38 protein-coding genes and 1 rRNA gene are annotated in these 49,542 nt (G+C 34.9%); 18 read left to right on the forward strand and 21 right to left on the reverse strand.

Annotated elements, in window-relative coordinates; all coding sequences use genetic code 11:
• Positions 1-9: 9 nt before the first annotated feature.
• The 3 genes from rrf to ABEG63_RS00015 all read left to right on the forward strand — a co-directional run bounded on the left by rrf (position 10) and on the right by ABEG63_RS00015 (position 6,096).
• Positions 10-117 (forward strand): 5S ribosomal RNA (gene rrf / locus ABEG63_RS00005).
• Positions 118-1,284: 1,167 nt separating this feature from the next.
• Positions 1,285-4,179 (forward strand): SusC/RagA family TonB-linked outer membrane protein, encoded by a 2,895-nt coding sequence (locus ABEG63_RS00010; protein ID WP_346582014.1) that lies wholly within the window; start codon positions 1,285-1,287, stop codon positions 4,177-4,179.
• An 18-nt stretch (positions 4,180-4,197) separates the two neighbouring features.
• Positions 4,198-6,096 carry a SusD/RagB family nutrient-binding outer membrane lipoprotein gene (locus ABEG63_RS00015; RefSeq protein WP_346582016.1) on the forward strand — a complete coding sequence of 633 codons (1,899 nt, stop codon included), beginning with the start codon at positions 4,198-4,200 and terminating at the stop codon, positions 6,094-6,096.
• A gap of 72 nt (positions 6,097-6,168) precedes the next feature.
• On the opposite strand, the gene ABEG63_RS00020 is transcribed toward ABEG63_RS00015, so the two are convergent.
• The 10 genes from ABEG63_RS00020 to ABEG63_RS00065 form a co-directional block, all read right to left on the reverse strand.
• Positions 6,169-6,675 (reverse strand): hypothetical protein, encoded by a 507-nt coding sequence (locus tag ABEG63_RS00020; protein WP_267406835.1) that lies wholly within the window; start codon positions 6,673-6,675, stop codon positions 6,169-6,171.
• A 10-nt stretch (positions 6,676-6,685) separates the two neighbouring features.
• Positions 6,686-7,180, reverse strand: coding sequence for a hypothetical protein (locus tag ABEG63_RS00025; protein ID WP_346582018.1), 495 nt, complete (start codon positions 7,178-7,180; stop codon positions 6,686-6,688).
• A 38-nt stretch (positions 7,181-7,218) separates the two neighbouring features.
• Positions 7,219-9,963 carry a hypothetical protein gene (locus tag ABEG63_RS00030; protein ID WP_346582020.1) on the reverse strand — a complete coding sequence of 915 codons (2,745 nt, stop codon included), beginning with the start codon at positions 9,961-9,963 and terminating at the stop codon, positions 7,219-7,221.
• On the reverse strand, positions 9,956-10,756 hold the full coding sequence (locus tag ABEG63_RS00035) for a DUF3324 domain-containing protein (RefSeq protein ID WP_346582022.1): 801 nt from the start codon (positions 10,754-10,756) through the stop codon (positions 9,956-9,958). Before ABEG63_RS00035 ends, ABEG63_RS00030 begins: the two co-directional genes overlap by 8 nt.
• 101 nt (positions 10,757-10,857) lie before the next feature.
• Entirely contained in the window at positions 10,858-11,436 is a 579-nt protein-coding gene (locus tag ABEG63_RS00040) for a hypothetical protein (protein WP_267406840.1), read from the reverse strand.
• A gap of 245 nt (positions 11,437-11,681) precedes the next feature.
• Positions 11,682-14,027 carry a phospholipase C, phosphocholine-specific gene (locus ABEG63_RS00045; RefSeq protein WP_346582024.1) on the reverse strand — a complete coding sequence of 782 codons (2,346 nt, stop codon included), beginning with the start codon at positions 14,025-14,027 and terminating at the stop codon, positions 11,682-11,684.
• A gap of 293 nt (positions 14,028-14,320) precedes the next feature.
• On the reverse strand, positions 14,321-15,796 hold the full coding sequence (locus ABEG63_RS00050) for a SusD/RagB family nutrient-binding outer membrane lipoprotein (protein ID WP_346582026.1): 1,476 nt from the start codon (positions 15,794-15,796) through the stop codon (positions 14,321-14,323).
• A 20-nt stretch (positions 15,797-15,816) separates the two neighbouring features.
• Entirely contained in the window at positions 15,817-18,972 is a 3,156-nt protein-coding gene (locus ABEG63_RS00055; protein WP_346582028.1) for a SusC/RagA family TonB-linked outer membrane protein, read from the reverse strand.
• A gap of 187 nt (positions 18,973-19,159) precedes the next feature.
• A complete protein-coding gene (locus ABEG63_RS00060; protein ID WP_346582030.1) occupies positions 19,160-20,764 on the reverse strand; it encodes a hypothetical protein in 1,605 nt (534 codons plus the stop codon).
• 184 nt (positions 20,765-20,948) lie between these two features.
• Positions 20,949-21,737, reverse strand: a complete 789-nt coding sequence (locus ABEG63_RS00065; RefSeq protein WP_346582032.1) for an SDR family oxidoreductase — start codon at positions 21,735-21,737, stop codon at positions 20,949-20,951.
• A gap of 390 nt (positions 21,738-22,127) precedes the next feature.
• Between ABEG63_RS00065 and ABEG63_RS00070 the strand changes: the two genes are divergently transcribed.
• From ABEG63_RS00070 to ABEG63_RS00085, 4 genes are all read left to right on the forward strand, one after another.
• Positions 22,128-25,019: a TonB-dependent receptor gene (locus ABEG63_RS00070; RefSeq protein WP_346582034.1), complete on the forward strand. Its 2,892-nt coding sequence runs from the start codon at positions 22,128-22,130 to the stop codon at positions 25,017-25,019.
• A gap of 26 nt (positions 25,020-25,045) precedes the next feature.
• On the forward strand, positions 25,046-26,554 hold the full coding sequence (locus tag ABEG63_RS00075) for a RagB/SusD family nutrient uptake outer membrane protein (RefSeq protein ID WP_346582036.1): 1,509 nt from the start codon (positions 25,046-25,048) through the stop codon (positions 26,552-26,554).
• 80 nt (positions 26,555-26,634) lie between these two features.
• Positions 26,635-27,768, forward strand: coding sequence for an alkaline phosphatase (locus ABEG63_RS00080; protein WP_346582037.1), 1,134 nt, complete (start codon positions 26,635-26,637; stop codon positions 27,766-27,768).
• Complete coding sequence (locus ABEG63_RS00085) at positions 27,765-28,460, forward strand: alkaline phosphatase (protein ID WP_346582039.1); 696 nt, start codon at positions 27,765-27,767, stop codon at positions 28,458-28,460. The genes ABEG63_RS00080 and ABEG63_RS00085 overlap by 4 nt, the downstream gene beginning before the upstream one ends.
• 192 nt (positions 28,461-28,652) lie before the next feature.
• Here the strand turns inward: ABEG63_RS00085 and ABEG63_RS00090 are convergent, their stop codons facing one another.
• The 4 genes from ABEG63_RS00090 to ABEG63_RS00105 form a co-directional block, all read right to left on the reverse strand.
• Positions 28,653-29,144, reverse strand: coding sequence for a hypothetical protein (locus ABEG63_RS00090; RefSeq protein WP_346582041.1), 492 nt, complete (start codon positions 29,142-29,144; stop codon positions 28,653-28,655).
• Positions 29,145-29,226: 82 nt separating this feature from the next.
• The gene (locus tag ABEG63_RS00095) at positions 29,227-30,450 is read right to left on the reverse strand and encodes a 3-phosphoshikimate 1-carboxyvinyltransferase (protein WP_346582043.1); all 1,224 of its coding nucleotides are present in this window, start codon (positions 30,448-30,450) and stop codon (positions 29,227-29,229) included.
• A 90-nt stretch (positions 30,451-30,540) separates the two neighbouring features.
• Positions 30,541-30,867 carry a nucleotide pyrophosphohydrolase gene (locus tag ABEG63_RS00100; RefSeq protein WP_225690424.1) on the reverse strand — a complete coding sequence of 109 codons (327 nt, stop codon included), beginning with the start codon at positions 30,865-30,867 and terminating at the stop codon, positions 30,541-30,543.
• Positions 30,868-32,280, reverse strand: a complete 1,413-nt coding sequence (locus tag ABEG63_RS00105) for a hypothetical protein (RefSeq protein WP_346582045.1) — start codon at positions 32,278-32,280, stop codon at positions 30,868-30,870.
• A 181-nt stretch (positions 32,281-32,461) separates the two neighbouring features.
• On the opposite strand from ABEG63_RS00105, the gene ABEG63_RS00110 reads away from it, so the two are divergent.
• The 3 genes from ABEG63_RS00110 (at position 32,462) to ABEG63_RS00120 (ending at position 35,398) form a co-directional block, all read left to right on the forward strand.
• On the forward strand, positions 32,462-32,713 hold the full coding sequence (locus ABEG63_RS00110; protein ID WP_034678914.1) for a type B 50S ribosomal protein L31: 252 nt from the start codon (positions 32,462-32,464) through the stop codon (positions 32,711-32,713).
• 197 nt (positions 32,714-32,910) lie between these two features.
• On the forward strand, positions 32,911-34,071 hold the full coding sequence (locus ABEG63_RS00115) for a GlmU family protein (RefSeq protein WP_346582048.1): 1,161 nt from the start codon (positions 32,911-32,913) through the stop codon (positions 34,069-34,071).
• A gap of 124 nt (positions 34,072-34,195) precedes the next feature.
• Positions 34,196-35,398: an IS256 family transposase gene (locus ABEG63_RS00120; RefSeq protein ID WP_346582050.1), complete on the forward strand. Its 1,203-nt coding sequence runs from the start codon at positions 34,196-34,198 to the stop codon at positions 35,396-35,398.
• A 78-nt stretch (positions 35,399-35,476) separates the two neighbouring features.
• Here ABEG63_RS00120 and ABEG63_RS00125 read toward each other — a convergent pair whose 3' ends face one another.
• The 3 genes from ABEG63_RS00125 to ABEG63_RS00135 are packed head-to-tail and all read right to left on the reverse strand — an operon-like array spanning position 35,477 to position 38,600.
• Positions 35,477-36,631 (reverse strand): hypothetical protein, encoded by a 1,155-nt coding sequence (locus ABEG63_RS00125; protein ID WP_346582052.1) that lies wholly within the window; start codon positions 36,629-36,631, stop codon positions 35,477-35,479.
• 41 nt (positions 36,632-36,672) lie between these two features.
• Positions 36,673-37,245: a hypothetical protein gene (locus ABEG63_RS00130; RefSeq protein WP_346582054.1), complete on the reverse strand. Its 573-nt coding sequence runs from the start codon at positions 37,243-37,245 to the stop codon at positions 36,673-36,675.
• Positions 37,246-37,256: 11 nt separating this feature from the next.
• Positions 37,257-38,600: a hypothetical protein gene (locus ABEG63_RS00135; protein ID WP_346582056.1), complete on the reverse strand. Its 1,344-nt coding sequence runs from the start codon at positions 38,598-38,600 to the stop codon at positions 37,257-37,259.
• Positions 38,601-38,757: 157 nt separating this feature from the next.
• Between ABEG63_RS00135 and ABEG63_RS00140 the strand changes: the two genes are divergently transcribed.
• The 6 genes from ABEG63_RS00140 (at position 38,758) to guaB (ending at position 43,822) form a co-directional block, all read left to right on the forward strand.
• Complete coding sequence (locus ABEG63_RS00140) at positions 38,758-39,102, forward strand: helix-turn-helix transcriptional regulator (protein ID WP_346582058.1); 345 nt, start codon at positions 38,758-38,760, stop codon at positions 39,100-39,102.
• A gap of 132 nt (positions 39,103-39,234) precedes the next feature.
• Positions 39,235-39,696, forward strand: coding sequence for a sigma-70 family RNA polymerase sigma factor (locus tag ABEG63_RS00145; RefSeq protein ID WP_346582818.1), 462 nt, complete (start codon positions 39,235-39,237; stop codon positions 39,694-39,696).
• Complete coding sequence (locus ABEG63_RS00150) at positions 39,671-40,348, forward strand: hypothetical protein (RefSeq protein ID WP_346582060.1); 678 nt, start codon at positions 39,671-39,673, stop codon at positions 40,346-40,348. The genes ABEG63_RS00145 and ABEG63_RS00150 overlap by 26 nt, the downstream gene beginning before the upstream one ends.
• 65 nt (positions 40,349-40,413) lie before the next feature.
• Positions 40,414-41,694, forward strand: a complete 1,281-nt coding sequence (locus tag ABEG63_RS00155; protein ID WP_346582061.1) for a DUF4252 domain-containing protein — start codon at positions 40,414-40,416, stop codon at positions 41,692-41,694.
• A gap of 12 nt (positions 41,695-41,706) precedes the next feature.
• On the forward strand, positions 41,707-42,207 hold the full coding sequence (locus ABEG63_RS00160; protein ID WP_346582062.1) for a DUF4252 domain-containing protein: 501 nt from the start codon (positions 41,707-41,709) through the stop codon (positions 42,205-42,207).
• Positions 42,208-42,361: 154 nt separating this feature from the next.
• Positions 42,362-43,822, forward strand: a complete 1,461-nt coding sequence (gene guaB, locus ABEG63_RS00165) for an IMP dehydrogenase (RefSeq protein ID WP_346582063.1) — start codon at positions 42,362-42,364, stop codon at positions 43,820-43,822.
• A gap of 141 nt (positions 43,823-43,963) precedes the next feature.
• On the opposite strand, the gene ABEG63_RS00170 is transcribed toward guaB, so the two are convergent.
• The 3 genes from ABEG63_RS00170 to ABEG63_RS00180 all read right to left on the reverse strand — a co-directional run bounded on the left by ABEG63_RS00170 (position 43,964) and on the right by ABEG63_RS00180 (position 46,178).
• Positions 43,964-44,482 carry a DsbA family protein gene (locus ABEG63_RS00170; protein WP_346582065.1) on the reverse strand — a complete coding sequence of 173 codons (519 nt, stop codon included), beginning with the start codon at positions 44,480-44,482 and terminating at the stop codon, positions 43,964-43,966.
• A 2-nt stretch (positions 44,483-44,484) separates the two neighbouring features.
• Positions 44,485-44,952 (reverse strand): redoxin domain-containing protein, encoded by a 468-nt coding sequence (locus ABEG63_RS00175; RefSeq protein ID WP_346582066.1) that lies wholly within the window; start codon positions 44,950-44,952, stop codon positions 44,485-44,487.
• A gap of 155 nt (positions 44,953-45,107) precedes the next feature.
• Positions 45,108-46,178 (reverse strand): DUF4407 domain-containing protein, encoded by a 1,071-nt coding sequence (locus ABEG63_RS00180; RefSeq protein WP_346582067.1) that lies wholly within the window; start codon positions 46,176-46,178, stop codon positions 45,108-45,110.
• 222 nt (positions 46,179-46,400) lie between these two features.
• On the opposite strand from ABEG63_RS00180, the gene ABEG63_RS00185 reads away from it, so the two are divergent.
• Together ABEG63_RS00185 and ABEG63_RS00190 are read left to right on the forward strand one after the other, a co-directional pair.
• Complete coding sequence (locus ABEG63_RS00185) at positions 46,401-48,296, forward strand: zinc-dependent metalloprotease (RefSeq protein WP_346582068.1); 1,896 nt, start codon at positions 46,401-46,403, stop codon at positions 48,294-48,296.
• Positions 48,297-48,340: 44 nt separating this feature from the next.
• Positions 48,341-48,796, forward strand: coding sequence for a hypothetical protein (locus tag ABEG63_RS00190; RefSeq protein WP_346582070.1), 456 nt, complete (start codon positions 48,341-48,343; stop codon positions 48,794-48,796).
• Between the two features lie 4 nt (positions 48,797-48,800).
• On the opposite strand, the gene ruvC is transcribed toward ABEG63_RS00190, so the two are convergent.
• Positions 48,801-49,355: a crossover junction endodeoxyribonuclease RuvC gene (gene ruvC, locus ABEG63_RS00195; RefSeq protein WP_312400003.1), complete on the reverse strand. Its 555-nt coding sequence runs from the start codon at positions 49,353-49,355 to the stop codon at positions 48,801-48,803.
• Between the last annotated feature and the right edge of the window lie 187 nt (positions 49,356-49,542).

The raw sequence follows: 49,542 nt of genomic DNA on the forward strand, positions 1-49,542 counted from the left end.
TACAACCTTTAGGGTGGTTTTAGCGGTGGGGCTCACCTGTTCCCATTCCGAACACAGAAGTTAAGCCCACCAGCGCCGATGGTACTGCTAACGCGGGAGAGTAGGTCGCCGCCAGTTTTTATTAAAAAGTCTCATACTTTAATTAGTATGAGACTTTTTTTTGCGCTAAACTCAAGCATCACGAAACAAACTTACCCAAAGAGTTATCTTTGCCTATTGCCTATTGCCTATTGCCTATTGCCTATTGCCTATTGCCTATTGCAAAGCTCCGTAGGAGCGCCCTGGTAATAGCATTACAATGTGATGCAGAGATCATGAGCCCCGTAGGGGCGGTCTGTTAATAACAGAAAATAGTTTTTGTATCATTACGAGAATAGCAGGTAGTCTGTGTTGAGCTTGTCGAAGTAAAGCCAACTCATTTAATTAATGCAACTATTTTGTTTTTAATTAATGTACCCATCTTACTTTTCTATAATATCTTCGATATTTTTCTTAAATATCACTTAACATCTTAAATCCTCTTAATGGTTAATATAAAATCCTCATTTTTATATTTTAGTCAGCCAGTCTAGATTTAAAATTAAACTATTCTTTTCTGGTAATTTTACTTTCAATGCAGCGTTTGTCATCCTGGAAGGATCTAAACCCCGTTGCAGCAAAATCAATGCCTTCACGTTTTTATCTATCTATCTATCTATCTATCAAAATAGGATTATCATCCTATCCTTATGTAAATCGCCACTTCGTGGCTCACGGGTGTTTTGAAAATCAAAAGAAATTGATTAAAAACGTTCTCAGAAATAATAATTTAAAAATAAATCAAGATTATTGGAGAACCATTTTTATCCACATAAATATCCGTAACATCCACAATAGCCCATCACATCATCTTGAAAAATAAAAAATCCGGTTATCATTTTTCTATTCCCTTTTAATATTCTGACTTAAATTTCTAGGGAGATGACAAAACTTCTATTTACTTTCTCAAAAATCAATTTTAGCATCATAGTATTCTTGTTTCTCAATGATTTTGCATGCTATTTTTTACTCAATATTTTACATACTTATAAGGTCGAACGTTTAAGCAAGGTATGTTGCAAAGAATTTATTTTAATTAAATCAATTTCATTTTAGAAAAAAATATATTTTTATCTAACGATTTAGCATATTTATAAAGCTAATTAATTATTAGTATGAATATTCGCGTGAATTTAAATTTTGTTTATAAATATTTTATTAAATAATATTAAAATTTTGTTAAGTTTGTTTAAATAAACACTTTATATGAAAAAAGTAATTTTTAAAATCGGATTATTACAATCTGCTTTGATTTCTCTCAGCAGTTTGTATGCTCAGAAGAATGATTCTCTTAAAACAACTAAAATTGATGAAGTAGTTGTCACAGCTTATGGTGTGAAAAAAGAGAAAAAAGCGCTAGGTTATGCTTTTCAAGATGTAAAAGGGCAGGCTTTAGTAGAAGCTAAAGAAAATAATGTTACTAATGCCTTAGTAGGTAAAGTTGCGGGTCTTCAGGTTATAAAAGGAGGTTTCGGTCCAGGTGCTTCTTCTAAAATTAATTTAAGAGGTTTTAATTCTATTAAAGGAGATAATCAACCATTAATTGTTGTCGATGGTATTCCTATCAATAATTCTGCGGGTGTAAAAGGTAAGGCTCAAGAAAGTAGTGTAAAGAATAATGACTTTTGGAATCCTGACACTGATATGGGGAATGGATTAAGTGATATTAATCCCGATGATATTGAAAGTGTTTCTGTTCTGAAAGGAGGGGCTGCTTCCGCGTTATACGGTGCTAGGGCGGGAAATGGTGTAATTTTAATTACAACGAAGAGTGGCAAAAAGAAAGGAGGAGTGGGTATTACCTATTCAACAAGTTTAGGTTTTGAAAATATTTTTATGAAACCTGAAATGCAGAATTCTTTTGGAAGAGGAAGCAATGGTTTGGTAAATCCAGCAGGAGATAATTCTACTTTAAGCTGGGGACCTTCAATAGATGGATCAAAAGTCAACGATAATTTGGCTAATTTTTTTAGAACCGGAACAAATACACAACATACATTAAGTTTTCAGGAAACTTTAGGAGAAGGTACCAGCTTATATACTTCAGCTAATTATCTTAGCGACAATAGTATGATTCCTAATTCAAAGTATGAAAGATGGAATTTTATGGCGAGAATCAATTCTGTTTTTGGTGCACAAAAGAGATGGACATCTGATATAAAAGTACAGTATATCAGTACAAATGTTAATAATAGACCTTCGGGAGGACAAGGAGCGGGTAATTATTATCCAAATGTCTTGTTATTGCCAAGAGACGTTAATATTACTGATTATAAGGAAGGGATGACCCAAAATAATGTTAAACAAATATGGTTAAATAATGATGGAATTAATCCTTATTGGGCAGCATATAATAGGTTGAATGAAGATAAGAAAGATAGATTTATAGCAAGTGGTTATTTGAAGTATCAATTTAATGATTGGCTAAGTGTAGATACAAGACTAGGAACTGATATTTATTCTCTAGCGGCTAATTCGAGAACGTGGACGGGTTCAAGTTTAGATAATTCATATAATACCAGTCAGGAAAAATTTTACGAAAATAACTATATAGCCAGCATTAATGCTAAAAAAGATAATATTATTGGAAAATGGAATGCTTCACTTTCCGTGTATGGGCAAATGATGGAATCTAGAACAAATGCGATATATCTTTCTGCTCCTAAACTAGTAGCCCCTAATTTATTTAATATTAATAATTCAGATGGTAACCCTTTAAATTCGGAAGTTATTTTAAATAAAAAAATAAATTCTGCTTTTGCTTCCGGGGAGATTAATTATGATAATTTCTGGTTTATCAACGGAACATTCAGAAATGATTGGTCTTCTACATTAAGTATAGAAAAACGTTCCTATAACTATTCTTCTATCAGTACTTCTTTGGTTTTAACCGATATGATAGAAAAACTAGCAAATAAAAAATCTAAAATTTTAAGTTTTGCAAAATTAAGGGCATCATATGCTATTACTGGTAATTCTCTAGATCCTTATGAGCTTTATAATACCTATATTATAAAAAGGGATCCTAATGGAAATATTATTGCTGAAAGACAGAAAACGCTTTATAATCCTAACTTAGGGAATGAAAGCCTAAAAATATTCGAAGTTGGAGCTGATATAAAACTATTCAATAGAGTTTCAATAGATTTCAGTTATTATAATTCACGTGCAGAAGATCAGTTGCTAGACCTTCCTATGAACCCACTTTCTGGTTATGATAATAGAAAAATTAGTGCTGGACTTATAAGAAATAGAGGTATTGAAGTGGTACTAAATTCCGATATCATACGAAATGAAAAATTTATTTGGAATGCTAATATTAATTTCTCTAAAAATAACAATACAATAGATAAACTAGATGGAGAGGTACTGAAATATCCTTTAGCTGGTTTTGATGATATAGCAGTATTTGCAGAAGTTGGTAGAAAATACGGAGCTATTTATGGATCGAGGTTTTTAAGAGTTCAGGATACCAATAGTCCTTTTTACGGAAAACTTATTTTAGGAGCTAATGGCTTACCTCAGATAGACAGAGGACCTTACTTTTTGGGAGATCAAACTCCAAGAGCTTTATTCGGATTTATCAATAGTTTTTCTTATAAAAATATAGGATTGTCTTTTCAAATTGATGGAAGAATTGGAGGTAAATTCTTCTCAGGAACTCAGGCTGCGCTTCAACGTACAGGTTTAGCTGCTGATACTGCTCCGGGGGGAAAGCGTGATAATTTTGTAGTAGATGGAGTAGTGGGTAGCAACGGAAACTACACTCAAAATAATGTAGAGGTAAGCCAACAGGATTATTGGACGGCGATACATAGCGGGAACCTAGGTATTACTGAGCAAAATGTATATGATGCGACCAATATTAGGTTAAGAAATGTTCAGCTTTCTTACGCTTTTCCGAAAGAATTGTTCCAAAATTTTGCACTTAAATCTGCTAAAGTTGCATTTACGGCAAATAATGTATGGATGATTTACAGTAAATCGAAAGGCATAGATCCCGAATCTATTTTTGCAATTAGTTCTAATGCAACAGGATTTGAAAACTTTGCTTTTCCAACAATGAGATCTTATCTATTTACTCTTACTTTAGGCTTTTAATAAAAAAACATGATTAAAATGAAAAAATATATAATTCCTAGTTTAATTGCATGTATTGCTTTGTCAGGATGTAATGACTTTGAGGAAATTAATGTAAATCCATTATCTCCAAATGTTAACCAAGTAGAACCTCAGTACTTTTTAAATAATTCTATTCTGGGAGCTCAGCAAGATCCTAATATTGCAGAAAGAGTTTTTGTCTTATACTGGAAAACTGCCGCAAGACAACACCTTTCAACGGGAATTGCTGGGGCTACAGATAATGATTCTTGGTCGGTAGAGTATTGGAAATATATTTCCGAATGGTTGAATAATGCAAATACAGCCATTGAAGTCGCTAATGAAAAAAAAGCAAGTGGAAATTCTCAGCCATATTATGATAATTTAATTCAGGCTTCACGTATTTGGAGAGCTTATTTAATGAGTGAATTCTCCGATAATTTCGGGCCACAACCTATTTTGGCTTTTAAAGGATCAAACCCTAGTTTCAATTCTGAAAAAGATATATATTATTATATTTTGGATGAACTAAAAGATGCTACTGCCAAAATGGATCTTAACCAACCTATTCCGGGAGATAACATAGCTAAATATGATATGGCATTTAAAATGGATTGGTCTAAATGGGTAAAATATGGCAATTCAATGCGTATGAGAATTGCCATGAGGATTTCTGAAGTAGATCCCGCGAAAGCTAAAACAGAATTTGAAGCAGCAGCTAATTCCAATATGTTTATAAGTACCAGTGCAGATAATTTTTCTATTGCTGAAAAACCGGGCTGGGACGCATTAACGGGAGTTATGTCCAGAGAATGGAATCCGCAACTTTTATCCGCAACGTTAAATAATTTATATATTGGATTAGGAGGTATAAATTCTACCAACCAGTTACCCGCATCTCAAGCATCTTCCGTAAAGGCAGATAATTATATCGGAGTAAAGTATAGTGAACAATTTACAACTCTTACAAATGATCCTTCTGCAGGATATTGGCTAGATGGCCTTCCTAGTAAAATAGATCCGAGAGCTTATAAAACATTTTATATTCCTGGAGATTTTTCAAGTCCTATTTATTCCTATTATCCGTCGTACACCAATGATGCAACAACAAATTCTGGAACTCTTACATTTGCTAATAACAGTACTACTACAATTAATACAGTAAATACTTGGAACGCCTTTACAATAGGAAACTGGGGAGTAAAAGGGCAGAGAAATGGATTAAGAGGATTAATTGGAAGAGCTCCTGCCTTGGGTAAACAATATCGAGAAAGTACAAATTCCAGAATATTTTTTGCAAGCTGGGAGTCTTATTTCTTAATTGCCGAGGCTGCTTTAAAAGGTTGGTCAACACCAATGAGTGACGTAGCGGCTTATAATAAAGGAATACAAGATAGTTTTAATTATAATGGTGTTTCTCAATTTTATGGTCAATATATAAACTCGACGGATTATAACAGAGATGGTACTTCTGTGTCATATTCACACACAACAGAACCTGGAGCAACACATACGATGCAATATAAAGATCCGGCAACAAATAATTTGGTTTCCGTAGCAGTTAACTATCCGGTAAATACTATTTATAAGAACGGTGCATTTAAAAATGATAAGCTAACAAAAATTATTACTCAAAAATATTTGGCGAATGTTCCTTGGCTTCCTTTAGAATCATGGAATGATCAAAGAAGATTGGGACTTCCGTTTTTTGAAAATCCTGCTATTGAAACTCCGTTGGTGAATTTACCTAATATTAATTCGGGAAATTATATGACGAATTCCATTAAGAATTTTCCTCAACGATTAAGATATCCTAGTTCTTTCCGAAACTCAGATCCAAATGGCTATTCTAAAGCCGTTCAGCTACTCGGAGGAGAAGATGCCGTTTTAACACCATTGTGGTGGGCAAAGCATTAAGAGCATAATAGTGGAACTATAAACTTTTTAATTCCTTTTCATTTTTATGGGAAGGAATTTTTTTTGTTTGAGTTAAGGTCCAACAGTAAAAACGACACGGCTGCTATACGTTGCTGCTGGAATGGTAACCGAAACGCCGCTTAATTGTAGTTGAATATTTATCCCCGTATAAGAACCTAGGGCTAAAATAGCTTGTATCCGAAATAGCTCAATCGCAGTTTGGGTAATTGTCTGATAAGCTGTTCCACCAGTAATCGAGCACAAAGCACAAGTTGTCGTTCCGTTATTTGTTCTTTTTCCGGATAAAATTAATGAGCTATTCCAGGTTGGGTTAGCTTCATAATGTACAGAAACTCTCCCTGTTCCTAATAATAGGGGAACGCTTACAGCAAGTATTACTTGATTGGTTGCACTTTCATAAATTCCGGCATAATTACTTCCAGCTTCTGTAATAGATGGAATTGTGGGTGCCCAATTATTACCTGTTACAGTTATGGTCTGCGCTTTATAATGGCTACCGAAGAATATCAGTAGAAAAATGTATAATATTATGGGGCGATATGTTGATCTAAATTTCATTTTATAAATTTTATTCCGTGATAGTGTAGGTTATTACAACAGGAGTATTGGCTCGTGTATTCAAATTAGCATAATTATTTACAACAAGGCTAATTGTCAACCTGTGCCCGTTATTGGCGCCATTTCCTGTAAAAGCTCCCCCAATTCCGGTGATAATGTTGACTGCTGTTGTCGTTAACGTAACCTGAGCAGTGGGAGTTCCCAAGGTTCCACCTCCTGATCCCGCTGCGGCGGCAGCTTGTAATCTGATATCAACTCCAGGGATAACTTGGTTTACAGATGCAGTTACTCTTCTGGTAAGACCTCCTGAAGCAATGGCAGAAGTATAATTAATCCATTTGGTTGTATTGGCGGTTGGTGCTACCAATGGTTGTCCCGCTTCGGTTGGTGCCGTAAAGTTCATGGCGATTGTTCCGGCAGGTTCAATATCTAATAAAGTGACAATGGGTAACGTTACCGTAACCGTTCTGTTTCCTGTGGTTTGTGAAGAGGCAAAATGAAACATCAAGCAGGAAATTATTACTATTAAATGGTTAATTACTTTCATTTTTTCTTCTTTATTTCATTATAACCTACTTTTATGCTTTCCTGTTGGTATTTTATTTCACTTTGCTGTTTGGTGATATGAATAGTTATGTTTTGTTTTTCAGAAGGTTTTAAGTTTAATTCAAAATTTTCAGCGGAGATTTTATAGCGTTTATCAAGACCGTTTCGATAGAGTTTTACTTTCCAGTTTCCGGGTCTTAAATAGGTAAAATCAAAAGAGTCTCCAATCAAAACAATTTTTCGATAGGTTTGATCTCCATTCGTTGCTTCAATAATGATGCTTTCTTTTTTCTTTCTATCGCGATTAGGCGGAAATTTTGCGAAGCTGTATTGATTTTCATTTTCACTCAACTGAACGGTTCCTTCAATACTCGAAGCTGTTGTTAAACCGAAATTGAAAATATTTTCTTTTTCGTTAAGGTGTACAGATGCTGGCAAAGAAACATTGGTAATATCATTAATTTGGGTTGTAGAACGGTCTATTTCAAGATAATAATCTCCCGGAATGATATTTTTAAATACATAATTTCCATTTTTATCCGTCACCGAAAGATAGCTTCCCAACATCAGCTTAATACCTTCTGTTTTTTTGACGCCTAAGTTGCCAATATTTCCCGAAAGCGTTGTATACTCAGCAATTTTCTGAACAGGAACCCGCATTCTTAACGTATATCGAAGGGAAAATATAAAATCTTTATTTCCCAATTCTCCGCGCTGAAGTGAATATCTTCCCGAAAGATCCAATTCATTTCCCGGAAAAATCTGTTGATGAAAAAGCAATTCAAAAAGATTTCGATCTTTAAAATATTCTTCGGGCATATAATTATTCTGATAAAAAAGACTGAAATTTGTTTTATCCGAAAGCCTGCTGATAATTCTTGCCCCATAATAAATTTGCCTTTGATTTTCTAATTGATAGCGAGAAGTAATGGCATAGCTGGTAAAAATAGTAAAGTAAGTTCTAAACTTTTCAAAAGCTAAATTAGCGGTATAAAAGCTCGTATTTCCAGTAAATCCTGTGAGGTAATTTTCAGTTTTACCAAATTGCCCTTCTAGATTTACATTAAAAATTCCGATTTTTTGATCTAAACTTACTTTAAAAAAGCGCTCATAATAATCAAATTGTTTGGGTTCTAAACGATCCTGATATTTTTGAAATCCGTTGTAAAGCATTACAGATCCCGTTGAATGATATTTATATTGTAAACCATATTGGAGAAAATTTCTGTAAGGGGCAGCAAGAAATAAAGTATCACGTTGAAAATTTCTTGCATCCCGCATGTAATTTGCAAAAACATTCAGTTTATTAGAAATTCTATATTGTAAATTTCCGTTGAACGTGCTTGTATTGGTAAAGTATCCTGCAAATTGCGGACTGGCTCTCATATACATCACATTTCCATTCAATCGGTCAAAAGTGGCCTGAGCTTGCGCCATGTAAGCACTGCCTTCTAATTCTTTTGTTTTGCTGTATGCTAATTCTCCCGAAACGGTTATATTTTTTGTGAGTTTAAATTTTCCTGTAGCATAAGGAAGATGAGCTTCTGAATCCAGTCGAATTGTTCCGTAATTAAGCTCTCCCGATCTCGGAATTTTATGAAGATAACCTGCCATTATTTCCGATTCTTTTCGAATTTTAAAAGTGGAATACACATTAAATTCATCTTTAATATCTCTGAAAAACCTCGGATGATTATAAAAACCTCCCAAACTGAATTTCTTGAAATCATATCTAATTTCGGCTCCACGACCATATCTTGCAAATTCAGTTAAATAAGATGCTGAATAATTTTTATCTCCTAGATGAACAAAAAAATTGTCTCGTTTATAATTGATAAAATACTCTTCATATTGTGTAAAGGAGTTGAATTCTACAGGATTTTCTGTGACGGCATGAAATTCAATATTATTTTTATTGTCTTTATCCAGACTTCCTTTTCCATAAATTTCTCCCTGAAAGCCATCCTGATACATTCCCATATTATGCATTCCGATAAAAGATAAAGAAGCGGCAACGGAAAGTCTGTGATAAATATCGTCTTCCACAGGTTTTACAGAAATAATTTTAGTACTTACGTAAACAGATTGATTTTCTGTAGGGTTTTCTCGTGAATACACCGAAAGGTTTAAATTTTGATATTCATTTTGTCCGAGTTCTGCGCTTGTTGTTTTATGAATGTTAATAATTTTTGTTTCGCCCGGCTGCATCATAAGATCGGGTACATGATCTACAATGGCATTTTTACTTTCAAGAATAAGGTTTTCCACAATATTTCCACCATTTTTTATTATAAATGATGCCTGAATGGTTTCACCGGCTCTTATAAATTCTGGCGAATCAAGCGCTGTCACGGAAAGTTTTCTGCTTCCGGAAATAATAATATTTTCCTTTTTGGTAAAGCGGTTACCATTCGCTTGATCGGTTCCATAGATAATCACAGAATATATTCCTTGCGGTGCTTCTGCCGAAATTCTTAGTGGAACAATATAAGATTTGCTTTCACCAGCAGAAATATTGAATTCACTTTTGGATAAAATCGGAATAATGTTAGGATTGGAAGTGGTTACTTCAATCGTGAATTTTTTGTTTTCTGAACTTGAATTTTCTAAAATAAAGGAAATAGAGGTAGACGTTCCCGGTAGCAGACTATCTTTTTTAGTAACAATTTCTCTCGATTGTTGTTGGGAAAAAGTAAGTACAGGGAATAATAAGGAAATATATAAAGTCCAAATTTTAATCATTCTTTATTTCTAGTTCCACATTCAGGGCGAAGGCATTTTCGTTTTCGTCAGTGGCAATAATCACCGCATTGTATTTATCAGGCGGTACTTTGCTGATATCGATAGGAAACGATTTGGAGGTGTGAGGCAACAAGCCCATTTCAAGACTTGTAAATGTCCCGATCTTGGCTCCGTTTTTTCGATTATAAATTTCTAAGGTAGCAGAAGGTTTGCAATACAGATTACCATTGTTGGCAATCGCAATTTTGGCAACTTTTATTCCTTCTTCTTTATCAATTTTTACACTTTCAAATTTAAGATTAGGTTTTGCTTTTTCAGTATCAAAATCTGTGATTACCTGAATGGCATATCTTACAATCGAGGTAATATTTACTCCTTGTTTATTGTCATTGGGCTTAATATCTTCCACAGGTTCTACCATGATTACACTCCAGTAACTTCCGGGTTCAGAAATTTTATTAGGAATAGTGATTTCATAATAAATCTCTGTTTTTTCTTTTCCTTTAAGTGTTACTAAATTCGTATTGAATTTTATCCAATCAATATTAGTTCGATCATTGGTATGCGGCGTAGAATAATTAATGGTTCCATCTGATTTATAACTAAAATCCTGAAGGAAAATTTTTACGTTTTGCGGTTGACTGCTTGTATTTTCTAAAGCAATTTTTCCTTTATAAACCTTTCCGTTTTCTACTTTATAAGTGTGGGAAAGCCCATTGAGAACCACAATTCCTGCCTTCAAAAAACTAAATTGAAGGATGAAAGTGAGCAATAGGAATATACGCTTTATCATAATGTATGTAAAGTTTGGAGTTAAATCGATAGCAATACAAGATCAAGAAGAAACGTCATGCGATTTCTTCTTGCCTGTAATTAAAGATGAAATTGGGACAGTTAGTTGTCCGAAATAGTGTACGTAACCGTCGCTACAGTAGTTGCAGTTGCCTGTAAATCTGCATATACCGCTACACCGCCAGGTCCACTTCCGGGAGCTAAAGCATAGGTCAGGTTATGTCCGTTATTGGCTCCATTTCCTGTGTAAGCACTTCCGATTCCTGAGATAATGGTTTGGTCTGCAGCGCTCAACGTTAGCTGAGCAGACGGAGTTCCCAAAGTTCCTCCTCCGGAACCTGTAGCCGCTGCCGCAGTTACGTGAATATCAATCCCCGGAATAATAGCGTTAAGCTTTACAGATACATTACGCGTAGGGTCTGCAACAGATTTTATAGAAGAATAATTAAGCCAAAGCGTGGTATTGGCCGCATTTGCTACGATAGGCTGTCCGGCTTCTGTAGGAGCTGTGAATCCTAAAGTGATGTTTTTGGTAGCAGCAGGCTCAATATCTACCAATGCTACTTCCGGAATAGAAATCGTTATCGTGTGATTGTCTGTGTTGGTGTCTTGTGCATGTAAAGTAGCAGAAAAAGCTACAGCAGCTAAAGACATAGCTAATGTGAATTTTAATTTTTTCATGTTATTATTGTTATTTGGTGAGGTGAAGTTAATAAAAATCAATATAATATGAAATATTTTAACAGTATTTTTTTATGCTTATACATTCAGTCTCAATATCTTAATGTTACTGAGAATAAATGATTTTCACATAATTATTAAAAAGATATATATTAAATTTATGATTATAATCAATTCACCAAAAAAGCCTTACACAGTTTTGTATAAGGCTTAAATTTATTTTTCGGGAAAAATTTTTAAAATAGCTATGCCCAATGCGGATCGGAAACAGTTGGTTTCCCAGATTCTGTTCTTCCTGCAAAATACCAGATATGAGTTCCTGAAATTAGTTTTAGATCATACCAACCTTTCATTTTATCTAAATTGATTGTGATTTTTTCTTCCGATTTGTTTAAAGAAATTTTCTTTTGTGTTTTAAGGTAAAAATCTTCAATCGTTAATTCAGTAGTATTTTTGCCGAATTTTTTAAATGTAAGTTCAACTTCATTTTTAGAAGGAATTTCTTTAAACGATATTTTTAGTTCAGGCGTATTTTCGCCTTTAAAGTTTCTGTAAAAGCCGTTTGGTCCTAAAACTTCATAATCATATTTCCCTGAATTTGTAGCGTGTGACAACTCTTTTTTAGCATATAAAGCATAAGAAAAGTGATAGTTGTCCGAATTAAATTGTGTTCGGTCGTAAATCAATAACGGAACGCCTACCTCAGCCAAATTGCTCATTTTAATGTTGCCGTTTTCAAGATTCACTTCATAATGATAAGGAAGTGAATTGGATGGTTTTAAACCTCTTTCCTGGATTTCTAGTAAATGATCATTCAATTCATTTTCTGCATACCATTTTAATTGAGGAACAGGTTTATTTTTCGCAGAATTGATCGTTTTAGCATACTCTTTTTGATTTAAATAATTCATCTGCGGAATTTTTACGCTTGATGAATTAAATGCCGAAGTCAAGTCTCCACAAATTGCTCTCCTCCAATCGCTGATATTATCAATCTTTACGTCTTTCTTATATTTTTTCTGAATAAATTTTTCTAAAAACTGCAACACCGAAGTATGATCCGAAACTTCTGAATTCACAAAACCTCCTTTCGTCCAGGGCGAAGCAATAATCATCGGAACCCGATAACCTAAACCAACTGTTCCTTCAACTTTTTCGTAATCTTTCAAATTTTCTTTCGACATATATTCCTGGCTTTTATCAACATATTCCACACCTTCTTTTCCGTTCAGATCAACAGGTTGATTTGGGTTCATTGGTGGTGCGAAAGGCAAAACATGATCGAAATAGCCATCATTTTCATCATAATTAATAATGAAAATAGTCTTTTTCCAGGTTTCAGTATCTTTGGTTAAAATATTCAACACTTCAGAAATATACCATGCGCCATACCACGGCGAACTTGGATGATCGGAGAAGTGTTCAGGAGCCACCAGCCATGAAACCAACGGCAACTTTTTATCCTCAACATCTTTTCTGAACTGATGCAAAACATCACCTTTCGGAACAACCAGTCTTTCACCGTTTTCATCTTTTCCTATTTCAATTTGATGATAATCAGGATCGTTGATGTTGGTGGTAAATGCTTTTTCGTGTAGATTTTTTTCTTTCTGAGAAAGTTTGGCAAAATTCTCAGGTTTATATTCTTCCAAATCACGGTTGAGCTCAGCGATTATTCCTTCCAATCGCTCTTTCTCCTTAGGGTTTTTCTCGATTTCCTTCTTTAACGGAGAAATGATATTCGGAATATTCTCATGATACCCTTTCGAGAATTTTACATTAAATTTTGAAAACCATTCAATCGGATTATCCGTAAAATTACCCAACCAGGATTCCTCCTCGCCATTCATACCTTTTGGAAGGCTGATTTCATTCTGATAAATTTTCCACGAAACATTTTGCTCTTCCAAAATCTCAGGAAAAGCTTTCCATTTCGCCTGTTTTGCTTTATCGTAATCTATATTTTCATTATAAACATTGGCTTTCACTTTACCGTTTTGCTGCTCACGAAGTGTACCCGACCAAAGAAAAAGTCGGTTGGGAGTGGTTCCCGTTAACGATGAACAGAAATATTGATCGAAAATCGTAAAAGCATCCGCCAGCTGATAATAAAACGGCAGATCTTCACGGTTGTAATAACCTAACGTCAGCGGAATATTCTTATACTCTTTATTTCCTGATGCTTTTGACTGGAGCCATTTATCAAATTTTCCTTTGTTTAAAGCATGTTGCTGATTGTCCCATGAATGCGGTAGCGAACTCATCCACGTCGCTTTTGTATTTCTTAAATCTAAACGAGCCGGAGCAGCATATTTTCCATCATCATTTTTTTGAAAAAAAACGGAATGCCCATCTTCTTTTTTAAAAGCTCTTTGATCTAAAAATCCTCTCACGCCTTTCAATGCGCCGAAAGCGTGATCGAAAGAACGGTTTTCCTGCATCAATATCACCACATGCTCGGCATCATAAAAGGTAGACTGAGCATCTGGCTCTATTGCTAATGCCTTTAAAATAGATGGGTGCAGCATGGTAGAAGTTCCCAATCCTGCTAAAAGCAAACTCGATTTTTCTAAAAATTCTCTTCTTTTCATATCCAATCATAATAATAAAGAAACCGCAAGTTAAGAGGTTTTTTCTTGCGATTTCTTTTATTTAATATTAAAATTATTTATTCTCTGCTTAAAAATTATAATCTCAATTTTCTTAATCTTAATAAACGAAGTTTGTTTTCCATGTAAACATTAAGGATTTAAGAAATTTATATAGTGCTAAGAATTAAGAATCAATAAATTGATTTTCTTAAGATTTTAAGTATAAATTATTTAAAATCTTAATTTCTTAATGTTTGAAAATATTTATTAAATTTTAAATAAAGCTCCACGTTTTACTGTAACCACCAAGGTTTTGAATTGATATTATCATTTCCTCCGTATTGAGAGGTTAATGCCGACTGAAGATTGCTGCTGTTGTAATTGTACTCCGTCTGTGGATATCTGAATCTGAATGGCGCTGTAACTCCTGTCTGTAAAGGATAATTGGGGTATCCTGTTCTTAAATAATCTTGGTAAGAAGTCCATTGTCCCTGATGAAACATCGTCATGTATTTCTGGGTCATAATCTTCTCCAACTGATTCGGCAAAGAAGCCGAAGTATTATAAACAACCAGCGGAGTTGCCAAATATTGATTGACATCAAAGCCTGCAAAATACTGATTAGGATTTTTTACATAGGTTTGATAGAAAGTAAAGTTGGCTTTAATCGCATTATCATAATGCGCTTTTGCAGAGCTTGTAATCCAACCTCTTGCGGAAGCTTCCGCCATAATAAATTCTAATTCAGAATAGCTTAAAATATTCGAAGGTTCATTGGTTGCATCTTTGTAAAAACGGTCATTTACTTTAGAAATATTTTTAGCAGTGATTAAAGTAGCATTATCAGAATACGACGAGGTGGGATTTCCTCCATTGTAAGCTGTGAAATCTGTAAGGGGCTTTCCTGCTTCTTTGGCTCCGGTAGTTTGTGCAGCAAAAGTGAATAAACGAGGGTCTTGTCTGTCTTTAAACATATTGATAAAATAATCTGCCATATACAAACTCGATCCGTAACCGCTGTTGTTGAACATCGTATATCTGCTGTCCGCGGCATCGGCAAATTTCAGCTCGCCATTATCGGTAATTGAGGACATCAAAGGCTGATTTCCTGCGATGGTCGCAAACTCTGTGGCAATAGTGTAAGTTCCGACTGTTGTTTTTTTAGAAAGTGAAAGTAAGATCTTCAAACGGTAAGAGTTAATCAGCTTTTTCCATTTCGTCGCATCGCCGTTGTATACAATGTCCCCTTCAATTTTATCATTGGTATTGATTAGATCATTGGCTTCTTTCAATTCAGATAAAATTCCTGCCATCACCGTTTCCTGACTGTCATATTTAGGCTGAGTGATTCCGGATTCTCCTTTTACCGCTTCTGTGTAAGGAATGCTTCCCAATTTTAAACTTAAATTATAGAAATAATAGGCTCTGTAAAATTTCCCGATCGCCTGATAATTTTTATTATTGATTTTCGCAGCTTCTTCCATCATTTTCACCGTGTTCAAAAGACCTGTAGAGTAGATTCCGAAAGAAGTGGTGTTCCATTTCATATATTGATAGACATTTTCCCCATCTGTTCCGATCAGCATTCGGGAGGCGTACATATTATCACCATTGACCTGAAAGGCATCTTTTGAAACATAGGTTAAAAGAAATTTAGGATCAATGCTTGCCTGATCGTTTGGATTTTCATTGATAGTGTCCAGGCTGCTTTCACAAGAAGTTAAGGCCAATAATCCGACAACAAATAATGATTTTATACTATTTTTCATGTTGATTAAATGCTTTTTAATTAAAATTTAAGATTAAACCCGATTCCGAACCATCTGCTCGAAGGATCCTGAATATCGTTTCCTGAGCCATCTTCTACATTTCCGATTTTGAAATCCGGATCTGAATAAAGGTTTTTAGATTTTTTCCACATCGCCAGATTGTATCCTGAAATATTGGCGGTGAATCCTTTGATCATTCCTTTTGGATTCAACAAAGAAGAAAAATCATATTCCAGCACAACAGACCTCAGCTTGATAAAAGTTCTGTCGAAAACATTGGCAAACATTTCATTTTCATCTTCCGTTACTCTTGCCTGATAAGGATAATTCTGTGCCCACGTCTGGAAGCTGATTGCTTTGGTGTGCTGAGTATAACCGCCTGTTGTAGCATTGTAATTTACCCCATCCGGTACAAAATAATACGTTCCCGGATTGGCATATTCCAGATCTCTGTATTGGGTAGAGTTCGGATGTTTTCCGCCCCACCACATTTTTTCAACAACCTGAGACCTCATCACACCACCTATGCTTCCGTCGATTCCGATGTTTAATGATAATTTTTTATACTTGAAGATGTTGTTGAAACCAAAGGTCCAGTCTGGCGCAAAATGTCCTAAGTTGGTCGGTGTGGTTGCTCTAGTTGGCATTCCCGTATCGGCATTAAGAATTACTTTTCCGTCCGGAGATTTTTGCCAAGTTGTATCGTAATAGCTGTCCATTCTTTCGCCCAATTTAATATTGTTATAATTCGGCATTCCTGCGTAGATGGATGTCAGTTTCTGTTCGTAAGTACTCCAGTTGATTAATGATTTCCAAGTAAAATGGGCTGTTTTCACAGGAACCAAGCCTAATGAAACTTCAAAACCTTTGGTTGTATATTCGTTTCCGTTTACATATTGAGACGTGAACCCTGAAGATTCAGCACTTGGGAATTCTAGAATATTGTCGTAATCTAAAGTTCTGAAATAAGTTGCATCCAACGTTACTCTGTTGTTGAATAAACCTGCACTTAGCCCCAATTCATAAGATTTTGTCTGTTCAGGTTTTAATGTATTTTCAACATTTAAAATTTTCGGATACAGGAAAGTTGGGTTTCCGTTGTAAGCAATTCCGCTGTTGTTCTGATAATAATTTCTGATGGAATAAGGCTGGAAATCATACGCCACTTTCGCCCATGAAGCAGAAAGTTTTAATAAATTGATAGATTCCGGCATTTTAACCAGATTCGAAATGACTGCACTTACCGAAGCAGAAGGATAGAAATAAGATCTGTTGGCTTTCGGAAGAGTAGAAGACCAGTCGTTACGCCCAGAAACGTTGATGAAGAAAGCATTAAATAAATCGATATCGATCGTTGAATAGGCACTGTAAATTAATTTTTCTTTTAAATACGTATAATTTTTTATTGCCCCAATGGAATTATCAAAATTATAAACCTCCGGAATTATTAAACCGTCTGTGGAAGCTTTATCGAGATTGTTTTTGTAATAAAAACCAGAACCTCCAGCGTTGATCGTAAATCCGAAATCCTCTGAGATTTTCTTTTTGTAGGTCGCTAAAACATCATAGTTGAGGTTCCATGTTTTAGTATCATTCAGAATATATCCGCCACTTCTCGGTGCATCGTAATTGAAATAAGAATACGGACTGAAAATCTCCTGTTTATTATGATTTTCAACAATCGACATTTTTCCTTTTATTGAAAAATCCTGTGTTGCTTTATATTCTAAACCAGTCTGCGCATTGATGATATTGGTTCTGTTTTTATTTTTATAATATTCAGATCCAAACCAAGGGTTGTTGTACCATGCGTAGTTCCAGTTAGCCTGTGTTCTGCCTTCCTGACCGGGAACCCAAAGGTGATTTCTCAGGTCTTTTCCGTTTACATCACCACCCATCCAGATCAGAATGGTATACATGTGACCACTCGGGTTGTAATCGTAGTTTGGAATATTGGGCGTAAAGGTTTGATTAAAATTAAATTTAGTATTGAAAATTAATTTGTCGGTAATATGATTTTCTGATGAAAAATTAACGCCATATCGCTGAAGATAAGCTCCGGGAATTCTGTCGTCATAATTCATGAAATTTCCCGAAAGCCTGTAAACATCTTTATTGTTTCTGTAGCTGATGGAGAAATTGTTATTGTTGATAACCGCAGGCTTCATGAAGGTTTTTAAATTATCATGATATTCCCAGTCGATTGGTACTCTTTCGTATCTCGATTTATCATTATACATACTTCCGGCAACCGTTCCGTACCACGGAATCACCTCTCCGGTTTGTCTGTCTCTGATTGGGCTGTTCCATTGGGCAATTTTAGTTCCGGGAACAAATTTCGGTCCCCAGATCATATCACCATCGTTTACACCACCATCGGCACCGTCCCAGAATTCATATTTTCCGTGTGAACCGTTTCCGTATTCCGTTTGCGTTTTCGGAAGATTGGTAAAACCTCCTGTGATCATCGTGTTCTGAGAAAATTCTACAGAGAAACCTTTCTTTTTAGCACTTTTTGTCGTAATTAAAACAGCACCATATCTTCCTCTCGATCCGTAAAGGGCAGAAGCGGTTGCTCCTTTCAATACGTTGATATTATCGATGTTGTTGGGATCTAAATTCTGGAAAACTTCTTTTTCTACAATCACCCCGTCGATCACGAAAACTAAGTTTGAGTTTCCTCTCAAAGTAAATTCAGGAGCCTGTTGCATTCCCGTTGGGTTAGAAACATTCAAACCGGCAACCTGCCCGGAGAATAAGTTCCCGATACTTGGTGTCGTAATAGTTTCAAATTGCTTGGTTCCGACTTCCTGAGTAGAATATCCTATCTTTTCTTTCTTTTTAGCAATTCCCAATGCGGTAATTACTACGCCTTCAATTTGTTTCTCAGATACTTTCTTTAGAACAACAGAATAGTTTTTTCTGTTGGAAACTTCTACCGTATACATCGAAAATTCGGGTGAATAAAATTCAAGAATATCTTTCGGGTTGGCAGAGATGGTGAAATTACCATTGGCATCTGTAGTAGCTGTTTTTCCGGTGTTTTTATCGGTGATGCTCACCCCAGAAACACTGGAGCCGTTTTCGGATTTTACATTTCCGGAAATGTTAATTTCTTGGGCAGTAAGATAAAGGGGGAGTAAAAAAACTGCAAAAGTAGCTAAAGTCTTCTTCATTTTTTTGAAGGCAAATTTAGACCTGCATTATTACTTGGGTTTTAAGGTTTTATTAACATAAAAATATGATTTTATGATAAGCTAAAGATAAAATTTAATGAAATAATAACCGCAAAAATGAAGCTTAACTCAAAAATTTTTCGCTTTTTTAAATAATATTATATATAGTATTGAAGCGACTTTCCGGCTAGAATCTACTCAGAATTCCCCAATGGATTTTTATATCATTGAATTTAAACGGGTTTCCAAACTCATTACCATTCGAGAGCTGGAAACTCATTAACCCAATCGGAATGAAGAAATTGAAACCAAGCCCAACGCTGTAGAGCTTAGGTTTCACATTCAAAGATTTATTATTGAGCTGACCATATTGCCCGAAAACATCAAAGAATGCCTGATTTCCGATGAGGTAGCGATATTCTAAACTTCCGTAATAATAGAAATCGGCGGCGAGGGAATTTTCATTGAAACCCCGCATCGAATTCCAACCTCCGAAACGATATAATTCGTTCGCTGAAAAATCAATTTTAGAATCCATCATCGCACCTTCTCCTTTTATATTCAAGAAATGATTTCCGTTGATGTGATAATTATGCTCCCCGAAAAAGTAAAACTGATTTTGTGGCGCTTTGATATTGTCTTTTGTATAAGTTGTTGTCAGATAATCATATCCTGCACTGATCTTTGTTTTATACAAAAACAGATCAATATCTGTAGGATCGACCATTTCAAACCAGATCCCGATTCCTTTTTTGTTATAATCTTTCCCCTGAACGTACAGCGTATCTATAATACTCGAACTTTCAAAAGTACCTCGAAGCCCGATTTTATTTCGGCTGTTCATGTGATAATACAATGCCGGAAGTGCTTTTACATTGGCAAAAGTAGAATCTTGTCTGAAGATATTCACCTTCATATTCAACCCTACATTCGATTTAAAAAGATAAGGAATATCTGTCTGCAAATCAAAAGTCTGACCTTTGTCCGGGTTTCTCTGCCAATACAAATTAACCGTTTCAAAACCATTGAACATATTCTTAAAATTCACGTTTAGCGTTCCGTTCAGCGTAAATTTATCAGTTTTATCATTCCCGAAGCCAATCACCCCATCAAACGTATTTGTTTTTTTCTTTTCCATGAAGAGGTAAATACTTGTAGAATCTTTGGTGAAAAGCGTCTGTGGCGGCCGTTCTAACGAAACAAACTGATGACCTTGGAAATTTTTATTGATGGCAACCAGATTTTTGTCGTCATAGGTTTTTCCTTTAAATTCTTTTTCAAGATTTTTCATGAATCTTTTCGGAACTCGTTCGTAACCTTTCACCACAAAAGCATCGATTCTTCTTTTATCGTTTTTATTGATTTCCAGTTCAACCACCGGATAACCGTTTTTCTGACCTTTGTACTTTGATTTTATTCTGCTGAATGCAAAACCATCGTCTATATAAGCTTTGTTGATACTTTTCTTTGTTGAATCTAAATTTTTGGTGAAAAACTCTTTGTCTGTTTTTACCCTTTGCGAAATAGAATCTGAAATACTTACGAATGTTTCATTGAAGTTTTTCCCTTTATCATAAAAGATTTCGGTACTGTCGCCCTTTATTTTTACGTCTTTCAGCTGGGTGAAAAAATAATTATTCTGAGCCAATGAATCCAGGAATTTAACAGCCGAAGTAGAATCTTTTACCTTTTTTTTGACCTTCGTTTCTGAATCTATAAGAAAATAATGCTTCTTTTGCGCTTGGGTAAAAACGCAAAACAGTACAAAAAATATTTTCAGAAATAACTTCAAATTTTGATTTTTTTAAACCATTAAGATTTTATTTAAGGAATTTAGAATATTAAGTTTGCTATGTTTAAGAATTTAAATCTAACTTCAAAAATCAGAATGATTAGCTTAATTCAACTTAACTTCTTAAATAGAATCTTAATGGTTCAAATAATACATTTTAATTAGTTTTTTAAAATAACTGAAACTAAGCCAGTTTATTATATTTCTTCATCAAATTCTCATAAGTTCCCTGCGGAAGAATCCATTTCAAAGGAACTCCGATCTTCTGTCCGAATTTCCCGAAATAATAATGTGCCTTCCATTTCTTTTTGGTTAAAAGAGCATCCACATATTCTGCAACTTCCAAAGGTTCAGTTCCGTCGCCTACGTGAGAGTTCATTAAAGCATATACTTTATCAAACACATTTTTGTAAGGTTCAGAAACTTTTGTTTTTACTCTGTTTTCAGCAATATTAGTTTTAATATCTCCCAAATGAAGTGAGCAAACGTGGATATTCCAAGGATAGACTTCATATCGCATTGCTTCCGTTACTTTGTCCAAAGCAGATTTTGAAGCTGAATAAAATCCACGGAAAGGCAATCCCATTTCACTTCCGATACTTGAAACATTGATAATTTGTCCGAATTTATTTTCACGCATTTTCGGCATCACTGCACTCATCATCTGCACAGCTCCCACTAAATTTAGGTTGAATAATTTCAGAATATCTTCTTTTGTGGAATCTTCCACAGCGCCTACCATTCCCATTCCTGCATTGTTGATCAAAACATCAATTCTGGTTTCCGTTTTTAATACCTCTGCGATGGCATTCTGAACAGCAGTGTTATCTGTAATATCCGTTGGAATAGATTGGAAATACGGATTTTCGGTATGCTTTCTGCTCAGTCCGTATACTTTATGGCCTTTCTTCCCGAAATATTCTGCTAATACGAAACCGATTCCTGATGAGGTTCCTGTGATGATTATCGTCATGTATTCTTATTGCTGTTTAGAATTATATATTTTGCAAATTTCCGAGATTATTTTTGATCTCTCATGCTTTATATATAAGCTTACTATTAATTTTTAGCAAATGTAAAAAAAGAAAAATGAACTCTCTGTTATTTATTTAAAACTGAAAATATTTTTGATGAAAATAAAGATGAGTATTATGTTAAATAGAATCTGTTGAATAATAGAAAAAATTATAATTAAATAAAATATAATTAATGAATTATTAAAGGATAAGAATGCTTGAAATTCCTTTATTAATCGCATGTTGGGATAGGTTTTGTTAATGTTTTTGTAATGAAAACGTAAGGTGAAATTAATATCATTTGAGGTACTTGAAATCTATTTTTGCCTCTTAATTAAAATGATGATATGAGTTTACTGAAAATGCCTGTTTCAATTTCTTATTTTACAGGTCGGGCGCTATTATTGGGGGCGATTTCTATTTCACCAATAGTGCTGTCTCAGCAAAAGCAAGACAGTGTAAAAGAAAAATCCATAGACGAGGTTGTGGTTGTGGGCTATGGAACGCAAAAGAAGAGTAAAGTTTCCGGAGCGGTGTCGGAAGCTTCGCTAGACAAACTAGGTTCAAGATCTTTATCAGGAGTGGGAGAAGTGCTTCAGGGGAAGGCTCCCGGAGTAACGGTGGTGAATGAAGGTGGAGATCCGAACGGTACGCCAAGAGTGAATATTCGTGGTTTGGGTGGTATTAACGGAGAATCTCCTTTGTACGTTATCGACGGAGTAGTCTTCAACGGAACGCCTTCCATCAACCCGAATGATATTCAGGATATTTCTGTGCTGAAAGATGCTTCTGCTGCCATTTATGGGGCAAGATCTTCCGGAGGGGTAATTTTAATTACAACTAAAAGAGGAAAAAAAGGAACCTTGACGGTAGATTTTGATGTTAAATACGGAATCAACCAAGCTTGGAGACTTAAAAAATCATTAAATGCGGCTGAATTTCAGGATGTGATGCACGCAGCTTTTGAAAATGCAGGAAAGCTGAGCAGTTTACCTTTGGCCTTTAATTCAGAAAAATATCCCGACGGAAGAGTAACGAGAACGGATTGGATGAACGAGATTTTCAGAACGGGAACACTTCAGGAATATAATGTGAATTTAAGCGGAGGAAGCGAGAAATCGAAATTCTTTGTCGGAATGAACCACAGAAATGTAGAAGGAATCTTATTGAATACACAGGCAAAACGATATAATTTCAGAGTAAATTCAGAACATAAGGTGAAAGACTGGTTAACGATCGGAGAAAATATGTATTATAATTATTCCGACGGAAATACAGCAGATACTCAAAGTGGCTATACAGGAGCTTTGATTGCAGCGATGTACTATCCGCCCAATGTTCCGGTGTATACTCCGACAGGAGCTTATTCAGGATTACCGATCAGCGTGGCGGGTGGCTACGGAGATATGATCAATCCAGTGGCTTATCTTAATAGAATCAGTATCAGAAACCCTACTCATGAAATTTTAATTAATCCTTATGCTGAAATTACGTTAGCAAAAGACTTAAAATTCCGATCCAACTTTTCACAAAGTTTTAAACTGGGGAACGTAAAGAATTTCACTTACAGAGTATTGGAAGTAGGAAAAATTTTTGATACCAATAGCTTGGAGTATCAGTCAAATAATTACTCAACTGCTCTTGCCGAGCAGCTCCTTACCTATAAAATATCTTTAGGTAAACATAATTTTGATTTCCTGGCAGGTTTTACCTTCCAAAAAAATATTGAAGAAGGTTTTATGGCAAAAACTTATGATTTCCGAAGTGAAGCAGAGGTTTTCCAACACCTTCAAAATGCTGCCGATACCAATAGAGAAGCAACCAGTTACCGAACTAAAAATACCTTGACATCTTATCTGGCGAGAGTAAATTACGATTACGCAGGAAAATATATTTTGAGTGTATTGGGAAGACGGGATGGTTCTTCACTGGTTGCCAAACATAATAAATTTGCTAATTATTATGCTGTTTCAGGGGCATGGGTTGTTTCTAAAGAAAATTTTCTGAATGAAGTTTCATGGCTTTCCAATTTAAAATTAAGAGGAAGCTACGGGATTTTAGGAAATCTTGGGGGAATTACTCCACAATCGGTCAATCCTTTAATGATAAGAGAGAACAATATTATTTTCGGACAAGATCCTTCTCAGAATATTGCCTATTACGCAACTATAATGCCGAATTTCGATATAAAATGGGGAGAATCTAATCAGAAAGACTTCGGAGTTGATGCTTCCTTCTTGGAAAACAGTTTGTCTTTACAGTTTGATTATTTTGTTAAAAAATCAAACCGACAAGTATTCAATGTAAGCTTGCCAAGTACTTCTACTTATCTTAGTCAGTACATCAATGCTGGCTTGTTTGAGGATAAAGGATATGAAGTAGGAATTAATTATAACAGCAAAAGTAAAGGTGATTTTACCTATTCAGTCGGCGCTACTTTCAGTCAACTAAAAAATACGGTGAAGCAATTGGCAGATGTTAACGAGATTTTCATCAATACCAATGGCGTGAGAGGAGTTTTGAAACCTACCCGCATCAGAACAGGTGAATCTTTATATTCTTATTATGGCTATAAAACTGCCGGAATTTTCCAATCTCAGGAGGAGATCAATAACTATAAAGATGCCAATGGAAATTTAATTCAGCCTAATGCAAAACCGGGAGATATAAAATTCCTGAAAAAAGATGGGAACGTAGGAATACTGAACAATAATGATATGGTAAACCTCGGAAATCCTTATCCTAAATTCTCTTACGGATTGTCTTACAACATGACTTGGAAGAATTTTGATCTGAATATTTTCCTTCAGGGCGTTTACGGAAATAAAATCTTTAATGGGATGAAATTCGTTTCGTTAAACCCAGGTGGAACGGGACAAAATTATAATATGGACCGAGATATTCTGAATGCCTGGACGCCGCAAAATACAAATACAGACATTCCGATGTTGATGCATGGTGATCCAAGCGGGAACTATTCTAAAGTTTCAGATTTTTATGTGGAAGACGGATCTTATTTAAGATTGAAAAACCTTACCATTGGCTATTCTTTGCCTAAAGATCTTTACAAGAAAATAAACGTCAACAGATTACGAATTTATGTAACGACCAACAATCTTTTCACCATTACAAAATACACAGGTTTCGATCCTGAAGTGGGAATGGATTCTTATGGAGTAGATACGGGAAGATATCCTCAGGCACGTTCGTTTATTTTCGGAATTGAAGCCGGATTATAATTATTAATGATTTAAAACAAAAAAAGATGAAATATTTCAACAAAATAATCATAGCAACAGGATTGACAGTCACGCTTTTATCTTGTACCAGCGAACTTGATGTTCAGCCGGAAGGTACGCCTACAGAAGCCAGTTTCTGGAAAACAGAAAACGACTTGATTACGGGAGCTAACGCGATGTACAAACCTTTATTCGACAGTGAATTTTACGGAAGAGGGTTGTTCTGGTTCATCAACGCGAGTGACGATATGGTGACCGGAAGAGCGAGAAGTGAAGCCGATAATGCTAAAAATTTCAGCAGTAATTATATCGCAGCGGGAGATCTGGAAACACAATGGAATAAAAGATACTCTGTGATTGGTGTGGCCAACCGTGTGATCAGAAATATTGATAATATTCAGACTTCAACCGCGGTTAGAAATAAATATTTGGGTGAAGCTTTATTTATGAGCAGCAGAATGTATTTTGAACTGGCTTCAAATTACGGAAATGAAAAAGCTGGCGTTCCGATCATTGACAGAACAAAAGAGCCAGATCCAAACCCGATTCCAAGGGCAGCGAATGTGATGGCCAATTACAATTACATCGTCAATGATTTGAAACAGGCGGCAGATTTATTGCCAAAACAGGAAGAGCTTCCTGCTAAAGATTACGGAAGACCTCACAAAGCGGCGGCTTGGGCATTGCTGGCAAAGGTTTATCTTTTTATGAAAGATTATCAGAATGCAGAATATTACGCCAATGAAGTGATGACGCAGGGTGGAAGAGCTTTACTTGCCAACTATGCCGATGTTTTTAAATCTGAAAATAATTACAGTACAGAATATATTTGGTCTATTCCGGGAACGCCGAAATTTACCTCTTGGGGAAGTATTCTTCCGGGAGTAATGTTGGAAAATAAAGGTTGGGGAGAATATAACGGTTGGGGATATTTTCAGCCAACGAAAGAGTTGTACGATGAGTTTGAAACCAATGATAAAAGAAGAAGCGTTACTTTGTTGAGGTTGGGAGATACATTTACTTTTAACGGAACGCAGAGAACGTATACTTCTACGAATTCATTAACGGGTTATCAGTTCAATAAATACATGGATGCCTTTAAATATCCTCTAAGCAGCGGTCACGTGAGTGCCAACGGAGATTATCCTTGTACCGATCTTTCGGTTCCGATCATGCGTTATGCTGAGGTTATTCTGATAAAAGCGGAAGCTAAAATCATGCTGGGACAAAGTGCAGATATTGAAATCAATATGATCAGAACCCGCGCCGGATTACCTGCAAAAAATGGTTGCACATTGGCTGATCTTAAACATGAAAGACGTTGCGAGCTAGCAGGCGAATGGTCTGACCGACACAGAGATCTTGTCCGTTGGGGCGATGCGCAGGCAACGTATGCACAGGCACTTCACGGAAGCAGCAATCAACAGGTTTGGGCTCCGAGAAATTTCAATCCGGCGATTCACAATGTATGGGCTGTTCCGCAGGCAGAAATCGTAAACAGCCATGGAATCATCAAGCAAAATGAAGGCTGGTAAAAAATTAAAGTATCAATAATTAATGTACACTGTATCACTACTGAAAATTCTGTAGTGATATGGTTTTTTATACAGAGAATATGAAGCAAGCAAAAATTTGGGCATTATTGGCTCTAGCTGTTTTTTCTAAAAATCAGGCACAGAATTATTTGAATTATAGCATAAACAACGCTCATTCACACAATGATTATGAACAAAAAGTTCCGTTTTGGGAAGCATATTACGCTGATTTCGGTTCTATTGAGGCCGATGTTTTTTTAGTGAAAGGTCAGCTTTGGGTGGCACATTCGGAAAAGGAGCTGTCTGCGGAAAGAACGTTGGAAAGTCTTTATTTAGATCATATTTCAAAACAAATTAAGCTGAATAAAGGAAGTGTTTATCCTGATGCCAATAAAAAACTGCAATTGTTGATAGATGTTAAACAAGATTATAAAACGACCTTAGCTGCATTGACGGATGTATTGAAGAAATATCCTGAAATTACTAACAGTTCAAGTGTTAAAATCGTTATTACGGGAGGTCGTCCGAAACCTTCGGATTTTAAAAATTATCCAAATTATTTGTATTTTGATGGTGACATCAACCAAAAATATACGGCTGATGAGTTGAAAAGAGTAGGATTATTCAGTGCCGATCTGCAGGATTTTATTAAATGGAACGGTAAAGGTATTCCGCGAGATGAGGAAACTTTAGCAATCAAAAAAGCGGTGGATAATGCCCATGCGCAAAACAAGGCAATCCGTTTCTACGGCGCTCCGGATTTTACCAATGCATGGATTAATCTGATTGATCTGGGTGTGGATTATATCAATACCGATCATATTCCTGATCTGAAAAAATTCTTAACAACCCTTCCGAAAAATTTTTATAAGAATACAAAAAACTACGAAACGTATTCGCCCACTTACCAAACAGACGGAGTGGTTAAGAAAGTGAAAAATGTCATTCTTCTGATTCCGGACGGTACTTCTTTGCCTCAATATTATGCTGCTTTTACGGCTAATAAAGGAAAGCTGAATGTCTTTAATATGAAAGCCACCGGATTGTCGAAAACCAATTCTTCCAACGCGTATATTACCGATTCGGCACCCGGATCTACGGCTTTTTCGACAGGAGTAAAAACAAAAAATACTTTTGTAGGCGTTGACGGATCCGGAAAAGCTTTAGCACAGATTCCTGATATTATTGCTGAAAAAGGAATGTTTCAGGATTGATTTCCACCGGAGATATCACGGATGCGACTCCTGCTGATTTTTATGCCCATTCGGATAACAGAAACAGTTCGGAAATTATTTTAAAAGATTTTATCAGTTCTAAAACAAAGATTCTGATCGGTGGTCCGACAAGCGGTCTGAACTCAGAAAATGCTCAGAAAATAAAAGATGCTAAAATTGATTTCTATAAAGATTTGAAATCCGTGAATAAAATCGGAAACCGAACATTGGTGATCGATCCATTGGCTTCAAAAAGAATTACGGACGGAAGAGGAAACTGGCTTTCAGATGCTTTTGATCTTACATTAAACAATCTGAAAGATAATAAAAACGGTTTTTTCATGATGATCGAGGCTTCTCAAACCGATGGCGGCGGTCACAGCAATAATCTGGGACAACTGGTGACCGAATTATTGGATTTCGATCATGTGGTCGGAAAAGCGATGAAATTTGCTGACGATAATAAAGAAACTTTGGTAGTTGTCGTTGGCGATCACGAAACGGGTGGATTAACGCTTCTTGACGGTAATCTGCAGGACGGTTGGGTATTCGGAAACTTCAGTACCAATGATCATACTTCTATTCCTTCGAGTGTTTTTGCGTATGGTCCGAATTCAAAGGAGTTTACCGGATTGTTTGAAAATACGGAGATCTTCAATAAAATAATGAAGGCATACGGAATTCAGAAATAAATTTTTTACCACAAAAGGGACAAAAGATTTTGCTTGATTTAATTGAAATTATTCAAAAGATCACAAAATAAAAGTCTTAAATTTCTAAAACTAAAAGTTATCAGATTAAACTTTTTGTGGTTAAATCAATGATAAAAAATGTAGTCCTTATTAATAAAGACTACATTTTTTTATTCTGTTTAATTGTAAAAGTTACAAACCTCCCGTATCTTCTATTTCTACTAATCCTATATCCGGAATATCACAAAGACAACCCTTTATCGATTTGTAAATTCCGGAAATTTCGGTCTCTTTACCTTTCGGATCAGAAATTGTGATTCCGGTTGAGTAGGATGAATCTTCCGCAGAATACGATTTATATAGCTGATATGTATAGCCGTTGTTGATAAACGTGAGATAATTCAGTTCCATGCCTGCATTTTGCTTGCCTCCGCCTCTGAAATAAGATCTGTATTTGAATTTTTTCCAACTCGCTTTTGTTCTTTCCGCAGGAAATTCCATTTCTACTTTGTTTTTGCTTCCAAATCGATATTGCAGATATTGATTTTGCTTATCTTTTGCCAAAACCATTTTCTTACCCGCTTTTGTCTCAAACGAATAAACGATTTCTTCATTAGGTAAAAGATATTGTGCCCAAAGAGACACCGGGACCAGAAAGGTCAGGAATAATAAATACTTTGTCATTGAAATTGGTGTTAAAAGAATGAAGTAATCTGAAGAAAAATTTGTTAGTTCTTCAGATCACTTTATTGATAATTTATTTTAATTATTGAATGAAAATGCTTGAAAGATCTTCCCAGAACATCGGATAAGATTTCTCCACAACATCTTCATCTTCAATCCGTAATTCTTTAAGCAGGCAAAACGGTGCGAAGCTCATTGCCATTCTGTGATCCTGATACGTTTTGATGATAATATTTTCTTCAGGCTCATTAAAACTGATTGACTTGATGGTTAAATCCGTAAATTCAGTTTCTGCGCCCAGTTTTTTCAATTCATTATATAACGCTAAAAGTCGGTCAGTTTCTTTCACTCTCAATGTTCCCAATCCTGAAATCTCAAATGGAATTTTTAAAGCTGTTGCTGTTACACAAAGCGTTTGCGCAATATCCGGACAGTTGTTCATATCCAAAATAATCTTTTCAGGAAACTGAAAGTTAGGATCAGGTTGAAGCGTTAATTGATGCTCGTCTTCATTAAAGGTTGTTTTAATTCCGAAAAACTGTTCATAAATATCCGCAATCGCAGAATCGCCCTGAGTGGATGATTGATAGAAGCTTTTTAAATGAATTGTTTCTCTTCCCAAAGCCGCAATAGAGTAGAAGTAAGAGGCAGAACTCCAGTCGCTTTCTACTTCGTAGTTGGTGGTTGTTGGTTGTTGGTTGCTGGTTGATTCTACTTTGATTGTGTTTCCGATGAAACTGTTTTTGATACCGAACTTGGTTAAAATATCCAGCGTCATTTCGATATAAGATCTTGAAGTAACTTCGCCAACCAAGTTAATTTCTAATCCGTTTTCCAGTTTTCCGGCAATCAAAAGAAGCGAAGTGATAAACTGGCTCGAAATATTGGCTGGAACATCAACACTCGTTTGCGTGATTTTTCTTCCGGTGATTTTCAATGGCGGGAAACCTTCATTTTCCAGATATTCTATTTCAACGCCCAGATTTTGTAAAGCGGTTACCAAGTTTTTGATTGGTCTTTCTTTCATTCTGCCAGAACCGGTAAGAATGGTCGTTTTTCCGTCCTGAATAGAATAATAAGACGTAAGGAAACGCATTGCCGTTCCCGCGTGGTGAATATCTACGGTTTCTGTATTCTCAGACAATGCTTTTTTCAGCAATTGAGTATCCTGAGAATTTGACAGGTTTCCGATTTGTATATTTTTAAATAAACTTTCCAAAATCAACAAACGATTCGAAATACTTTTCGAACCGCTGATTTGTACCGTTTTATTTCCTAATAATTTTGATTTTTCTAGCTTCTTCATTGTTCTTTTCTATGTTGGAAGCTCGAAGCGGGAAGATGGAGGTAAAAAGTTTAGTTTAAAAACTTCCAGCTTCCAACTTCCGGCATCCAGCTATTTTAATTTTTCATTATTCTGATGACGATCTTTATCGCGATCAGTTTTTATTTTCATTTTTTTATCGAAAGCGTCCTGTAAATTAACTCCCGTTTGGTTGGCTAAACATAACGTGACGAAAAGCACATCTGCCAATTCTTCGCCAAGATCTTTGCTCTTATCGCTTTCTTTTTCGCTTTGCTCGCCATATCTTCTGGCGATAATTCTGGCCACTTCTCCAACTTCTTCCGTTAGCATTGCCATATTCGTCAATTCATTAAAATAACGAACGCCAATGGTTTTTATCCATTCATCAACTTGCTGCTGCAGATTTGTAATTTCCATTTATTGATAAGCTCCTAACGTAGGATTTGTAGTTCTTGAAACATTCAAGATATCAGTAGGAACGGTGCCTGCGATGATAGCACTTCCTTTCCCTCTTGCAAAAGAGTTTGGTTTAACTCTTAAATTCAGTTTAGCCGTAAAATAATTAACAAACTGAGGATCTTCATTTTTATAACACTGAACAATGCTGCTCGGGTTATTATCAAACTGGAATCCTGCTTCCGAAGTGTTGGAATATTTAATTAAACTATTCTGAAAGAAGAAATTAAATAATTGCCCCGGCGTTTGCTCAAAGTTGATTCCGTTATCTCTGTCAGAATAAACGATGCTGTTCAGTAAATTCAGCTGTTGCAAAGCGCCCTGCTCGGTTTGTCCGCTTTCATTTTTCCATTCATTGGTCGCGAAAATTCCGTTTCGGTTATACGAACTCATCACTTTAGAATAATTGGCAATCGTAGAATGGGTGTAGCTATGATTTCCACCTCTGAAAATCCCGATACACGATTCTCCACAATTGTTCATCACTAAGTTTTTAGCATTTACCGTAGAATTCACTGCATAAATACCATATTCCTGAAATGTATGAATGAAAGAATTATTAATGATTGCGTTGGTTTGCTTCATTTCCAATCCTTTTGTACCTCCGAAAAGTCTTGCATGGTTCATATTTAAATTAGAACCGACTTCCATTTTAATAGAATTCCAGTTTTTAGGAATCGTATCATAATAAGGATCGTTTCTGTCGCCACGAAGAACAACTTCTTTATCCAGCGTTCCGTTGATATTTAAAAATGCACCCGCGGAAACCTTCATTCCGCTGTTTTTATGGAAATATACTTTCGTTCCTTCTTCTATATCTAAAGAAATATTTTCATCCACGGTTAAATTACCATAAATAATTTTTGCTTTATCATTCTTCCATACGGTATGATTGCTGATAACATTCGGATTGGTAGGCGTTTGGATGAAAAATTCTGCATCCTGAACCACCGAGAACAAAGTCACATGCTGTTGCCCTGCTGGACTCGTGAAAATTACACGATCTTCAGCAATTGCTTCCGGACCGGTTGCTTGTGGTGCAATTTCAACAAAAATATAAAGACTGTCTTTTTTTCTTAACGGCACATCTTTAAAATCATAACCCGGTTTCCCGTCTACATTGATCTTATATAAAGAAGCCGCTCCTTTTTCAAGGTTGATTCTTGGAATAATGATATCTTTATCTTCATTATTAAAAACTTTTACCGCATAGGTTTCCGAACGAACCTGGTGGTAAACAGTGTCACAAAAAACAGTATCTCTTGAGAATCTTAGCTCCTGCGAAGGCTGATCAAAACTAATGTCATCCTTATTACAGGATACAGCCATAAGAAGCATCCAGAAAGAAAAAGCCAGTAATAATTTGAATTTCATCGAAATTAAAGTTTAAATAGATTTCAAATGTAACGAAAATACTTCAAATTTCTTATGAAGAAAAAAATATTGAAAGCATATTTGCAATTTTAAAAAAATATTGTATTTTTGCAACCTAAAATTTAGCAGAAGAAATACCATTACTATTTCGAAAGCAAACTTTAATTTTTAAAATTGTATTATGAAAAACGGAATTCACCCAGAAAATTATAGACTTGTTGTTTTCAAAGATATGAGTAACGACGAGGTATTTTTATGTAAGTCTACTGCAGACACAAAAGACACTATCGAGTTTGAAGGAACTGAGTACCCATTGATCAAAATGGAAATCTCTTCAACTTCTCACCCTTTCTACACAGGAAAAACTAAATTAGTTGACACTGCAGGTAGAGTTGATAAGTTCATGAACAAATACAAAAAATTCGCTAAGTAATTTTTTGAGATTCAAAATATTAAAAGTCTTTCGATTTTCGAAAGACTTTTTTTATGCGCTTCAATTAAGGAGTTCGTTTTTTAAATTAATTTGATTTTAAGTTTCGATATTGTTCTTTATTTAAACTAATTGAGGAAAATTTTATTTGTATTTTTGTTTAAACTTTGAATTTTAAACTTAAAACATAAAACTGAACGATGCAATTAGTATTTTCAGATGCACAATATTGGGAAGGTTTTCTTCCGCTTACTTTTACTCGTCCCGTTGCAGAAATGCGTTGTGGAATTCTTACGTTCTCCGAAAGATGGCAGAAAATTTTAGAGAATACGGAAATTTCTTTTTTCACCGAAACCTATTTGCAGGATAAATTTGCAGAACCGGAAAAAAAAGAAAGCCTTTTTCTGGTGACCAACTTTTTACCCACTGAAACAGTAATTCAGCAGATCAAAGATTTGAAGCAAGGCGAAGCACTGGTTTATGAAGATGAATTGGTAGCGGCAAAAATTAATATGGACGGCTTTTCTCTGAATCAGATCGAAAAAATGACTGATATCAAGGAAGATTTGATTTTCTTTAAAAAGCCAACCGATCTTTTTACACATAATAAAGAAGCAATCGATTTTGATTTTGAATTGCTTACTAAAGATAGAATTTCACAGGAACTTTCCTCCACCAATGGATTTTTAGGAGATCAAAAAGATTTGTTTATTGAAGAAGGAGCTCAAGTAGAATTTTCTACCTTAAATACCAAAACCGGAAAAATATACATCGGAAAAAATGCGGAAGTGATGGAAGGTTGTCATCTTCGCGGCCCTATTTCCTTAGGAGAAGGCTCTAAATTCAATTTGGGCTCAAAAATTTATGGAGCGACGACTATTGGTCCGCAATGTAAAGTGGGAGGCGAAGTGAATAACATTATTATTTTTGGATATTCCAGCAAAGGGCATGATGGTTTCATCGGAAATTCTGTGATTGGGGAATGGTGTAATTTCGGAGCTGATTCCAATTCATCCAACATGAAGAATAATTACGGTCACGTAAAACTTTGGAATTATAGAACCAAAGCGTTCGAAGATACAGGTCTTCAGTTTGCAGGATTAATTATGGGCGATCATTCTAAAACAGCTATCAATACTCAGTTGAATACAGGAACGGTTGTGGGCGTAGCTTCTAATATTTTTAAAGAAGGTTTTCCTCCTAATTTGATTGAAAATTTCTCGTGGGGAGGTTTTAAAGGCGATGAAAAGTTTAAACTAGACAAAGCTTATGAAGTCGCTGAAAGGGCAATGGCGAGAAGAAATGTCGCTTTAACGGATAAGGATAAGGCGATTATGAAACATATTTTTGATGCGTATTAAAATTTAAAAAGGTAGTATCTCACTAACTGTGTAAGTTAAAAAGTTATTCTGGAAAATTTTGAGCCCTTATAGCTCAAAAAATTTACGGAAATAACTTTTTATTATTTTTAACCATTACATAGTTATGATCGACAAAGAAGAATTATTAAACAACAAGGATTTTTACAAGTCCTTTAAAAATGGAGAAGACTTAACTTCTTTCTTCAAAGAAATGCACAAACGAGCTGTAGAGCATATGCTTGATGCAGAATTGGACTCCCATTTGGATAATGATAAACATCAGAAATCTGCCACAGGAAATTACCGTAACGGTCACGGGACTAAAAAGATAAAATCCTCATTTGGAGAATCTGAAATTAAAGTTCCCAGAGATCGTGAAGGTAGTTTTGAACCAGCATTGGTTCCAAAGAGACATAATATTATCGATGGTTTGGAGAATATTATCATCTCATTTTATGCTAAGGGAATGAGTGTAAGTGATATTGAAGAACAAATTAAAGAGATGTATGATTTTGAGGTTTCTTCCTCTACCATCTCACGAATCACCAATGCGGTTGCCAGTGAAGTTGTGAGCTGGCAGAACCGCCCGCTTGAAGATTTGTATCTCATTGTCTGGATGGATGGGATTGTTTTCAAGGTAAGGGAAAATTCCAAAGTCATTAATAAAACCATTTATCTGGCTGTTGGATTAAACCGTGACGGGAGAAAGGAGGTCTTGGGAATGTGGCTTGGAAAAAATGAAAGTTCAGCCTTCTGGATGAGTGTTCTCACGGATTTAAAAGCCCGTGGTGTGGAGGATATTCTCATCACCGCTACCGATAACTTAAACGGATTTACCCAAACCATCCGTTCCGTCTTTCCTGAATCTCAAACCCAAATTTGCGTTGTCCATCAAATAAGAAATGCCTGCAAATATGTGGTTTGGAAGGACAGAAAAGAATTTTCTGCCGATATGAAGCATATTTACACCGCTCCAACAAAACAAGCGGCTCAAGCAGCTCTGGGTGATTTTGCAGACAAATGGGAAAGTAAATATTCTTATGCTATCCAATCCTGGCGAAACAATTGGGATGAGTTGACCGTATTCTTTGAATTTCCTCTCGAAATACGAAAAATCATTTACACCACAAATTTAATTGAAAATCTCAACGGCAAAATAAGAAAATATACCAAAAATAAAATGTCTTTTCCTACTGATGATGCTGTAATGAAATCAGTTTATTTGGCATTAAAAGAAGCTACTAAAAAATGGACAATGCCTATGCAGAATTGGGGTATTGTCCTCAACCAATTTATGCTTATTTTTGACAAAAGGCTCAGATTATAAAATCTAAGCCCTGACTTTTTAACTTACACACTTTACGGGATAGTGTCTTTAAAAACCTCCGATTGGAGGTTTTTATATTTAGTAGTATTCAATTTGTCTTACCCATTTATATAAATCTTTTCCGTTGACATTTTTTATAACTTCTGTCCAGTTTTTTTGTTTGTCGAATTTATATTTGAATATAACTTCTGTTGGCTTTAAATCATCTTTAGTTTTACCCCAAGTATCTAAATAAATAAGTTTTTCTATATGATTATTTTTATATACAAACTGGATTTGATTTGAGATATTTCCTTGATAAAAATGTGTTCTTGTTTTAAGATTACCATCATTATAATGTTCATAATCTGTAGATGATATACTTGCATAACCTCCATCTTTTATTTCCTCTCTATACTTTCCATTTTTTTCGGGTATAAAGTAATGGTATTTGTCATCTTTTATTTGTGTTTCTTTTTTAATTCTACCTAATAAATCGTATTCGTATTTTGTGTATCCACTTTGAAAAAGCTTTTTGTTATAATAGTCAAGTTTATAATCAAAAAACTTTGATTCTTTAATTTGGAATTCGTTGTCATAAAAATTAACCCTGCTGAGTTTTTTTCGAAAAATTGAATCATTTCCCTCTTGAAAAGAATTTTCTCCTACCTTTTTCCACACAAAATCGGTTATAGCAAAAATACTGTCGGTTCGAGTAATCGTATCAAATTTTGAAACAAATAAAGGTTTATTACTTTCTATATTATGAATATATTTCTTCATAGGCTCATCTTTCCATTTAGAGTAAATTTCTCTAAACTTTAGAACTTTACTATTTTTATCATAAAAAAAACGATAATTGTCTTCTGAACGATCATTCTTAGATCTTTCTGTAGCTAATCTATTTAGATTATCATAAGTATAATCATAGTCATCAACAATTTCTCCTGATTTATAATACCATATTTCCTTTGTAACATTTCGGTTTTTATCATAATAAGTTTCATTATTGATATATCTGCAAAAATCGGTTTCAAACCATGTATCTCTCATGCTTTCTCTTAGAATTTTAGGAACCATTCTTATAGAATGACCATATTCATTATCTCCTCTCATAAAAGTAAAAGGTCCGGAATCATTTAAGAAAATAACATATTCTTTTACAAATTTAGGGTTCCCTAAAATTGAATCTTTTATGACTTGAGTATTATAATGAGTGGACAGGAGAATTAAAAGGAATAATATTTTTTTCATACTTTGTAATTTTAAAAACCTCCGATTGGAGGTTTTTGACTTTATTGTTTAGTAAAAATTAAATCCTTTGTTTCGGGAAGATAAATATTAATATCTGCCCCTTGAGGACATCTACTTTCATCAAGAATAATATCATCAGGGTGATACTCCCATGATATTTGTGTTGGACTTATTTTTTTTAAAAAGATGTCTCCCCAGCCTACATTGCAATTTGTTCCGCTATAGAAAAAAATAATTGTATTTAAAGTTGGTCGTGTTTGAATACTAAAAAATTTTATTTTAGAATTAATATCATTTTTTGTATCCTGAAGAACTGAACCATTTACATTTTTGATAATATATTTAATATCTAATATATCTGAATAATAATTTTTTCGAGAGCTTTTTTGTAATACATGTTCAATTTTAGTTATGTAGAGAGTGATTTCCTTACTCTGAAAATTCGCTTTGTAAATGCCGGTATAAGATTCTAATTCATTATTTAAATCTTTTTTATAGGCATTTGGAGGAATTTCGAGCAAAGGAGTATTGAGTGCAATTGTTTGGCTCTTATAGTTTGAGCATATAACTCCAGTCATAAAGAAGGATAATATAAGTGTTTTTAATTTTATCATTTTTTTTTTTTTTAATTATTACATGGTACTGCAGATGGCATGTTGTTATCAAGATTAATATTTTGTACTACTCCGCTATTTTCGATTCTTTGTAGGTTTATTTTACCCTGCAATCCCATATTTTTTAGAGTTTCAGCAAATAATTTTTCTACGCCCAAATTATTTATTGTACCATCGGGATTTATATATGTTGTTCCACTAGCAATGGTTGATGTTAAATCATTCTTTAATATTCTATAGTCAATTATATAGCTATCAATTTGACTTTGTGAAAAAGTTGTTATAGCATCCTGATAAGTTCCACTAAACCAGATAACATAATGCATGCCGTTTGGTGCAATCATTCCTAAGTATGCATTATTTACATTGGCGGGGTTAGAGGTGGGTTGTGCTCTAGCAAAACCTAGTAGCTGGTCTATATCAGGTGGTGATAACATTGGGATTCCTGTTGGAGTGTGATTGTGGTAACCTCCAGCATACCCTGTTTTATCTCCAAAGTTGACGCTGTGTTCTCCGCCTGTTATGGTTGCAGAGGGAGTACCGTCAACTTTAAATTTTATTCCTTTTTCACCACCTGCTGTAGATTGATCTTTTAATTCTTTTAGACCTGCAGCCATTTTAGGATTATTAATTATTGATTTTATTTTATCACATGGATTTACAGTCGGAGTATTCCCACCTGGTCCACCTCCGCCTCCAACTCCTGCTGTAGGATCAAAACAGTTGTTAAGTCCTGTACAGCCACTTTTAGGGCCACCACCACCAGGCTTGGGTTTAGGAGGCGCAGAAATTACGACCTCTTCTATATCACAGGGATCAGACCCGTCATATCCACAACGACTTGCTGTATTTCCCAATCTCTGATTTAAATTACTTTTCATAAAGGCAAAACGAAATTTTTCTATCACTTCATTATAATAATCAGTTCCCGAATCTAATTTTCGGAACTCAACTTCTGTTTCGTCTTTACTAAGGATTCCCACCATCAGGCCGGTAACTTGTCTATTGGCAATCATGGGATAGATCACCCATCGTTCACCATCGTCCAACAGCATAGTCTGAGAATGCAGATTAAACTCTACATATTCAGAATCATTTTTGTTGAAACTTTCTTTTTTCAATAAAGTAGTTCTGGCATAGGCAGTACCATGAATAGAATCATACTTTTCAAAAAGTATATTAAATCCTTTGGCGTAGTCTACAGTTTCATTATTAACTGAAGTAAATACCTGAAATTTGTTGGAGTAATAGGCTTCTTCTTTAGACGCAAGAAGATCTTCATTGGTTCTGCAGGACTGCAGAGAGATGGCTAAAACCATCAACGGCACGAGCCGGAGAAATAATTTTTTCTTCATAAACATTTGTTTTTTAGAATTGTAAATATATACTTTTTTTATAACTCAACAAAGGTGTGAAAAAATAAGTGATATAATGAAGTAAAAAATTACTGCTTTCCGTACTTTTTTTCTAAAAGAAAATTTTATGTAATTTTGATAAAAATATTGTTGCGCTATGACTTTAGGTGAAAAACTAAAAAAAGCGAGAATGCATAAAAACTTTACCCAAGAATATCTTGCAGAAGTACTGAATGTTTCTCAGAAAACGTATTCTAATTTTGAGAATGATAAAAGTAAACCCGATTTTCATCAGGTAGAAGACATCGCCAAAGTTTTGGAGGTAAGTGTGCTTGATTTTTTAAGCGGAGATAACATTACTATTAATAGTACGAATGGTGATCACAGTGGATTTATTTATCAAAATCAATTACCTGATAAATTAATAGAACAGTACGAACAACGGCTTAAAGACAAGGATTCTGAGATCGCTTATCTGAAGCAGCTTCTCGATAAAAAATAGAAACTTCAAATTTTTTTGAAGTTTTTTTATTTTTGATGTAATAGAATTGAAATTCCGGTTGTCTTACTTATAGAAACAAAACTTATGACCCAAGAGACTTTTAAGAGTACGGTGTTTATTCTCAAAAATGAGATGTATCGCTTTGCGAAAAGGTTTGTCATGAGCAGTGATGAAGCGGAAGATGTGGTTCAGGATCTGATGATCAAGTTTTGGCAGAAAAAAGAGGAGCTGGCGCAGTTTGGGAATTTAAAATCTTACGCGCTGAAAGCCGTCCGGAATGAATGCCTGAACAGATTGAAGCATTATGATGTGAAACAGGGTTTTGCAGATCTGCAGCTTCATCGGTCAGAGCTTTACAGCATGGAAGTGAACAATTTGAAAGAACATATTATAGGTTTTATCAATCAGCTTCCGGAAAAACAAAAGATGGTTATCCATTTAAAAGATGTAGAAGAATATGAAGTTTCGGAGATCGCCGAAATGATGGAAATGGAAGAAAACGCGGTAAGAGTAAATCTTATGCGGGCAAGACAAAAGGTAAAAGAACAAATCTCTCAATTGATGGATTATGAACAAAGACAAATTTCAAGATAAATACGATGAAATCTTCCAACAGTTAAAGGAAGAGAAAATGGACTGGGATTTTGAAGATTTCCTTATCAAAGCAGAAGGAAAACAGGAGACTGAAGTTCAGAATGAAACTCCGATTATCCCGATCAATACGAAAAGCAAACCTTCTTTCCCGAAATGGTTCTGGATGGCTGCGAGTTTGGTTTTGCTGTTAAGTATCGGATTTATAATTAATTATAATACAAATTCAACGGTAAATGATCAGGCTCAGTTGGTTGAAAATCAAATCAAACAGCAGAAAAAAGATTTTATCGAAGAAAATAACGAACATCAACAGCAAGTAGCTCTGAATCATGTTGAAGATTCTATTGCGGGAGCGAAAAAAGATTCAATCTTTCAGGAAAATACTTTAGCTGAAAAAGATGTTTTAGACCAGATTCTATCGAAAAGAGGTAGGATGAAAAAAGAAAGAAAGCCGAAATATGTAAGCAATTCTTCTTATAAAAATGCTTCAAAAGATTCTACAGGATACAAAGATTCTTACGTGATTGTAAACGGAAAAAGAATTGATAATGTGGAAGAAGCCATTAATGTAACTAAGTATTCATTTCAGATATTTGCAAATAACGTTAGTGATAAATTAGCCCAACCAACCGTCGTAGATGACGACTATTAATTAACCTTTTTAAGATTATGCACCTGATCAGGCACTAATAATCATTGATAAAATAAAATTGACTCATGAAAAAAATATTCATCATATTAGCATTGGCCTTTTCACATTTCTTCAATGTGTACGGCCAGGATGACAAATTCGATAAGCTCCTTGAAAAATATCAGGAAGCTGAGGGGGTAACCTCCATTAAAATTGCAAAACCGATGTTTGGAATGCTCAGCAGTCTGAATATTGAAGATTCTCAACTGGATCAGATTAAACCTCTTTTAGCTAAAATCAAAGGTCTGAGAGTTTTGATTACAGAAAATCCTGAAAACGCCAACAGTAAAGACGGAAAAAAAGTTCAGGTAAATCTTTCTGAATTAAATAGAGATATTTCATCTTATCTTAAAAATCTCAACTATAGTGAGATCATGACGATGAACAGTTCCGGATCGAAAATAAAATTTCTTTCTTCGGAAGCTAAAGATGGTATCCTGGATGATCTGTTGTTGAGTATCGATAGTGGTGGTGGCGAAAATATTTTGGTAAAGCTTGACGGGAAACTATCAATGGATGACGTGAATAAACTTATTAATTCCAGCGAGACAAAATTCAATCCGGCAACCAATACGAGAACAAGTGTTAGTTCAGAAAGTAATTCTTCTTATTTAAGTGGTGAATCCAGAAATGTAGGTGATTTTTCAGCCATTCAGGTGAGCACGGGGGTAAATGTGGTTTTCAAACAGGAAAATCCAACGAGTGTAAAGGTAATTGCCGATGCCGACAAGCTTCAATATATCATCACCAAAGTGGAAGGCGGAATGCTAAAGGTTTATATTGATAATAAAGGTCAGAAAAATCTGAAATTTAAAAATATCAGTGTAAATGTTTCGTCACCAAGATTAAATGATATCAGAACGTCTTCAGGAGGAACTTTCACCGCAGTAAATACCATCAGAGAAAATAATCTGAGCCTTGATACTTCTTCAGGTTCTGTTTTAAAAGGAAATTTTGAAGTTTCAAATATTACGAATGTAGAAACAAGTTCGGGATCGAATGTAAAAGCTTCTATCAGCACTAAGATGATTAATGTGAAATCTTCCAGCGGTTCTGAAGCCAATCTGGAAGGCAGAGCAACTTCAGGAATGATCGACATCAGCAGCGGAGCGGTGTGTAAAGCGGAAAATTTTGTTCTAAAAACACTAGATACAGAAGCAACTTCCGGAGGAACAGTTTCAGTAACGGTTTCAGATAAATTAAATGTGAAAGCTTCTTCAGGAGGTTTGGTAAAATATAAAGGAAATCCGGATATTGATTCTAAAATCAGCAAAACATCAGGAGGAAATTTAAAACAAATCAACTAAAACAATATTGCCATGAAAATTTTAAAAAACATAGTTATCATCTTTTGTGCGATGTTTATGATGCAGTCTTGCATCGTTTCAGAAAAACCGAATATGGCTTATTTTTCAGATTCGGGACGAGATTTTAAAGGGGCAAAATTTGCAAGCATTAATGTTCCGATGTTTTTAGCCAAACCAATCATCAGAAGAGCATTGAAGGAAGATGGCGACAGTAAAGAGGTGATGAGGCTGGTGAAAAAAGTTTCAAAAATAAAAGTCCTGACCGTTGAAAATGGTGACAGAACTATGTTGAAAGAATTTGCCAATTATTTAAATGATAATAATTACGAAGAATGGGCAACCATAAAACATGAGGGCGACAATGTAAATGTAAGAGTAAAACAAAAAGGAGAAGCCATTAAAAATATGCTTCTTACGGTGAACTCAGATAAAGAGTTGGTTTTTGTAGATATCAGGGGAAGTTTTACCGCCGATGATATTTCAAGAATGATCAATTTTGCCAAGGATAAGTAACTTCATATCATATAACTTATTATTTTGTACAACCAAAACCGTTCACATTTGAACGGTTTTTTGATTTAAGTTATGGATTATTAAGTTTTATTTAAACTATTAAAATCTATTTTCGTATGTCGCCAAAATGTCTTAATTTTGCAAGAAAGTAAAGATGTCTATTCATAACAAAATTGTAGAGACAGCCATCACTTTCGATGACGTGCTTCTAGTTCCTTCTTATTCAGAAGTTTTACCTAATCAGGTTTCATTAAAATCAAGACTTACCGACAAAATTACGCTTAACGTTCCTATCGTTTCCGCTGCAATGGATACCGTGACGGAAGCTGAATTGGCGATTGCATTAGCGAGAGTCGGAGGTTTGGGCTTCATTCATAAAAATATGACGATCGCGGAACAGGCTGCACAAGTAAACAGAGTAAAACGTTCTGAAAACGGAATGATCTCTGATCCTGTTACCCTTTCAAAAGATCATACTTTAGGTGAAGCTAAAGGCTTAATGGCTAAATATAAAATCTCTGGTCTTCCGGTTGTAGATGCTGAGAATGTATTGATCGGAATCATTACCAACAGAGATGTAAAGTATCAGGAAAACCTTGACGTAAAAGTGGAGGAATTCATGACGAAAGATAATTTAATTACTTCTGATAAGAATACCAATCTAGAGCAGGCTAAAGAAATTCTTCTTAAAAATAGAGTGGAAAAACTTCCTATCGTTGATGCTGAAAATAAATTGGTTGGTTTAATTACTATTAAAGATATTGATAATCAGTTAGAATACCCAAATGCTAATAAAGATCAGAACGGTAGATTAATTGTTGGAGCGGGTGTCGGTGTTGGTGAAGATACGTTGGAAAGAATTGAAGCTTTAGTAAACGCTGGAGTTGATATCATCGGTATCGATTCTGCTCACGGTCATTCTATCGGAGTTTTAAATAAAATTAAAGAAATTAGACAAGCATATCCCGATTTGGATATCGTTGGTGGAAATATCGTAACAGCGGAAGCTGCAAAAGATTTGATCGAAGCTGGTGCAAACGTTCTTAAAGTAGGGGTTGGTCCGGGTTCTATCTGTACAACGAGAGTTGTTGCGGGAGTTGGAGTTCCTCAATTATCTGCTATTTACAATGTGTACGAATATGCTCAGACTAAAAATGTAACGGTAATCGCTGATGGTGGTATTAAACTTTCAGGAGATATCGTAAAAGCGATTGCAAGTGGAGCAGGGGCAGTAATGTTAGGTTCACTTCTTGCCGGAACTGACGAAGCTCCGGGTGAAGAAATTATCTTCCAAGGTAGAAAATTCAAAACCTACCAAGGAATGGGAAGTCTTTCTGCCATGAAGAGAGGTGGAAAAGAGAGATATTTCCAAAGTGAGGCTAAAAAATTCGTTCCGGAAGGTATCGAAGGAAGAGTTCCTAGTAAAGGAAAATTGGAAGAAGTTATTTTCCAGTTAGTTGGAGGTCTTAGAGCAGGAATGGGATATTGTGGAGCTAAAGATGTTACCGCTTTACAAACTGAAACTAAAATGGTAATGATTACAGGAAGCGGATTGAAAGAATCTCACCCTCACGATGTTATCATCACTCAGGAAGCTCCGAATTATTCTTTGTAAATAATAAATTAAATATAATTAATAAGGCTATCTCGTTTTGAGGCAGCCTTATTTTTTTATCAATAGGAGCGGTCTTTAGCCAGCTTTCATAAAAGTTTTGTGAATCTGGCTTTAGCCAAAATCTACATTGAAATATTTAACCTAAGAAATTAGATCAACAAAAGAATCATAAGTTCCGTCATAATCTTCCCATTTCTGATTATTTACAAAAAATGAAGGTGTTCCGTTGACACCGCTTCTCACGCCACCTTCAAAATCAGCTTCTATTTTATCCTGAATATCAGAAGTCGTGATGTCATTTTCAATTTTGTTAAAATCAAGATGCAAAGCGGTTACGCATTCTTTCAACATTTCCTGGCTCAACAAATTTTGATTATTATAGATGAGGTCATGCATTTCCCAAAACTTTCCTTGTTTTCCGGCAGCTTCGGCAATTGTTGCGGCAGACATGGCAAATTCATGAGAATCAGTCAGTGGAAAATTTCTGAATACAAAAGCAACGTCATTTCCATATTCTTCCACAAATTTTTTAACTAAAGGAAAGGCATGTCCGCAATATGGACATTGATAATCTCCATATTCCACCAACACAATTTTTGCCGTGTCCGGATTTCCAAGAATATGATCGTCTTTCCCGATGGGAATTCTTAATTTTGACATGGCTAAGCATTTTTATTTAATTCTTCCAAAGCATCGATAATGCCATCTGCTCCTGGATTTATACCATCCGGAGATAAATAACTCCAATGAATGATTCCATCTTTATCAATCACAAATAATGCTCTTTTTGATGTTCCGTTTTCTTCATTATAAACGCCATACGCTTTGGAAACCTCACCTTTCGGATTAAAATCTGCAAGTAATGGATAGTGTAATTTTCTATCGGCCATAAAAGCATCATGGCACCAGGCGCTATCTACGGAAATCCCCAAAATATCAGCATTGTATTTACGAAAAATACTCAACATTTCATTGTATAAAGTGACCTGGTCTCCACATACCGGGCTCCAGTCTGCCGGATAGAAAACTAAGATGAGGTTTTTGCCTGAAAAATCCGTAAGTTTTAGTTTTTGATCAGGAGTAGAGTGAAGGTCAAAATCTGGAGCGGTAGTTCCTTTTTCTAATATCATATTGTTGTGGTTTGTTTATTAACTGTGTTTTGAATGATCTATTAAATTTAAGGATAAGAATTTAATTATTGAGGATGGAAGTCTTAAATTAATATTAAAAATCAAATAAAAAAGCTTCCGGAATTTCCGAAAGCTTAGTCTAATTTGCTAAGGTTTTATTTCCTTAATTTATTTTTGAAATCTTCAATCCTGAAATCTGTCAGAAAATTCCCTTTTTCTACTTTTTCTTTGGAATATAATCTGAAATCATTTTCAGTTTTTTCTAAAAGATAATCATAGGGGCCAACAGCGGAAATCAGCTTAACTAAAACCGGAGAAATTTCCAGACAGATGAATAATCCCATAATAAAACTTGCGGCCAGAGCAATAATTGCAGAGTTTTTACCAAGCTCATCCAAAGCCTGTAATCTTGCTGCAAACCCATTGAATTTATCTTCAACTGTTTCGGTAGATTTTCTTTCTGTTTCGAGATTAGTGTATACTTTTGATATTTCTTTATCTAAATAATCTAGTCTTGGAGCGATTTGTTTTTGATAATTTTCTAAGTCTACTCTTCGTTGCTCTTTCAATTCCTGTTTACGCTTTGCATTGGGACCAAAACCTTCTTTTCCACTGGTTAATGTGGATTGTTTTCCTAAAATTTCTTTTTCCAATTCAACAGCTGCAGAATCATACGATTTTTGATATTGAGCCAGCTTTTCGGAAATTTGTTTTTTCTCGGTTTCAAAAGGGCCACTTTGCTGAAGAATTCTGCCATTCATTTCACCCTGAAGCTGTTTTTTATTTCTTTGAATGATTGTATTCAATTGCTTGTTCACTTCTTTTTCAAATATTTTCAGTTCTAAAGGTTTTGAAATAATAATACCTAAAAATATAGCTAAAATTAGACGAGGAATTGCCATTAAAATTTGATTCCACCAAGCTCCTGTTTTTTTAATAGAAGAAACGATGTATCTGTCGAGATTGAAAATCATTAATCCCCATAAAATTCCGAATCCAACAGCCGCCCCAATATTATCGAATACGGTAAACATAGCATACCCTGCAGATAATGTTGCAAATACAGCCGTAAAAAGTACAATACCACCAATTCCAGCAAATTTGTTCCATTCGCTGGGTGTTTTTCTCAAAATATGAATGTTTCCGCCGGAGCAAACCATCAGAAACTTTTGGAACCAATTTATTTTATGATTCGCTTGATTTATAGTTTGTTGATTATTTTTCATGATAGAAAATTTATACAAAATTAGTATTAAAAATCATACCATTGTAAAAGATAGTATTATGTTTTGCAAAGTAATTTCTTTTATTTGATTAAATTATTGATAATCAATCATTTTATTTACTTTGATAAGATGGTTTATGATGTGTCTTAAATTATTGTTAAATATTTTTAAAATTGAAATAAAAATTAATATTTTCGCATTAAATATTTAGAAAACACACAAATGGTAAAAAAAAACACATTTATTTTTACATTAATGATTTTTGTTAATGTATTTTCTCAAAACACAGAAAAATTTTGTGGATTCGATCTTCAAGCAGAAAAATTAGACAGAAAATATCCTGATTTAAAGAAAAAGAGAGAAGAGTTTGATCTTAAATTAAGTACAATCAACAAAAACTCTTATCTAAACAAATCTGGTGCTACCACTTCATGGAATGGTTTATACACCGGACAGATCTATGAAATTCCAGTCGTAGTACACGTTATTGAATCAAATGTTGCAGCCAATTCCAATTTAGCTGTAACGGATCAGGAGATCAAAGATTGGCTAGACAGAGCGAACAAGATGTATGCAACAACGTATGGTAATGGATTTTATGCCGAAGGTACCGGACCAAATGGAGGAACAGTAATGCCTTTTAAGTTGGTTTTGGCTAAAAGAGCTCCAAACTGTAATTCAACAACGGGGATTGTAAGATATAACGGAAGTACTCTCGCTGGTTATGACAACTATGGGGTAGCAATGCAGGGGAATAACGGTGTGGCTGATTATACAATTAAAACTCAACTAGCACCGCACTGGCCGGAAACTTCTTATTTTAATATTTATGTAGTGATTGGTTTTGACGGGCAACAACAATTGTCTTACGGATTAATGGGATATGCAGCATTTCCGGATACCTATGATTTTAGCTATGAAAGTTTCATGAAAGTGGCAACAATTAAAAATCAAAATAATACCACTTTTCCGCACGAATTGGGACATGCTTTCGGGTTATTGCATACTTTCCAAGGTGTGAACTATACAGATCAGGCAAATTGTCCTGTTAATAATAATTGCGATACAGACGGAGATAAAGTTTGTGATACATCACCATCAAAAAGCATGTATGGTATAAATCCTGTTCCGGGTAATAGCAGTATTGACCCTTGTACCAATCAGAATTATGATGGAACACAGTATAATATCATGAATTATACGAATGTTAATAGAAAATTTACCGAAGGACAAAGAAACAGAGCGGTGCTTATGATGATGGAATACAGAAAAAATTTGATGAATTCTCTTGCTGGAAAAGATCCTGCCACTGTAATAACTTCGCCTGTGACAGTAGTTGCTGCACAATGTAATCCGGCAGGAACAGCTCATGCTACAAATAATAATTTTGCCATTGGGGCGACAAGAGTTCAGTTTGGAGGTATTAATAGTATTACAAATGGTTATGATTCTGATGAAGCAGCTCCTCAATATTATGAAAATTATGCAACAGCAAACTGCATTAGACCTGCTTATTATACTGATATTGTAGCTAATGATAGTACACCATTAAAAGTTACTTTTACAAACGGATTCGGACAAGCTGATAAAATGAAAACTAAAGTTTGGATTGATTATAATAACAATGGTTCTTTTGAAGATTCTGAATTGACTGTTAATAATACATCTGCAACTATGGCTTCTGGAGCAGGAATGACATTAACAAGCAATATTACACCACCTGCGGGAGTGGTAAAGAATACCTATTTAAGAATGAGAGTAGCGGTAGATGCTGCAACATATAACGGAGTTGCTTTACCAGATATTACGGCATGTTCACAATTGCAGTATGGACAAGTGGAGGATTATGCAGTAAGAATTTTGGATGTCTTAGGAACATCTGAGGTAAAGGATAGTAAAGATGCTAAAATTGTTTACGTTAAATCAGAAAACAAATTGCTGCTTGTTGGAGGCAAAAACAATGTTTTTGGAGATTACCAAATCTATGACATGAGTGGAAAACTTATTCAGAAAGGTAATTCTAAAACAAATGAAGTTCAAATCAATCAGCAGTTAACAAAAGGTGCTTACATCATTAATTACTCTGATAATAGAGAATCTAAAAAATTTATGAATTAAAATAATTACAAAGGAGTCGAAAGACTCCTTTTTTTATCTATATTATGAAAAAATTAACCGCTTTCATATTGTTGTTATTGATGATGAATTGCCATTCACAACAAAAAAATAAACTCTTACCCAATAACCCAAAAGTAAAAACGGGGATTGAATATTTTTTAGGAAACTGGAGGTTTGTCGAAAAAAACTATAATGATGGAACTGAAAAGAAGATTTATACTTTACATGAATGTATGAAACTTTACACTTGGAAATTTGAACGAATAAATGATAAAATATATTTAACTAAAAATTATTTCACAGGAAAAGATTGTTCCATGAAAAGTTCTTCGGATAAAATTTTAGTAACAATTGACGAAAATTCAATTTCTTATACAGATGTTGATCTTTTCAGAAATGAAAAGTATAAAATAATATCTTATAATAAATTTGTGATTATTTATAGTGATATTTTAAATGGAAAAGTGAGAGAAATAGAAGATGTTTATGAAAGACAGTAAACTCTTACTTCAACCGATCCGGATTTTGTTTCAGAAAACTTTCCCAACCCGTATATGATTTTGTATCTGCAATCGTCCCAGAATTAAAATGATGACAAACAGCGACAGCTAAACCATCAGAAGCATCCAAATATTTTGTCGGAAATTCTTTCAGTTTTAAAAGATTTTGAAGCATTCCTGCAACCTGTTCTTTACTGGCATTTCCATTTCCGGTGATCGCCATTTTTATTTTTTTTGGAGAATATTCCGTAATGGGGATATTTCGATAAAGACTGGCCGCCATAGCCACACCTTGCGCACGACCTAACTTCAGCATACTTTGCACATTTTTGCCATAAAAAGGCGCTTCCAAAGCCACTTCGTCCGGGTGAAATTCATCAATCAACGCTAATGTTTTATCAAAAATATATTTAAGCTTCGTTTCATGATTAGGATACTTTTTCAGCAAAAGTTCATGAATTGACACCATCTCCATTTTTCCTTTCTTCACAGAAATAATTCCGAAACCCATTACCGTGGTTCCAGGGTCAATTCCTAATATTATTTTCTCCGCAATCATTGGCTCAAAGGTAGGGATTTTCCTACTTTTTAATTCATCTTTTCAACGATATCAATTCATCATTTTTTATTTGAAGCTTTTTCGCGCTTTCCGCACTCGCTATTTTTTGTTTTTTGCGGCTGCGGCGGGCAAAGCCCATCATGACACAAACAAGCTGCCGCGATTACATTTCCTAAATTATAGATCG

It is taken from the genome of Chryseobacterium sp. C39-AII1, assembly GCF_039672645.1.
GTDB lineage: Bacteria > Bacteroidota > Bacteroidia > Flavobacteriales > Weeksellaceae > Chryseobacterium.

Bases quoted from the DNA above. Each gene is read 5' to 3' on its own strand.
- guaB (WP_346582063.1), top strand. From the start codon at position 42,362: ATGTCTATTCATAACAAAATTGTAGAGACAGCCATCACTTTCGATGAC.
- ABEG63_RS00155 (WP_346582061.1), top strand. From the start codon at position 40,414: ATGAAAAAAATATTCATCATATTAGCATTGGCCTTTTCACATTTCTTC.
- ABEG63_RS00095 (WP_346582043.1), bottom strand. From the start codon at position 30,450: ATGAAGAAGCTAGAAAAATCAAAATTATTAGGAAATAAAACGGTACAA.
- ABEG63_RS00175 (WP_346582066.1), bottom strand. From the start codon at position 44,952: ATGATATTAGAAAAAGGAACTACCGCTCCAGATTTTGACCTTCACTCT.
- ruvC (WP_312400003.1), bottom strand. From the start codon at position 49,355: ATGATTGCGGAGAAAATAATATTAGGAATTGACCCTGGAACCACGGTA.
- ABEG63_RS00080 (WP_346582037.1), top strand. From the start codon at position 26,635: ATGAAGCAAGCAAAAATTTGGGCATTATTGGCTCTAGCTGTTTTTTCT.
- ABEG63_RS00170 (WP_346582065.1), bottom strand. From the start codon at position 44,482: ATGTCAAAATTAAGAATTCCCATCGGGAAAGACGATCATATTCTTGGA.
- ABEG63_RS00010 (WP_346582014.1), top strand. From the start codon at position 1,285: ATGAAAAAAGTAATTTTTAAAATCGGATTATTACAATCTGCTTTGATT.
- ABEG63_RS00075 (WP_346582036.1), top strand. From the start codon at position 25,046: ATGAAATATTTCAACAAAATAATCATAGCAACAGGATTGACAGTCACG.
- ABEG63_RS00160 (WP_346582062.1), top strand. From the start codon at position 41,707: ATGAAAATTTTAAAAAACATAGTTATCATCTTTTGTGCGATGTTTATG.
- ABEG63_RS00020 (WP_267406835.1), bottom strand. From the start codon at position 6,675: ATGAAATTTAGATCAACATATCGCCCCATAATATTATACATTTTTCTA.
- ABEG63_RS00120 (WP_346582050.1), top strand. From the start codon at position 34,196: ATGATCGACAAAGAAGAATTATTAAACAACAAGGATTTTTACAAGTCC.
- ABEG63_RS00115 (WP_346582048.1), top strand. From the start codon at position 32,911: ATGCAATTAGTATTTTCAGATGCACAATATTGGGAAGGTTTTCTTCCG.
- ABEG63_RS00040 (WP_267406840.1), bottom strand. From the start codon at position 11,436: ATGAAAAAATTAAAATTCACATTAGCTATGTCTTTAGCTGCTGTAGCT.
- ABEG63_RS00135 (WP_346582056.1), bottom strand. From the start codon at position 38,600: ATGAAGAAAAAATTATTTCTCCGGCTCGTGCCGTTGATGGTTTTAGCC.
- ABEG63_RS00025 (WP_346582018.1), bottom strand. From the start codon at position 7,180: ATGTTTCATTTTGCCTCTTCACAAACCACAGGAAACAGAACGGTTACG.
- ABEG63_RS00055 (WP_346582028.1), bottom strand. From the start codon at position 18,972: ATGAAGAAGACTTTAGCTACTTTTGCAGTTTTTTTACTCCCCCTTTAT.
- ABEG63_RS00035 (WP_346582022.1), bottom strand. From the start codon at position 10,756: ATGATAAAGCGTATATTCCTATTGCTCACTTTCATCCTTCAATTTAGT.
- ABEG63_RS00105 (WP_346582045.1), bottom strand. From the start codon at position 32,280: ATGAAATTCAAATTATTACTGGCTTTTTCTTTCTGGATGCTTCTTATG.
- ABEG63_RS00015 (WP_346582016.1), top strand. From the start codon at position 4,198: ATGAAAAAATATATAATTCCTAGTTTAATTGCATGTATTGCTTTGTCA.
- ABEG63_RS00145 (WP_346582818.1), top strand. From the start codon at position 39,235: ATGTATCGCTTTGCGAAAAGGTTTGTCATGAGCAGTGATGAAGCGGAA.
- ABEG63_RS00150 (WP_346582060.1), top strand. From the start codon at position 39,671: ATGAACAAAGACAAATTTCAAGATAAATACGATGAAATCTTCCAACAG.
- ABEG63_RS00045 (WP_346582024.1), bottom strand. From the start codon at position 14,027: ATGAAAAGAAGAGAATTTTTAGAAAAATCGAGTTTGCTTTTAGCAGGA.
- ABEG63_RS00100 (WP_225690424.1), bottom strand. From the start codon at position 30,867: ATGGAAATTACAAATCTGCAGCAGCAAGTTGATGAATGGATAAAAACC.
- ABEG63_RS00190 (WP_346582070.1), top strand. From the start codon at position 48,341: ATGAAAAAATTAACCGCTTTCATATTGTTGTTATTGATGATGAATTGC.
- ABEG63_RS00070 (WP_346582034.1), top strand. From the start codon at position 22,128: ATGAGTTTACTGAAAATGCCTGTTTCAATTTCTTATTTTACAGGTCGG.
- ABEG63_RS00130 (WP_346582054.1), bottom strand. From the start codon at position 37,245: ATGATAAAATTAAAAACACTTATATTATCCTTCTTTATGACTGGAGTT.
- ABEG63_RS00050 (WP_346582026.1), bottom strand. From the start codon at position 15,796: ATGAAAAATAGTATAAAATCATTATTTGTTGTCGGATTATTGGCCTTA.
- ABEG63_RS00065 (WP_346582032.1), bottom strand. From the start codon at position 21,737: ATGACGATAATCATCACAGGAACCTCATCAGGAATCGGTTTCGTATTA.
- ABEG63_RS00030 (WP_346582020.1), bottom strand. From the start codon at position 9,963: ATGATTAAAATTTGGACTTTATATATTTCCTTATTATTCCCTGTACTT.
- ABEG63_RS00180 (WP_346582067.1), bottom strand. From the start codon at position 46,178: ATGAAAAATAATCAACAAACTATAAATCAAGCGAATCATAAAATAAAT.
- ABEG63_RS00110 (WP_034678914.1), top strand. From the start codon at position 32,462: ATGAAAAACGGAATTCACCCAGAAAATTATAGACTTGTTGTTTTCAAA.
- ABEG63_RS00140 (WP_346582058.1), top strand. From the start codon at position 38,758: ATGACTTTAGGTGAAAAACTAAAAAAAGCGAGAATGCATAAAAACTTT.
- ABEG63_RS00090 (WP_346582041.1), bottom strand. From the start codon at position 29,144: ATGACAAAGTATTTATTATTCCTGACCTTTCTGGTCCCGGTGTCTCTT.
- ABEG63_RS00185 (WP_346582068.1), top strand. From the start codon at position 46,401: ATGGTAAAAAAAAACACATTTATTTTTACATTAATGATTTTTGTTAAT.
- ABEG63_RS00125 (WP_346582052.1), bottom strand. From the start codon at position 36,631: ATGAAAAAAATATTATTCCTTTTAATTCTCCTGTCCACTCATTATAAT.